The 57,671-nt window shown below is 60.3% G+C and carries 52 protein-coding genes and 1 pseudogene (1 of these 53 running past the window's edge); 29 read left to right on the top strand and 24 right to left on the bottom strand.

What is annotated here, in order from left to right:
• The 7 genes and pseudogenes from KGA98_RS01810 to KGA98_RS28605 form a co-directional block, all read right to left on the bottom strand.
• Window positions 1-288 carry the 5' portion of a disulfide bond formation protein B gene (locus KGA98_RS01810; RefSeq protein WP_223500594.1) on the bottom strand. It extends 264 nt beyond the left edge of the window, so 288 of the gene's 552 nt are visible here — the first part of the coding sequence; it begins with the start codon at window positions 286-288; its stop codon lies beyond the left edge, outside the window.
• 263 nt (window positions 289-551) lie between these two features.
• Window positions 552-1,790, bottom strand: a complete 1,239-nt coding sequence (locus KGA98_RS01805; RefSeq protein WP_090452105.1) for a heme biosynthesis protein HemY — start codon at window positions 1,788-1,790, stop codon at window positions 552-554.
• Window positions 1,787-2,950, bottom strand: a complete 1,164-nt coding sequence (locus tag KGA98_RS01800; RefSeq protein WP_223500592.1) for a uroporphyrinogen-III C-methyltransferase — start codon at window positions 2,948-2,950, stop codon at window positions 1,787-1,789. Before KGA98_RS01800 ends, KGA98_RS01805 begins: the two co-directional genes overlap by 4 nt.
• 16 nt (window positions 2,951-2,966) lie before the next feature.
• Window positions 2,967-3,734 (bottom strand): uroporphyrinogen-III synthase, encoded by a 768-nt coding sequence (locus tag KGA98_RS01795; RefSeq protein ID WP_218494643.1) that lies wholly within the window; start codon window positions 3,732-3,734, stop codon window positions 2,967-2,969.
• Window positions 3,731-4,672, bottom strand: coding sequence for a hydroxymethylbilane synthase (gene hemC, locus KGA98_RS01790; RefSeq protein ID WP_090452109.1), 942 nt, complete (start codon window positions 4,670-4,672; stop codon window positions 3,731-3,733). The genes KGA98_RS01795 and hemC overlap by 4 nt, the downstream gene beginning before the upstream one ends.
• A gap of 138 nt (window positions 4,673-4,810) precedes the next feature.
• Entirely contained in the window at window positions 4,811-5,557 is a 747-nt protein-coding gene (locus KGA98_RS01785; protein WP_057712788.1) for a LytR/AlgR family response regulator transcription factor, read from the bottom strand.
• Window positions 5,554-5,670: pseudogene (locus KGA98_RS28605) on the bottom strand (sensor histidine kinase); the annotation flags it as partial. The pseudogene KGA98_RS28605 and the gene KGA98_RS01785, both read right to left, overlap by 4 nt.
• Window positions 5,671-6,019: 349 nt before the next feature.
• Here KGA98_RS28605 and argH point away from each other — a divergent pair.
• Entirely contained in the window at window positions 6,020-7,414 is a 1,395-nt protein-coding gene (argH, locus tag KGA98_RS01780; protein WP_008001478.1) for an argininosuccinate lyase, read from the top strand.
• Between the two features lie 123 nt (window positions 7,415-7,537).
• On the opposite strand, the gene KGA98_RS01775 is transcribed toward argH, so the two are convergent.
• Window positions 7,538-8,197, bottom strand: a complete 660-nt coding sequence (locus tag KGA98_RS01775) for a glutathione S-transferase family protein (RefSeq protein WP_223500590.1) — start codon at window positions 8,195-8,197, stop codon at window positions 7,538-7,540.
• Between the two features lie 124 nt (window positions 8,198-8,321).
• On the opposite strand from KGA98_RS01775, the gene KGA98_RS01770 reads away from it, so the two are divergent.
• The 3 genes from KGA98_RS01770 to KGA98_RS01760 all read left to right on the top strand — a co-directional run bounded on the left by KGA98_RS01770 (window position 8,322) and on the right by KGA98_RS01760 (window position 12,099).
• Window positions 8,322-8,606, top strand: coding sequence for a hypothetical protein (locus tag KGA98_RS01770; protein WP_057712786.1), 285 nt, complete (start codon window positions 8,322-8,324; stop codon window positions 8,604-8,606).
• Between the two features lie 208 nt (window positions 8,607-8,814).
• Window positions 8,815-9,060 (top strand): TIGR02647 family protein, encoded by a 246-nt coding sequence (locus KGA98_RS01765; protein WP_090452110.1) that lies wholly within the window; start codon window positions 8,815-8,817, stop codon window positions 9,058-9,060.
• Window positions 9,061-9,255: 195 nt separating this feature from the next.
• Window positions 9,256-12,099 (top strand): class I adenylate cyclase, encoded by a 2,844-nt coding sequence (locus KGA98_RS01760; RefSeq protein ID WP_090452111.1) that lies wholly within the window; start codon window positions 9,256-9,258, stop codon window positions 12,097-12,099.
• A 7-nt stretch (window positions 12,100-12,106) separates the two neighbouring features.
• Here KGA98_RS01760 and rnk read toward each other — a convergent pair whose 3' ends face one another.
• From rnk to cyaY, 3 genes are all read right to left on the bottom strand, one after another.
• Window positions 12,107-12,517: a nucleoside diphosphate kinase regulator gene (rnk, locus tag KGA98_RS01755; RefSeq protein ID WP_057712783.1), complete on the bottom strand. Its 411-nt coding sequence runs from the start codon at window positions 12,515-12,517 to the stop codon at window positions 12,107-12,109.
• A 266-nt stretch (window positions 12,518-12,783) separates the two neighbouring features.
• Window positions 12,784-13,002 (bottom strand): DUF1289 domain-containing protein, encoded by a 219-nt coding sequence (locus tag KGA98_RS01750; RefSeq protein WP_090457714.1) that lies wholly within the window; start codon window positions 13,000-13,002, stop codon window positions 12,784-12,786.
• A 4-nt stretch (window positions 13,003-13,006) separates the two neighbouring features.
• Window positions 13,007-13,339, bottom strand: a complete 333-nt coding sequence (gene cyaY, locus KGA98_RS01745; RefSeq protein WP_057712782.1) for an iron donor protein CyaY — start codon at window positions 13,337-13,339, stop codon at window positions 13,007-13,009.
• 296 nt (window positions 13,340-13,635) lie between these two features.
• On the opposite strand from cyaY, the gene lptM reads away from it, so the two are divergent.
• The 6 genes from lptM to KGA98_RS01715 are packed head-to-tail and all read left to right on the top strand — an operon-like array spanning window position 13,636 to window position 18,252.
• Window positions 13,636-13,812 carry an LPS translocon maturation chaperone LptM gene (gene lptM / locus KGA98_RS01740; RefSeq protein ID WP_007980804.1) on the top strand — a complete coding sequence of 59 codons (177 nt, stop codon included), beginning with the start codon at window positions 13,636-13,638 and terminating at the stop codon, window positions 13,810-13,812.
• Between the two features lie 12 nt (window positions 13,813-13,824).
• Complete coding sequence (gene lysA / locus KGA98_RS01735; protein WP_057712781.1) at window positions 13,825-15,072, top strand: diaminopimelate decarboxylase; 1,248 nt, start codon at window positions 13,825-13,827, stop codon at window positions 15,070-15,072.
• A gap of 4 nt (window positions 15,073-15,076) precedes the next feature.
• Window positions 15,077-15,907: a diaminopimelate epimerase gene (gene dapF / locus KGA98_RS01730; RefSeq protein ID WP_223500587.1), complete on the top strand. Its 831-nt coding sequence runs from the start codon at window positions 15,077-15,079 to the stop codon at window positions 15,905-15,907.
• Between the two features lie 13 nt (window positions 15,908-15,920).
• A complete protein-coding gene (locus KGA98_RS01725) occupies window positions 15,921-16,646 on the top strand; it encodes a DUF484 family protein (protein ID WP_015097340.1) in 726 nt (241 codons plus the stop codon).
• Window positions 16,647-16,648: 2 nt separating this feature from the next.
• A complete protein-coding gene (gene xerC / locus KGA98_RS01720; protein ID WP_223500577.1) occupies window positions 16,649-17,548 on the top strand; it encodes a tyrosine recombinase XerC in 900 nt (299 codons plus the stop codon).
• A complete protein-coding gene (locus KGA98_RS01715; protein ID WP_150814545.1) occupies window positions 17,545-18,252 on the top strand; it encodes an HAD family hydrolase in 708 nt (235 codons plus the stop codon). The genes xerC and KGA98_RS01715 overlap by 4 nt, the downstream gene beginning before the upstream one ends.
• Before the next feature lie 99 nt (window positions 18,253-18,351).
• Here the strand turns inward: KGA98_RS01715 and sutA are convergent, their stop codons facing one another.
• The 4 genes from sutA to glnK form a co-directional block, all read right to left on the bottom strand.
• Window positions 18,352-18,675, bottom strand: coding sequence for a transcriptional regulator SutA (gene sutA, locus KGA98_RS01710; RefSeq protein WP_008050867.1), 324 nt, complete (start codon window positions 18,673-18,675; stop codon window positions 18,352-18,354).
• A gap of 101 nt (window positions 18,676-18,776) precedes the next feature.
• Window positions 18,777-19,202: a secondary thiamine-phosphate synthase enzyme YjbQ gene (locus tag KGA98_RS01705; RefSeq protein ID WP_057712777.1), complete on the bottom strand. Its 426-nt coding sequence runs from the start codon at window positions 19,200-19,202 to the stop codon at window positions 18,777-18,779.
• Between the two features lie 213 nt (window positions 19,203-19,415).
• Entirely contained in the window at window positions 19,416-20,753 is a 1,338-nt protein-coding gene (locus tag KGA98_RS01700) for an ammonium transporter (protein WP_057712776.1), read from the bottom strand.
• 35 nt (window positions 20,754-20,788) lie between these two features.
• The gene (glnK, locus tag KGA98_RS01695; protein ID WP_002555808.1) at window positions 20,789-21,127 is read right to left on the bottom strand and encodes a P-II family nitrogen regulator; all 339 of its coding nucleotides are present in this window, start codon (window positions 21,125-21,127) and stop codon (window positions 20,789-20,791) included.
• Window positions 21,128-21,537: 410 nt separating this feature from the next.
• Between glnK and KGA98_RS01690 the strand changes: the two genes are divergently transcribed.
• From KGA98_RS01690 to KGA98_RS01675, 4 genes are all read left to right on the top strand, one after another.
• Complete coding sequence (locus KGA98_RS01690; protein ID WP_046038993.1) at window positions 21,538-21,798, top strand: accessory factor UbiK family protein; 261 nt, start codon at window positions 21,538-21,540, stop codon at window positions 21,796-21,798.
• A gap of 461 nt (window positions 21,799-22,259) precedes the next feature.
• Window positions 22,260-22,706 carry a hypothetical protein gene (locus tag KGA98_RS01685; protein ID WP_223500568.1) on the top strand — a complete coding sequence of 149 codons (447 nt, stop codon included), beginning with the start codon at window positions 22,260-22,262 and terminating at the stop codon, window positions 22,704-22,706.
• A gap of 100 nt (window positions 22,707-22,806) precedes the next feature.
• On the top strand, window positions 22,807-23,607 hold the full coding sequence (locus KGA98_RS01680; RefSeq protein WP_223500566.1) for a hypothetical protein: 801 nt from the start codon (window positions 22,807-22,809) through the stop codon (window positions 23,605-23,607).
• 219 nt (window positions 23,608-23,826) lie between these two features.
• Window positions 23,827-25,320: a YifB family Mg chelatase-like AAA ATPase gene (locus KGA98_RS01675; protein WP_057712774.1), complete on the top strand. Its 1,494-nt coding sequence runs from the start codon at window positions 23,827-23,829 to the stop codon at window positions 25,318-25,320.
• 6 nt (window positions 25,321-25,326) lie between these two features.
• On the opposite strand, the gene KGA98_RS01670 is transcribed toward KGA98_RS01675, so the two are convergent.
• Window positions 25,327-26,538, bottom strand: a complete 1,212-nt coding sequence (locus KGA98_RS01670) for an aldose 1-epimerase family protein (RefSeq protein WP_223500563.1) — start codon at window positions 26,536-26,538, stop codon at window positions 25,327-25,329.
• A gap of 267 nt (window positions 26,539-26,805) precedes the next feature.
• Here KGA98_RS01670 and KGA98_RS01665 point away from each other — a divergent pair, with 267 nt between their 5' ends.
• Genes KGA98_RS01665 through KGA98_RS01615 form a run of 11 tightly spaced genes read left to right on the top strand, consistent with a single transcriptional unit; the run spans window position 26,806 to window position 43,258 of the window.
• Window positions 26,806-28,194, top strand: a complete 1,389-nt coding sequence (locus KGA98_RS01665) for an SrfA family protein (protein ID WP_223500555.1) — start codon at window positions 26,806-26,808, stop codon at window positions 28,192-28,194.
• A 17-nt stretch (window positions 28,195-28,211) separates the two neighbouring features.
• Window positions 28,212-31,277 (top strand): virulence factor SrfB, encoded by a 3,066-nt coding sequence (locus KGA98_RS01660; protein WP_102669372.1) that lies wholly within the window; start codon window positions 28,212-28,214, stop codon window positions 31,275-31,277.
• The gene (locus tag KGA98_RS01655) at window positions 31,274-33,985 is read left to right on the top strand and encodes a putative virulence factor (protein WP_223500548.1); all 2,712 of its coding nucleotides are present in this window, start codon (window positions 31,274-31,276) and stop codon (window positions 33,983-33,985) included. Before KGA98_RS01660 ends, KGA98_RS01655 begins: the two co-directional genes overlap by 4 nt.
• 3 nt (window positions 33,986-33,988) lie before the next feature.
• On the top strand, window positions 33,989-35,011 hold the full coding sequence (locus KGA98_RS01650; RefSeq protein ID WP_223500539.1) for a hypothetical protein: 1,023 nt from the start codon (window positions 33,989-33,991) through the stop codon (window positions 35,009-35,011).
• Window positions 35,012-35,022: 11 nt separating this feature from the next.
• The gene (locus tag KGA98_RS01645) at window positions 35,023-37,002 is read left to right on the top strand and encodes a vWA domain-containing protein (RefSeq protein ID WP_057716539.1); all 1,980 of its coding nucleotides are present in this window, start codon (window positions 35,023-35,025) and stop codon (window positions 37,000-37,002) included.
• A gap of 10 nt (window positions 37,003-37,012) precedes the next feature.
• Window positions 37,013-37,714, top strand: a complete 702-nt coding sequence (locus KGA98_RS01640; protein WP_090452130.1) for an ABC transporter ATP-binding protein — start codon at window positions 37,013-37,015, stop codon at window positions 37,712-37,714.
• Window positions 37,698-38,921, top strand: coding sequence for an ABC transporter permease (locus KGA98_RS01635; RefSeq protein ID WP_090452132.1), 1,224 nt, complete (start codon window positions 37,698-37,700; stop codon window positions 38,919-38,921). Before KGA98_RS01640 ends, KGA98_RS01635 begins: the two co-directional genes overlap by 17 nt.
• A complete protein-coding gene (locus KGA98_RS01630; protein WP_223500537.1) occupies window positions 38,911-40,455 on the top strand; it encodes an SUMF1/EgtB/PvdO family nonheme iron enzyme in 1,545 nt (514 codons plus the stop codon). The genes KGA98_RS01635 and KGA98_RS01630 overlap by 11 nt, the downstream gene beginning before the upstream one ends.
• 34 nt (window positions 40,456-40,489) lie before the next feature.
• On the top strand, window positions 40,490-41,227 hold the full coding sequence (locus KGA98_RS01625) for a hypothetical protein (protein WP_223500535.1): 738 nt from the start codon (window positions 40,490-40,492) through the stop codon (window positions 41,225-41,227).
• Window positions 41,228-41,231: 4 nt separating this feature from the next.
• Window positions 41,232-41,738, top strand: coding sequence for a hypothetical protein (locus tag KGA98_RS01620; protein WP_223500533.1), 507 nt, complete (start codon window positions 41,232-41,234; stop codon window positions 41,736-41,738).
• A gap of 56 nt (window positions 41,739-41,794) precedes the next feature.
• Window positions 41,795-43,258, top strand: coding sequence for a vWA domain-containing protein (locus KGA98_RS01615; RefSeq protein ID WP_223500531.1), 1,464 nt, complete (start codon window positions 41,795-41,797; stop codon window positions 43,256-43,258).
• 32 nt (window positions 43,259-43,290) lie between these two features.
• Here the strand turns inward: KGA98_RS01615 and KGA98_RS01610 are convergent, their stop codons facing one another.
• A complete protein-coding gene (locus KGA98_RS01610) occupies window positions 43,291-44,211 on the bottom strand; it encodes a LysR substrate-binding domain-containing protein (protein WP_154860895.1) in 921 nt (306 codons plus the stop codon).
• 158 nt (window positions 44,212-44,369) lie between these two features.
• Between KGA98_RS01610 and KGA98_RS01605 the strand changes: the two genes are divergently transcribed.
• Window positions 44,370-45,767 (top strand): NorM family multidrug efflux MATE transporter, encoded by a 1,398-nt coding sequence (locus KGA98_RS01605; RefSeq protein WP_057716538.1) that lies wholly within the window; start codon window positions 44,370-44,372, stop codon window positions 45,765-45,767.
• A 122-nt stretch (window positions 45,768-45,889) separates the two neighbouring features.
• Here the strand turns inward: KGA98_RS01605 and KGA98_RS01600 are convergent, their stop codons facing one another.
• Window positions 45,890-47,563: a putative bifunctional diguanylate cyclase/phosphodiesterase gene (locus tag KGA98_RS01600; RefSeq protein ID WP_223500523.1), complete on the bottom strand. Its 1,674-nt coding sequence runs from the start codon at window positions 47,561-47,563 to the stop codon at window positions 45,890-45,892.
• Between the two features lie 264 nt (window positions 47,564-47,827).
• Between KGA98_RS01600 and rep the strand changes: the two genes are divergently transcribed.
• Both rep and KGA98_RS01590 read left to right on the top strand, forming a co-directional pair.
• Complete coding sequence (gene rep, locus KGA98_RS01595) at window positions 47,828-49,837, top strand: DNA helicase Rep (protein ID WP_007989511.1); 2,010 nt, start codon at window positions 47,828-47,830, stop codon at window positions 49,835-49,837.
• A gap of 57 nt (window positions 49,838-49,894) precedes the next feature.
• Entirely contained in the window at window positions 49,895-50,467 is a 573-nt protein-coding gene (locus tag KGA98_RS01590) for a xanthine phosphoribosyltransferase (RefSeq protein WP_046038985.1), read from the top strand.
• 127 nt (window positions 50,468-50,594) lie between these two features.
• Here KGA98_RS01590 and KGA98_RS01585 read toward each other — a convergent pair whose 3' ends face one another.
• The 6 genes from KGA98_RS01585 to dadA all read right to left on the bottom strand — a co-directional run bounded on the left by KGA98_RS01585 (window position 50,595) and on the right by dadA (window position 56,872).
• Window positions 50,595-52,517, bottom strand: coding sequence for an acetyl-CoA hydrolase/transferase C-terminal domain-containing protein (locus KGA98_RS01585; RefSeq protein ID WP_223500512.1), 1,923 nt, complete (start codon window positions 52,515-52,517; stop codon window positions 50,595-50,597).
• 271 nt (window positions 52,518-52,788) lie between these two features.
• Entirely contained in the window at window positions 52,789-53,211 is a 423-nt protein-coding gene (locus KGA98_RS01580; protein ID WP_150815265.1) for a c-type cytochrome, read from the bottom strand.
• 182 nt (window positions 53,212-53,393) lie between these two features.
• A complete protein-coding gene (locus tag KGA98_RS01575; RefSeq protein ID WP_007975150.1) occupies window positions 53,394-53,942 on the bottom strand; it encodes a cupin domain-containing protein in 549 nt (182 codons plus the stop codon).
• 127 nt (window positions 53,943-54,069) lie between these two features.
• Window positions 54,070-55,143, bottom strand: coding sequence for an alanine racemase (gene alr, locus KGA98_RS01570; protein WP_154860893.1), 1,074 nt, complete (start codon window positions 55,141-55,143; stop codon window positions 54,070-54,072).
• A 99-nt stretch (window positions 55,144-55,242) separates the two neighbouring features.
• Window positions 55,243-55,596: a RidA family protein gene (locus KGA98_RS01565; RefSeq protein WP_223500510.1), complete on the bottom strand. Its 354-nt coding sequence runs from the start codon at window positions 55,594-55,596 to the stop codon at window positions 55,243-55,245.
• Entirely contained in the window at window positions 55,568-56,872 is a 1,305-nt protein-coding gene (gene dadA, locus KGA98_RS01560) for a D-amino acid dehydrogenase (RefSeq protein WP_218494623.1), read from the bottom strand. Before dadA ends, KGA98_RS01565 begins: the two co-directional genes overlap by 29 nt.
• Before the next feature lie 157 nt (window positions 56,873-57,029).
• Here dadA and KGA98_RS01555 point away from each other — a divergent pair, with 157 nt between their 5' ends.
• Entirely contained in the window at window positions 57,030-57,518 is a 489-nt protein-coding gene (locus KGA98_RS01555) for an Lrp/AsnC ligand binding domain-containing protein (protein ID WP_007975155.1), read from the top strand.
• The last annotated feature ends 153 nt before the right edge of the window (window positions 57,519-57,671 follow it).

The raw sequence follows: 57,671 nt of genomic DNA, 5'->3' as shown, positions 1-57,671 counted from the left end.
TTCCGCTGGAAGGCTTTGCAGCAGGACCTGTCGCCATGCAGTGACAGTGCCGGCCAGGCTGCAACAAAGACTGAATAGCCAATAGAGAACGTTTCCAATGCGACCGGGGCCATGGACCGAAGCCATCAGGCAGACGCCGGTAAGGAGCGCCAGGCAAAACCGCTGCACAAGACACAAGCCACAAGGCCGCAGGCCGACTGCATATTCCAGGTAGTAGGAAACACCCATCGCCAGGGCACCCGCAATGAAAGCCATGAAAAACAAGGAGCGTGAGCAGGCCAAAGACATGGCTTTTCCGTAAAAGTAGTGACAGACCATTACGGTAGAGGAAAGCGCGACAGCCTTTCAAGGCAAGTGCCCACAGAGACTTCAGCGCAGGTGTAGGGAAATCCCGACGCAGGCGAGAGGATAAAATGTAGTTCTCTGTAGGACTTTGTCTGCGATGAGATTTCGCGACTGAATTTCAACTAATCATCGCACTGCGGCGAGGGTGATTGCTCCCTCGTCGCAGGTCATCGCTCAGGCGCCGGAGCCCGGTGCCTGCGAGTGGGTCAAGCGCCGACTGGCGTTGGCAGAGGGGCCGCGAGCAAGCGCTCATCCAACAACCCCAGGCCTTCCTGAAACAGCTGGTTGCTGCGCTCGGCATCGCCCATTTGTGCCAGCAAGCGTGCCAGCTCGGCACAGGCTTCCGGATTGCGCTGTACACGCAGGCTGCTTTCCAGATAGTCCCGGGCCTTGCCCCACAAACTGTTTTGCAGGCATAGACGACCCAGTGTCAGCAGCAGGCCCGGATCGGCCGGATGGTCCTTGAGCCAGCCTTCGGCGGCCTGCAGCTGGCGGGCCGGATCATTGCCGCGAACCAGTCCGTAGAGACGTGCCAGATGACTGTCGTAGCTGCGCTTGAGCGCGGTGCGCAGCACTTCTTCGGCCTCGACCTGAGCCCCCAGTTGCCGCAACTGCTCGGCATACGCCAGCACCAGTTGCGGCTCCTGACGCTGTGCCGAAGTCAGTTGTTGCCAGGCACGCTCCAGCGATTGCTTCCCCACTGTTCCGTCTTCTTCCCGTTGCGCCGCCAGGGACAGGTTCGCCCCCCAGGCCCGACGCTCCAGCTCGGCGAGCTCCGCCGCCGGCAGGATTTTGTCCTTACGCAGCTCCGGCAGCAGGCGAATCACTGCCGACCAGTCACCACGCTGCTGAAGCAGGCGCTGCAATTGACGCAGGGTCTGTGCGTTATGAGGATGGCGTTCACGCATGGCTTGCAGGGTGGCCAGGGCGCCTGCGGTATCACCGCGATCGGTCTGTAACTGGGCGTGGCTCAAGGCGATCGCCAACTCGGCCTGGGGCTGACGTTCGAGGGCGCGCTCCAGCAAGTTGTCGCTTTCTTCGTGATTGCCGAGTTCGTTCGCGGCACGGGCAGCGCCGAGGTAGTAAAGCAGCGGCTGACGCTCGGCTTCGGCAGCCCGATGCAAGTGACGTTGCGCGCTGGCCCAGCGACCCTCGGCCAGGTCCAGCTGACCGTGCTCGATCGCCACCTGCACTCGACGGCTGCGGTTACGCCGTGACCACGGATTGACCACGCCACTGGAAGCCATCACCAGTTCGACCAGCGACCTGATGCCCCAGATCACCAGCCAGAGCACAGCCACCAGCGCCAAAGTAGCCCACAGGCTCGACTCATAACGGAAGGTCTTGTAGGCAATCAGCACGTAGCCGGAATGCTCGGCAATCGCCAGCCCCAGCGCAGCGGCAGCGGCGATCACGAGGAACACGATCACATAGAGGCGTCTCATGGCGTGGCCTCCGGCGCGGCGCTCGCGGCAGGCCTGGCCAGTGGCTTGACCGAATCCTCGGCGTTGACGTTGCGCCGCTCCAGGTACCCCTGCACCGCGCTCAGGGTGCCGGTCATATCCGGCGTGACGACGGTGACAGGTTGCACGCTCAACTCGGCCACCTGTTCAAGCATGACTTTGCTTTGTGCGTTGTCCGGATTGAAGTTGCCCTTGAGGATGTCCCGCGCCTCGTCCAGCACTTGGGAGTAAACCGCCGGCTGGCCATTGAGTGCGGCCCACTGTGCCTGCTCCAGCGCCAGGCTCAGGGCCAGGCGTACCTGGCTCAGGCTCTGGCCGGCCAGCAATGGGCGAACGTTCTTGTCGGCATTGAAGTCGATGCGGATGTAGCGCGAAATCTGATCCCACCATTGCGCCCAGCGACTGGCACCGTCGCCATCGGCAGTCAGGCCCAGCAGCGAATCGCCACGGTCCTTGTACTCCGGTGCCAGCTCGGTGAGGCTGGCCACTTGATCGCGCAGCGCGCCCAGACGCAGAAACAGCCCGGTGCGATCCGGTTGTTCGGTGCTGCGCAAGGCGATCAGGGTCTTGGCCACCTGCTCGCGAGCGGCAAAGGAGCCCGGATCGTTTTGCTCACGCAGTATCTCGTCGGCACCCTGGACCAGTGCCTGGGCACTGCTGATGTCCTGCAAGGCGGACAGTCGCAGGCTGGCCAGACGCAGCAGGTGCTCGGCCTCGGCCAGACGCCAGTCTTTGCGGCTGGCACCGAGAACGGTTTCCAGCCGTTGGTTCAACCGCTGCTGATCACCTTGCAGCTGAATCACCAGACGACTGCGTGCTTCCAGTTCATCGGCTGGAGGCAATTGCGCCAAGCGTGCGCTCAGGCGCTCCTCATTGAGTTTGAGGTTTTGCGCCTGGTCATTCAGCGCCTGCACCTGGCTCAGTTGCTGCTGATTATTGGCCTGCAGGTGACGCACCTGCCAGACACCCCAACCGCCTACCGCTACACCGGCCGCGCCCAACAGCAGCGCGATGATTGCCAGACCATTGCCTCGACGCTGCTCGGCAGCAGGTGGCGGCGGCGGCATTTCATCAACAGGTGCATCAACAGGTGCATCAAGCACCGGTCGCGAGTCATCTTTAGGCAAGGCTGTTTCGCTCACGTATCCATCCTTTGCATTAGAAAACGGGTACGGGATGCTCCCGTAACGCCGTCAGCAAGGCCGCGGCACTGGCACCACGACAATCCACAACTGTTTTGGCCCCGGCGGCACGCGCCAGCTCGGCAACCCTGGGGCTCGGTACAAACAACGGCAACCGCGCCAACTGCGGCCAGGCATCGCCGGCCAGTTGATGCAGGTGCTCAAAACCTTGTCCACTGCTGACCACCAGCCCGTTCAGGCGTTCCGCCTGGATCCGTTGCGGCAGTAGCGTCGGCGGGTAAATCGGCAATCCCCGGCGGTACAGTTCCAGATACTCGACACTAGCACCAAGCTCACGCAAACGCTCAGCCAGCAACTCGCGCCCGCCCTCCCCGCGCAGGATCAGCACTCGTGCATCGGGTTGTGCGATAGCCTCGCGCAGTCGGGAAAGTTCGAGCAAGGCTTCACTGTCATCGCCTTCTGCCGGGAAGCTCACGTCCAGCCCGTGATCCCCGAGGATCTGCGCGGTCGCCGCGCCGACGCTGAACCACTTCACACCGGGCGGTGTTGGCCAATACCGCTCGAGCAGTTCGACGCCGATCCGGGCGGCCGGCTTGCTGACCACGATGACGGCGCAGAACTGATCCAGCGCCAGAATCACCTGGCGCATTGTGTCAGTGGCTTCAATGGGCATGATGTCCAAAAGCGGCAGACTGTTACTGAATATCCCCTGCTCGGCCAAAAAACTGCTCAGCGCCGCCGCTTCTTCGGCGGGACGCGTCAGCAGCAGGCGCCAGCCGATCACTCGTGACCAGCCTCGCCATAGACCGCTTTGAGGATGGCGTCGGCACCCTGGCTGAGCAGGTCTTCAGCGACTCGTACACCCAATGCCTCGGCATCGCCGCGAGGGGCGCGGGCTTGTGCGCTGAGCAGCAGGCCACCGCCTGGATCGCCCACCAGCCCGCGCAACCAGACCTGCTCACCCTCCAGCACGGCGTAGCAGGCAATCGGCACCTGACAGCCGCCATTGAGGTGCTTGTTGAGGGCTCGTTCGGCGGTCACGCGGGTGGCGGTGTCCTGGTGATGCAGGGGTGTCAGCAACGCATGGATTTCACTGTCGGCGCTGCGGCATTCGATACCCACCGCGCCCTGGCCACCGGCCGGAAGGCTGTCGTCGACGCTGATGGCCGAGGTGATGCGGTCTTCGAATCCCAGACGGATCAGGCCGGCAGCGGCGAGGATGATGGCGTCGTATTCGCCGGCATCGAGCTTGGCCAGGCGGGTGTTGACGTTGCCGCGCAGGAAGCGGATTTCCAAGTCCGGGCGACGGGTCAGCAATTGAGCCTGGCGGCGCAGGCTGGAGGTACCGACGATGCTGCCCTGGGGCAACTCATCCAGGTTGGTGTAAGTGTTGGAAACGAAGGCATCGCGCGGGTCTTCCCGCTCGCAGATACAGAACAGACCGAGGCCTTCGGGGAAGTCCATCGGCACGTCTTTCATGGAGTGCACGGCGATGTCGGCTTCATTTTCCAGCAGCGCGGTTTCGAGTTCCTTGACGAACAGGCCCTTGCCGCCGATTTTCGACAGCGGAGAGTCAAGCAGCTTGTCACCACGGCTGACCATGGGGACGAGGGTCACCAGCAGGCCCGGATGAGCTGCTTCAAGACGGGCCTTGACGTATTCGGCCTGCCACAGGGCGAGAGCGCTTTTGCGGGTGGCGATGCGGATCTGGCGAGAGGACATGGATCAATCCGTACTGAATAGATATGACGGATAATAACAGCTCAGCCAAATCCACTTTGACTTGTATCAGATACTACTCGGCCTCCCTGGCCCCGGATGTCCGGCAATCGGGTGTGAAATTGGTCTGCGAACAGCTTTTTAAAGCTGTTGCATCATTTTGCGCACCCCAGCCACATGACGACGGCTGACGATCAGCGCATCACCGTTGAGGCCTTTGAGGAACAGCTGAAAATGCCCCAGGGGTGTGCGTTGCAATCGCTCGATACGCTCGCGGGCAACCAGTGCATTGCGGTGGATACGCACGAAACGGTCACCGAATTCATCTTCGAGGGCCTTGAGCGGCTCATCGAGCAGCACTTCGCCGCTTTCGTGGCGCAAGGTCACGTATTTGTGGTCGGCAATGAAATACACCACCTGATCCAGCGGAATCAGCTCGATCCCTTTACGGGTTCGGGCGCTGATATGGCTGCGCGGGCCGTTGCCGCTTTCGGCAGCAGGGCGGGTCAGGGCGGAGAGCTGGGCACGATTGGGGCGCTCGGCTCTCTTTAATGCGTCATGTAATTGTTCAGTTCTCACAGGTTTCACCAGATAGCCTACGGCGCTGGCCTGTAAGGCTTCCACGGCAAATTCATCGGGCCCGGCGCAGAACACCACGGCGGGGGGAGTTTCGCGTTCACACAACCGAGCAGCCACTTGCAGGCCATCCAGGCCGGGCATGCGGATATCGAGCAGCACGATATCCGGCTTGTGGCTGTCGATCAGTGCCAACGCCTCTTCGCCATTCGTGGCACTAGGCTCCAGGACACTGTACCCCTCGAGTTCGCCAACCATTCGGCTCAGGCGCTCGCGGGCCAAGGGTTCGTCATCAACGATCAGGACATTCATATTGCGCTGGATTCCTGCGTGAGTCTCGCACAAGGATAGCGTAGACAGGTGAAGTGACGTCCGTCACCGCGATCCACGCTAAGACTAGCGCGAGCGTCAAAAAGTGCCGCTGGTCCGACGGCTAAATTTTCATCTACCGGGCGATTGGCGGCCCAGGCCCGCGTTGGCGATGCATCGCCACAGGGTTTGCTGATACGCAATATGAACACCCCACTCTTCTTATAGTCAGCGGCTGCACCGAGAAATGCGCTGATCCTACTGTCCAACTGTAGACGGTTGCCGGGACGATATTGCTCAATTGGAAAATATCGTTCGGCAAAAATGCGCGGCTCTTGCCCCGGCCCGGACTTTCCCTCCCCCAAAAAAACGTATCGACCAGTGTCAGCGACAGGATTGGCAACCCTGTTATTATCCGCGCCAGCGTTCCACGCCTTCTTACTTCAAGCCGATACGAGCGAATTCATGAGCACTGACAAGACCAATCAGTCCTGGGGCGGCCGCTTCAGTGAACCCGTCGACGCCTTCGTCGCCCGCTTCACCGCCTCCGTCACCTTCGACCAGCGCCTGTATCGCCACGACATCATGGGCTCGATCGCCCACGCCACCATGCTGGCCAAGGTCGGCGTGCTGACCGATGCCGAGCGCGACAGCATCATCGATGGCCTGAACACCATCCAGGGTGAAATCGAGGCCGGTCAGTTCGACTGGCGCATCGACCTCGAAGATGTCCACATGAACATCGAGGCGCGCCTGACCGACCGCATCGGCGTGACCGGTAAAAAACTGCACACCGGCCGCAGCCGTAACGATCAGGTCGCCACCGACATCCGTCTGTGGCTGCGTGACGAGATCGACCTGATCCTGGCTGAAATCACCCGCCTGCAAAAAGGCCTGCTGGAGCAGGCCGAGCGCGAAGCCGCCAGCATCATGCCGGGGTTCACCCACCTGCAGACCGCACAACCGGTGACGTTCGGGCACCACATGCTGGCCTGGTTCGAAATGCTCAGCCGCGACTACGAACGCCTGGTCGACTGCCGCAAGCGCACCAACCGCATGCCACTGGGCAGCGCGGCACTGGCCGGCACCACCTACCCGATCGATCGCGAATACACCGCCCAACTCCTGGGTTTCGACGCGGTTGGCGGCAATTCGCTGGACAACGTCTCCGATCGTGATTTCGCCATCGAATTCTGCTCGGCGGCCAGTATCGCGATGATGCACCTGTCGCGTTTCTCCGAAGAGCTGGTGCTGTGGACCAGCGCGCAGTTCCAGTTCATCGATCTGCCCGACCGTTTCTGCACCGGCAGTTCGATCATGCCGCAAAAGAAAAACCCGGACGTGCCAGAGCTCGTGCGTGGCAAGACCGGTCGCGTGTTCGGCGCGCTGATGGGCCTGCTGACCCTGATGAAAGGCCAGCCCCTGGCCTACAACAAGGACAACCAGGAAGACAAGGAACCGCTGTTCGACGCCGCCGACACCCTGCGCGACTCGCTGCGGGCCTTTGCCGACATGGTCCCGGCGATCAAGCCCAAGCACGCGATGATGCGCGAAGCGGCCCTGCGCGGCTTCTCCACCGCCACCGACCTGGCCGACTACCTGGTGCGTCGCGGTCTGCCATTCCGTGACTGCCACGAAATCGTCGGCCATGCCGTGAAGTACGGCGTGGACAGCGGCAAGGATCTGGCAGAAATGAGCCTGGAAGAACTGCGCAAGTTCAGCGACCAGATCGACCAGGACGTGTTCGCCGTGCTGACCCTGGAAGGCTCGGTCAATGCCCGTAACCACATCGGCGGCACCGCGCCGGCGCAGGTGAAGGCTGCAGTGGCTCGCGGTCAGGCGTTGCTCGCCAGCCGCTAAATCGCCAAAAGCTTCGCGAGCAAGCCCGCTCCCACATTGATCGTCACACACAAAATCCGTGTCTGACGCATACCTCGTGGGAGCGAGCCTGCTCGCGAATGCGATCTTCAGAGCGCAACAGAACTACTTTTTGGCAGCAATCATCGCCATGAACGCCGGCATCGCGGCCTCCCGGTCCGCCGCCACACGCTGCACATTCGGATTCCCCCCCAAAAACTCCAACAGCGCCTTGGCCTTTGGCATCTCGGCCAACAGATCGATGCCAAACAACTTCTTGGCGACCCCACACGCCAGCGGCACGCTGAACAGGAAATACAGATCCGCCACGCTCAAGCTGTCGCCAGCCACGTAAGGGCTGAATTTGGCATGCCGGCCCAGCGCAGCCATCCCCAGCAACAATTCGGCTTTGGTTTTTTCCTTGATCGCATCCGGCAGGGTCATGCCGAAAAAGGCTTCGGGATAGCAGGCCCGGCCTGGCAATTCGATGTACAGCTCGATTTCCTTGGCCAGTGCCAGCACCTGCGCGCGCTCGAACGGATCGCTCGGCAGCAGCGGCGTGCCTTTCTGGCTTTGCTCGATGTATTCGAGGATCACGCTGGTTTCATTGATGAAGCCCTGCTCTACCTGCAGCACCGGGACTTTTCCGCGAGGGCTGATGGCCAGTGCCTCGGGGCTGGAGCCAGCGTAAAACGGTACTTCTTCAAAGGGCAGGCCTTTTTCCAGCAGCGCCAGTTTGACCATGTTGTAGTAGTTACTGACGGAGAATCCATAAAGCTTGATCATCACAAAGCCTCCAGGCCATGCGGGGTGGGCAGTGCCTGTTTATAGAACGCTGCCGGGATTCTTGCCAGCAGCATCACGCCGCTGAATGCGGGTAAACTGGCCGCCTTTCCCTGAGGAGCCTGCCATGAGCGAGCCAACCGATATCGACAACGACGAAGAAGAGTTCGCCGAAACCACCCTGATCCAGGCCATCGAAAACCAGATCGAAAGCGACAACCCGCCGGCTGCCAAGGCGACGTTCAACAAGCTGACGCTGGTGGGTTACGAGCGGGAAGAAATCCTCAACTTGATGGCCCACGTTTTGGCGGTAGAAATCGACGCGATCCTCGAAGAAGACCGCGCGTTCAACACCGAATGGTACGAAGCTGCCCTGCGCGCCTTGCCCGAGTTGCCGCCGGAAAAGCAGTAAGCCCACACATCCCTGTAGGAGCGAGCTTGCTCGCGAAAAACCCGAGAGCGCCACGGGGCATCTGGTTTTACGCGTCATCGTTGACGACCTTCGCGAGCAAGCTCGCTCCTACAGAGAAAAAAACCCTGTCGCGAGCACTGGACATGCCGGACAAGCGGGTTCACCTTAGGGGCGCTGTCGTCCAATTCCTAGAAAGTCTGGAGTCCTTATGTCGCTTACCCCTGAGTTGGTTGCCGAACTGGAAGTCCTCGCACTCTTCAACCTGGACAGTTCCCAGGAAGGTCTGAAAATTCATCAGACCGCTGCCCCGAAACACGTTGCCGCCGCCAAACGCCTTTTTGAAAAAGAACTGACCGACCAGCCTGATGGCGGTTACCTGACCAGCCTGGGTCGTGACGCCGCGCAAAATGTGCAAACCGTGCTGACCATTCTTAACGCCGAAGTAACAGCCTGAATTCTGCCGCATCGCCCACGGAGACCCCGATCCAGGGATTTCCGCGGGCACATTCCCCCTGATTCCTGTCTGCAGCCGATAGAAATCTGACGCCAGAAAAACAAAATCAACTTAAAAGTCCTCGCCTCAAGGCGCTAAACTGCCCCTCATCCGAAGAGCCCCACGTCCGAGCCCTGCGAGCCGGTTTGAGCTGACATGACGCGCACCCACGAAATCCGCCCCGATCTGGACGAGGGAATCGACCGCAAGGTTCTCAGCCAGCTGCGCGCACGTTTTCTGAAACTCAACGAAGGGCGCATGGCTCGCGCCATGGAAGGGTTGTCGACCCGCCAGCAAGGGGTCCTGACCTTGCTGCCGCTTTTTTTCCACGTTAACCATCCGCTGTTGCCCGGTTACGTTTCCGGCAGTACGCCGGCCGGGCTGTCGAATTTCGAGCCGGATGCCAATGTCCTCGCTGAAGCCCAGCGCCTGACCCGCTCGTTTTCCTACAAGCCGCGCCACGGCAGCAACCCGCCGAGGCCGATTCACGGACTGTTCCTGATGGGCAGCCTCGGCACCCTGGCCCAGGCCGACCAGAGCGACATGGATGTGTGGGTCTGCCATGGGCCGGACCTTACCGAGAACGAACTCGCCGAACTGCGCAAGAAATGCCAGTTGCTGGAAGCCTGGGCCGCCAGCCAGGGCGCCGAAGCGCACTTTTTCCTGATCGACCCGACCCGTTTCGTCCGTGGCGAGCGCGATACCCAACTGAGTTCGGAGGATTGCGGCACCACCCAGCACTACCTGTTGCTGGACGAGTTCTACCGCACCGCGATCTGGCTGGCCGGGCGTACGCCGATCTGGTGGCTGGTGCCGGTCTATGAAGAGTCGAGCTACGACCGCTACACCCATACCCTGATCTCCAAACGCTTTATCCGCGGCGATGAAACCCTCGACCTTGGCAACCTGGCCTTCATCCCGCCCGGCGAATTCATCGGTGCCGGGCTCTGGCAGTTGTTCAAGGGCATCGAGTCGCCCTACAAGTCGGTGCTCAAGCTGTTGCTGACCGAGGTTTACGCCAGCGAACACCCCAGGGTCCATTGCCTGAGCCTGCGCTTCAAGCAAGCGGTGTTCGCCAACCGCCTCGACCTCGACGAACTGGATCCGTATGTCGTGGTGTATCGGCGCATCGAGGAATACCTGATCGCCCGCAACGAACCGGAACGTCTGGAACTGGTGCGGCGCGCGCTGTACCTGAAGGTCAATCGAAAACTCACCGGCAACAGCCGCACCCAGAGCTGGCAGCGCTCCTTGCTCGAACGCCTGGCCCATGAATGGCATTGGGACCAGCGTCAACTGACCCTGCTCGACAGCCGCAGCCAGTGGAAAGTCCGCCAGGTCAGCTCCGAGCGGCGGGCACTGGTCAACGAGCTGAACTACAGCTACCGCTTCCTCACGCAGTTTGCCCGTCACGAACAAACGGTCAGCCGCATCAACAAGCGCGACCTGAGTGTCCTCGGCCGCCGCCTGTACGCCGCTTTCGAGCGCAAGGCCGGTAAAGTCGAATTCATCAATCCCGGCATCGCCCCGGACCTGGCTGAAGACACCCTGACGCTTGTGCACGCACCGAACAGGAAAGAGCCGGGGCAAAGCCAGTGGGGCTTGTACAACGGCAGCCTGACGGCACTGGAGTGGGAGCATTTCGCGCCGATCAAACGCAGCCGTCACTTGCTCGAACTGCTGACCTGGTGCCACCGCAATGGCGTGATCGACAGCAGTACCCGCCTGGCCTTGCACCCCGGCACCAGCGACTTGAGCGAATTCGAACTGTTCAACCTGCTCGGCAGCCTGCAACAGACCATCGCCCTGCCCTTGCCCACCGTCGCCGAGGAACCTCTGTTGCGCGCCAGCGTGCCGAGTGAAGTGCTGATCCTGGTGAATGTCGGCATCGATCCGCTCAAGCACCATCGCGACCTGAACATCCTCATGACCACCGAACGCACCGACTCACTGAGCTACGCGGGTGTCCGGGAAAATCTGGTGCTGACTCTGGACCAGGTCACGCTCAATAGCTGGAACGAAGTGCTGGTTGGCCGTTACGACGGCCCCCACGCCCTGCTCGACTGCATCCGCGACTACCTCAACAACCTGCCGGCCGGGCCGCAACAGCCGAAGCTGCGAGTGCGTTGCTTCTGCCATAACCGCGCGCAGTTCATTGCCCAACGGGTCGAGGAAATCCTCGATACCGCACAGAACCTGCTGCTGAGCCGGCTCAATCATCGTTACCTGATCCAGGTCCAGCAGCACTACCACGTGCTGGAGTTGGTGCCGGGCCAGGTCCAGCACATCGCGCTGGCCACTCTGCCGGCACTGATCGATTACCTGGGCGAAGAAATGGCGAGCTACAGCCCGTTGCACCTCGATCCGAAGGCACTGGAAGACCACGACCTCGCGCTGTTCCTGCCAACGGGCCAACCGGACTGCATTCAAGTGTTCTATAGGGTCAACGAAGATCAGGCTGATCTGTACGTGCTCGATGAGTTCAACGCCCTGTGGCAGCAACGCCTGCCCTGGCACGATGAGCAAAGCCTGCTGGTGCCGCTGCAGCGTTTCCTGCAATCGATCCAGTACCGTCGCGATGCCTTGTTGCCGATGGACGCAGCCCACCCGCTGAACCTCGACACCCTGTACTGCCAGTTGCTGCCGTCAGGCCCTGGCCGCGCACGCCGCATCGAAGCCCGGCCGGTGCCGCAGACGCCAGTGAACAAGCCGTTCTACGACGTGCAGGCGATCGTCGGCAAAGCCGCACCGGGTCAGGTGCAGGTGACGCTGTATTGCAATCAACGGGAATTTTCCGAGCTGGAACATGGCGACCAGCTGTTCCGCGTGGTCGCCCGGGAAATCGTCGGGCAGCGCCGGGAAACCGAACGCTACCGCTGCTACATCACCGACCTCGACCTGTCAGGCCTGCTCGGCGAAGGTCAGAGTTCCACCCATTTGTACCTGCGCTACAAAGCCGACCTGGAGCACGCATTGAACGAGGCGCTCGATCAGGTCTGAGGGGGAGTCACTCCGGGAACGCGCCGCCATTGGCCGGCTGCGATTCGACTTCCAGCAGTGTCAGCTTCAGGGTCTTGCCGCCCGGAGCCGGCCAATCGATGTGCTGGCCAACCTTCAGGCCGAGCAGCGCGCTGCCCACCGGCGCCAGGATCGAGACCTTGCCTTCGTCGGCGTTCGCATCCTTGGGGTACACCAGGGTCAGGTGGTAGTCCTTGCCACTGCCTTCTTCGCGGCAATGCACTCGGGAATTCATGGTCACGACATCCGCCGGCACTTCATCGTGACCGACCACGGTATCGGCGCGATCCAGTTCGGTTTGCAGCGCAATAACGCCCGGCAGCGTGTCGTCCAGGCTGTCGATCAGACGCTCCAGACGCTGGACGTCCAGACGGGTAAGGGTGATGGAAGGTGAGGTCATGATCTGGGCAGACTCCTTTCTTCTGCACGAAAAAAGCAAAACCCCGCCAGAAAAAGGCGGGGTTTTCACAAGCCTCGATGGGTTGAGGCGTTTCTGGACACTATCACAGCTCAAAAAATATACAAGTCATGGCCAAACCGACGCTATGGACTTGTAGAGAACTCCTGTGGCGAGGGGCTTGCCCCCGTTCGGCTGCGCAGTAGCCGTAAAAACTTGGGCCCGCTACGCGACCCAACGGGGGCAAGTCCCCTCGCCACAATGACTCACTAGGCTGAAGCTTTGCGGTGGGCAGCCTGCTCGCAAATGACGCGCCGACGCTGATCATCGGCCGAACGCCACTCACGAATATCTTCGACATGACGGAAGCAGCCCAGACACACTTTTTGCTCGTCCAGCCGGCACACACCGCTGCAGGGCGACGGTACCGCCGGGCTGACGTTGCTGTAGAGCGGTTTGGGCGCACGGACAGGCGCAGGCTGGGTCACGATCTCACAGGCCTTCGAAATCGAGTTCGACACCGGCCTGCTGCTGGACGATACGCTCAAGCATTTCACCCAACTGCTCTTCGCTCTTGTCGCACATCCAGCGCTCGCTTTCTTCGTCGTAGTCGAAGTGGAAACCACCGGACACCGCCGCCAGCCACAGCTGGCGCAGCGGCTCCTGGCGACTGAAGATCAACTGGCTGCCGTTCTCGAACTTGACCGTCAGCACACCGGCCGAGCTTTCGAGGTCGATATCCAGGTCGCTTTCGTCAAAGATGTCCTCCAGGGATTGCTGGGTGGCATCGACTAGGTCATGGAAACGCGCTTCGGACAAACTCATTACGGCAACCTCAAAAAGTGTCTGATCAGGCTCAAGCGCCGCAAGATACGACCGAGCTCCGTCGATTGCAAAGGATAACGACCTGTGGGAGCGGGCTTGCTCGCGAATACGGACTGACATTCAACATTGATGTCGACTGACACGACGCCTTCGCGAGCAAGCCCGCTCCCACAAGGATTGCATGATACCGACCGGCATCGGGCCGAGCCCCGCCGGACGGGCGGTCCGTTGCATAGGCAAGCTGCCGGGTGGCCGGTATACTCCGGCGCAATTAATGCATTTTCAAGGATTTCGCCATGAAGCGCCTGATCTCTTCCCTTGCTGCGCTCCTCGCGGTTGCCTGCCTTGTGTCGGCCTGCGGTCAAAAAGGCCCGCTGTACCTGCCCGATGAAGACCAGGACCCTGTGGAGCAAGCCAAGTCGTCGCAGCAGCAGCCTGCCTCCAAAGCACACAAGCACGACGTCTACCAATAATAAGGGAACCTCATGGACGCTTTTAACTACCGTGACGGTGAACTGTTCGCGGAAGGTGTTGCCCTGTCTGCCATCGCCGAGCGCTTTGGTACACCCACCTACGTTTACTCGCGCGCACACATCGAAGCCCAATACCTGGCTTACGCCGATGCGCTGGTCGGCACACCGCACCTGGTGTGCTATGCGGTCAAGGCCAACTCCAACCTGGGCGTCCTGAATGTCCTGGCGCGTCTTGGCGCCGGTTTCGACATCGTCTCCCGTGGCGAGCTGGAACGCGTACTGGCCGCTGGCGGCAGCGCCGACAAGATTGTGTTCTCCGGCGTCGGCAAGACCCGTGACGACATGCGTCGCGCCCTGGAAGTCGGCGTGCACTGCTTCAACGTCGAATCCACCGACGAGCTGGAACGCCTGCAGGTGGTCGCCGCCGAACTGGGCGTTCGCGCGCCGATTTCGCTGCGCGTGAACCCGGACGTCGATGCCGGCACCCACCCGTACATTTCCACCGGTCTCAAAGAGAACAAGTTCGGCATCGCCATCGCCGACGCCGAAGACGTGTACGTGCGTGCCGCGCAGCTGCCGAACCTGGAAGTGGTCGGCGTCGATTGCCACATCGGCTCGCAACTGACCACCCTGCCGCCTTTCATCGATGCTCTCGACCGCCTGCTGGGCCTGGTCGATCGCCTTGGCGATTGCGGCATCTACCTGCGCCACATCGATCTCGGTGGTGGCCTGGGCGTGCGATACAAGGACGAGGAGCCGCCACTGGCTGCCGACTACATCAAGGCCGTGCGCGAACGTCTCGACGGTCGTGACCTGGCGCTGGTGTTCGAGCCGGGCCGCTTCATCGTCGCCAACGCCGGCGTGCTGCTGACTCAGGTCGAGTACCTCAAGCACACCGAACACAAAGACTTCGCCATCGTCGACGCCGCCATGAACGACCTGATCCGCCCGGCGCTGTATCAGGCCTGGATGGACGTCACTGCCGTGAGCCCGCGCACCTCCGCTGCCCGCGCCTACGACATCGTCGGCCCGATCTGCGAGACCGGCGACTTCCTGGCCAAGGATCGTCAGCTGGCGCTGGAGGAAGGCGACCTGCTGGCCGTGCATTCGGCCGGTGCCTACGGGTTTGTCATGAGTTCCAACTACAACACCCGCGGCCGTGCCGCAGAAGTGTTGGTGGACGGTGATCAGGCATTTGAAGTGCGTCGCCGTGAAACGGTAGCCGAGTTGTATGCTGGCGAAAGCCTGCTGCCGGAGTAAAACCATGCTGCTGCGTTTTACCAAGATGCACGGCCTGGGCAATGATTTCATGGTCCTCGACCTGGTCAGCCAGCACGCGCACATTCTGCCCAAGCATGCCAAGCAATGGGGTGACCGGCACACCGGCATCGGTTTCGACCAGTTGCTGATCGTTGAAGCGCCGAGCAACCCGGACGTGGATTTCCGCTATCGGATCTTCAACTCCGACGGCTCCGAAGTGGAACAGTGCGGCAACGGTGCGCGCTGCTTCGCCCGTTTCGTGCTCGACAAGCGCCTGACTGCAAAACGTGTGATTCGCGTCGAGACCAAAAGCGGCGTCATCGAGCTCGACGTGCGTAACGACGGCCAGATCAGCGTCAACATGGGCGCCCCGCGCCTGGTGCCGGCGGATATTCCGTTCCAGGCATCGGAGCAGGCCAAGAGTTATCAGGTCGACGTCGATGGCACCCCGGTCGATCTGGCCGCCGTGTCCATGGGCAACCCCCATGCCGTGCTGCGGGTCAGCGATATCAACAACGCGCCGGTGCATGAGCTGGGCCCGAAAATCGAACATCACCCGCGCTTCCCGGCACGGGTCAATGTCGGTTTTCTCCAGGTCATCGACCGGAGCCGCGCGCAATTGCGCGTCTGGGAGCGTGGAGCCGGGGAAACCCAGGCTTGCGGAACCGGCGCCTGTGCCGCCGCAGTGGCCGCGATCAGCCAGGGGTGGATGGATTCGCCGCTATTGATCGACCTGCCTGGCGGGCGCTTGTCCATCGAATGGGCAGGCCCTGGCCAACCGGTGATGATGACCGGCCCGGCAGTGCGCGTATATGAAGGACAAGTGCGTCTTTGAGTGAGCGAAATCCATGACCGACAAGCCTCAGGTACCCGCACGACAAGCTGACGAATCACCGTCCGAAAGCCTCGAGGCGGCGGCTGTAGCCGCGTACCTGGAGGCTCATCCGGACTTCTTCGTCGAGCACGAAGAACTGCTCCCGTCCCTGCGTATCCCCCATCGGCGCGGCGATACCGTGTCGCTGGTCGAGCGTCAGATGACCATCCTGCGCGACCGCAACATTGAACTGCGTCATCGCCTGTCGCATTTGATGGACGTGGCCCGGGACAACGACCGCCTGTTCGAAAAGACCCGTCGCCTGATCCTGGCATTGATGGATGCTGCCAGCCTGGAAGACGTGGTGATGTGCGTCGAAGACAGCCTGCGCCAGGAATTCCAGGTGCCCTTCGTCAGCCTCATCCTGCTCGGCGACAACGCCATGCCGGTGGGCCGCTGGGTCACCCACGCCGAAGCTCAAGTGGCCATCGGCGGTTTGCTCTCGGAAGACAAAAGCGTCAGCGGCAGCCTGCGCGAGCATGAACTGGACTTCCTTTTCGGCGAAGAACAGCGCAAGCAGATCGGCTCCACCGCGGTTGTCGCCATCAGCCACCAGGGCATCCACGGCATCCTGGCCATCGCCAGCCGTGATCCGCAGCACTACAAAAGCTCGGTGGGCACCTTGTTCCTGAGCTACATCGCTGAAGTCATGGGTCGCGTGCTGCCACGGGTCAACAATTCCCTGCGCTCGGTACGCTGAACATGGAACGACAACTGGACGCTTACTGCGAACACCTGCGCAGTGAGCGGCAGGTGTCGCCGCACACACTGTCGGCCTACCGCCGCGACCTCGATAAAGTGCTGGGCTGGTGCGTCAAACAGAATATCGGCAGCTGGGCGGCGCTGGACATCCAGCGCCTGCGTAGCCTGGTTGCCCGTCTGCATGCCCAAGGCCAATCGTCCCGCAGCCTGGCGCGATTACTGTCAGCCGTTCGCGGGCTCTATCACTACCTGAACCGCGAAGGCCTGTGCGACCACGATCCGGCCAATGGCCTCGCGCCGCCCAAAGGCGAACGCCGCCTGCCGAAAACCCTCGACACCGACCGCGCCCTGCAACTGCTGGAAGGTGGGGTCGAGGATGACTTTCTGGCACGTCGGGACCAAGCGATTCTCGAGCTGTTCTATTCCTCCGGCTTGCGGCTTTCGGAGCTGACGGGGCTCAATCTCGATCAGCTCGATCTGGCTGACGGCATGGTCCAGGTGCTCGGCAAAGGCAGCAAGACCCGCCTGCTGCCGGTAGGAAAAAAGGCCCGCGAAGCGCTGGAGCAGTGGCTGCCATTGCGAGCCATGGCCAACCCGACGGACGATGCGGTGTTCATCAGCCAGCAAGGCCGCCGCCTCGGCCCCCGGGCGATCCAGGTGCGGGTCAAGGCTGCCGGCGAGCGCGAACTGGGGCAGAACCTGCATCCGCACATGTTGCGACACTCCTTCGCCAGCCATTTGCTGGAATCGTCCCAGGACCTGCGCGCGGTGCAGGAACTGCTCGGACACTCGGACATCAAGACCACACAGATCTACACCCACCTGGACTTCCAGCATCTGGCAGCCGTCTACGACAGCGCCCACCCACGGGCCAAACGCATGAAAGGCGACGATTCATGAGTATTCAGTTGATCACCTTCGACCTCGACGACACCCTGTGGGACACCGCCCCGGTGATCGTCAGCGCCGAAGCCGTTTTGCGTGAATGGCTGACCGAGCACGCGCCCAACCTGGGAGCAGTGCCGGTGGAACATTTGTGGGCCATTCGTGAGCGCGTATTGAGCAACGAGCCTGGCCTCAAGCACCGCATCAGCGCCCTGCGTCGGCGGGTGCTGTTCCACGCACTGGAAGAGTCCGGTTATGGGCATGACGAAGCCTCGGACCTGGCGGACAAGAGTTTTGAAGTATTCCTGCATGCCCGGCATCAGATCGAAGTGTTTCCGGAGGTCGAACCGACCCTGGAAATCCTCGCCAATCATTACGCCCTCGGCGTGGTCACCAATGGCAACGCCGATGTGCGTCGGCTGGGCCTGGCGGATTACTTCAAGTTTGCGCTTTGCGCCGAAGACATCGGCATTGCCAAACCCGATGCGCGATTGTTCCAGGAGGCCTTGCAACGCGGTGGCGCGACCGCTGAATCGGCGGTGCACATTGGCGATCATCCAGGTGATGACATTGCCGGTGCGCAGCAGGCGGGAATGCGGGCGATCTGGTTCAACCCGGCGGGCAAGGTCTGGGAAGCCGAACGGTTGCCGGATGCGGAGATTCGCAGCCTGAGCGATTTGCCGGCATTGCTGGCGCGGTGGAATTCGGTATCGACCTGACAAAAAACCTGTGGGATCACCACAGGTTTCATGTTCTTTGTTTCAGGCATGAAAAAGCCCGCAGCGACGGCGGGCTTTTTCAGTAAGCGGGTAGCAGGCTCAAATAGGCCGGCTGCCGTACTTGTTGTCCGGCTTCTTGGGCGGATCGGCGACCACATTGGCCTCCACTTCCTGCACCTTGCCACCCTTGGCCAAAAACTCCTCCATGGCCCGCGCGAGAGCATCGCGTTCCTTGTTCTTGGCTTCGACACTCGGCAGCTCATCGACCGATACCGCTGCCTTGGCCTTGCCTTTGGCGGTCGGAACCGGCGCATCACCACCGTCGTCTTCAGCGACGTCTTCCGCCGCTGCTTCCAGACCTTCTTCGGTTTCGTCGTCGTCGCCTACTTCGAGGTCGTCGTTTTCCAGATCATCGTCGCTCATGTTCTACCTCATGACTTGCGAAAAGCAGATTAGTTATAGCCCAGCTTTGCCCTCTGTCGAAGGCTGCCGGAAAAAAATCAACAGCCGCTGCTGACCAGCGGTTATGCCCCTTCACCGTGCACGGTGGCGAGGACTTTACGGGCACCGCCATGATCACGGTGCTCGCCCAGATAAACGCCTTGCCAGGTCCCCAACGCCAACCGGCCTGCCGCAATCGGCAAACTGAGCTGACAGCCAAGCACGCTGGCCTTGAAGTGCGCCGGGAGGTCGTCCAGGCCTTCGTCGTTATGCTCATAGCCGTCTGTTCCTTGTGGGATCAGACGATTGAAAAATCGTTCGAAGTCGCGACGTACCGCCGGATCGGCGTTCTCGTTGATAGTCAACGACGCCGAGGTATGCTGCAGCCACAAGTGCAACAGACCGACCCGACACGCCTTGAGTTCAGGCAGGCCGGCGAGTAACTCGTCCGTTACCAGATGAAAGCCCCGGGGCCTCGCCCGCAAGGTAATCAGAGTCTGTTGCCACATACAGTTCTCCGCACGTTCGGGGCGCATTCTAGCGCGCTCTGTGAAAAAACAAAGGCCCTAATATTCCTTCAATCCTGTAAGCCTTTGGCTGCACAAAAACACCCGACGTAAACATCATAAAACCTGTAGGAAAAAACCTTTCAGCTCGGCCTTCAACGACAAATTCCAGACAAAAAAATGCCCGGCAAGCCGGGCAGTTTTTTACGCGCCTGCTTACAAGTTGTAGCCGCGTTCGTTGTGAAGCGCCAGATCGATGCCGACCGCTTCTTCTTCTTCGTTGATACGCAGGCCCATGACCGCATCCAGCACCTTGAGGATGATGTATGTAGCGATCGCGGTGTAGATCACCGTGAAGCCCACGCCTTTGCACTGAATCCACACTTGTGCGGCGATGTCGGTCACGGTGCCGAAGCCACCCAGGGACGGAGCAGCGAACACACCGGTCAGGATTGCGCCGAGGATACCGCCAATACCGTGCACGCCGAAGGCATCCAGGGAATCGTCATAGCCGAGCTTGCGCTTGAGGGTGGTAGCGCAGAAGAAGCACACCACGCCAGCCGCCAGACCGATTACCAACGCGCCCATCGGGCCAACGGTGCCGGCAGCCGGGGTGATTGCCACCAGACCGGCAACCACGCCCGAAGCGATGCCCAGTGCGCTAGGCTTGCCGTGGGTGAGCCACTCGGCAAACATCCAGCCCAGTGCAGCAGCAGCGGTAGCGATTTGCGTCACCAGCATCGCCATGCCGGCGGTGCCGTTGGCCGCAGCGGCGGAACCGGCGTTGAAACCGAACCAGCCAACCCACAGCATGGCCGCGCCCATCAGGGTGTAACCGAGGTTGTGCGGCGCCATCGGCGTGGTCGGGAAACCCTTGCGCTTGCCCAGCACCAGGCAAGCAACCAGGCCTGCTACACCGGCGTTGATGTGCACCACGGTGCCGCCAGCGAAATCGAGCACGCCCCAGTCCCACATCAGGCCACCGTTGCCGGACCAGACCATGTGCGCAATCGGCGCATACACCAGGGTGAACCAGATACCCATGAAAATCAGCATCGCGGAGAACTTCATCCGCTCGGCGAACGCACCGACGATCAGCGCCGGGGTGATGATCGCGAAGGTCATCTGGAAGGTGATGAACACCGCCTCGGGGAACAGCGCTGCCGGGCCGGTCAGGCTCGCTGGCGTGACACCCGCAAGGAACGCCTTGCCCATGCCGCCGAAGAACGAGTTGAAGTTGACGACGCCCTGCTCCATGCCCGTGGTGTCGAACGCGATGCTGTAGCCATAAATGACCCACAGGACGCTGATCAGACCGGTAATGGCGAAGCACTGCATCATCACGGAAAGAATGTTTTTCGACCGAACCATGCCGCCGTAGAACAGCGCGAGGCCGGGAATGGTCATGAACAGCACGAGAGCTGTCGATGTCAACATCCAGGCGGTGTCGCCGGAGTTGAGGACTGGGGCCGCCACTTCGTCTGCCGCCAGAGCAAGGCTGGGCATTACGATGGACAACAGGGCTCCTAGCCCTGCGAATTTACGCAGAGTCATATTGTTTTCTCCTGGGGCGTTGGGTTTGTGGCGGCTTAGATAGCGTCGGTATCGGTTTCGCCGGTACGGATGCGAATCGCCTGTTCCAGATTGACCACGAAGATCTTGCCGTCACCGATCTTGCCGGTGTTGGCAGCCTTGGTGATGGCCTCGATTACCCGGTCCAGATCCTTGTCGTCGATGGCGACGTCGATCTTCACCTTGGGCAGGAAATCGACCACGTATTCCGCGCCGCGATACAGCTCGGTGTGACCCTTCTGCCGACCAAAGCCTTTGACTTCGGTGACGGTAATGCCCTGCACGCCGATCTCGGACAGCGACTCGCGTACGTCGTCCAGCTTGAACGGCTTGATGATGGCAGTGACTAGCTTCATGAAAACTCTCTCCCGAATTTGGTGGACTTGCCCCAGGAAAACAAACCCGTCTCAAGTCTAAGCGCAGTGCCTGGCTTTGTAACGCATCGTCGGCCCTGACCTGCCCGTCCGACGCCCCTCACGAAACACTCCCCCCGCTTCGCTTGGCGCACTGCGTTCGTCACAGTGACTGCATCAGTGCATGGGTCATCAGGGTCTAAGCAGAAAGCTTGCCATCTCCATAAAAACTACTGTTTTCAAGCCTTTACCCGCAGATGACTGCTACTTCGCAACAATACCCGACGCGATACGCACTACAACGGTGCGACAGCGTCCGTCCCCATGCGCGAAAATCGTGCATCCCTTGCCCGCGCAAATGACTATAGACACTGCGTGATACACTGCCCGTCATTGTTTCCAGGACATTGCCCATGCTCGCGCCAAAAGACTTCCTCGACGCCCTCACCGGCACCGCCTCCCGCCTTTTCAGCGGCGACACGCCTCTGCCGAAAGCCGAAATCGAAAGCCAGTTCAAAATGTTGCTGCAGAGCGGCTTCAGTAAACTGGATCTGGTGAGTCGGGAAGAGTTCGATAGCCAGATGGTCGTACTGGCACGCACCCGCGCCCGCCTCGAAAGCCTCGAAGCGAAAGTCGCCGAGCTGGAAGCGAAACTGAATCCACCAACCGAATAACACCGCAAATGCTCACTGTGGAACCCAATCCACTGTGGGAGCGAGCCTGCTCGCGAAATGGTCGCCACGACCTTCAGACTCACCTGTAGGAATTGCCGCAACCTGCGCTCTTCAAGCCCGCAAGAATCCCGGCAACTTCCTACGAAGATCTCACTCCCCTTCCGATTGCGCAGCAAAGCTCCGGTTCCTAAGCTCACTCCCAACTGGTTAGCCAGCAATGGGTTTAGCGACTCGAACAGCACCCGACGCACCGTGACCACGTTCGAACCAGAGATTTATTCCTTTCTCGAATTACGGCCGTGCATGGAAGACCTTCGGGCCTGCCAGTATTTCCGCAGGCTTCGGTTCGCCAATTCGCTCGAAAAAGTTTAAGCCCATGTTACATGGCTTAGATAATAGTTTGTGATGAGCACAACTTTTTAAATGGAATACTGTTAGCAACACCACAAGGAGCAACACCCATGAAAATATCCAAGTCTTTAATTGCCGCTTTCGCATTGACTGCATTTCACATAAGTTCAGCGGTCGCTGGGCCGTCTGTTACAGTCACATTCAAGAACCTTGGAACACAGACTGCTACGTATACCCCCATAACAAACAACGAAGCTATAACGAAAGCAAACGCATCACCTACTCCACAAGCGTCCGTGATTGCAAATGGCTCAGATACGTACGTCATACAAAGCCAGATATCACCTGATTACAATCATGCTAATTTGCGATATCAAATTGGCAACAAGAAATGTATTTATTTAGCTACATTTGTGACTACTCCTGGCTTTGGTGCGAGTAAAATTCCAAAATGGAATAATACGGCCACGCCTAGTGGTGGGGCCACCTGCACCATCAAGGTAACCAAAGCAAATCCGTCCACCTATGCCTGGTCAATAGTAATCACCATGAAATAAAGCATGTAGCGCCTTAATCGGCTTATAAGATCTTGCCAAAACATCAACATCTATTAGGCAACATATTATATTTTAGTCATCGAACAGGGAGTGGCAAAAAATGGTTAACTCACTAAACAATTTTGCAGCTAACAGCGGCCAAACGCTGGCTGAAACAAAAAAATTGACAGCGACTCCCGGCAAAAACCCAGGCGTCAACCAAAGCACACCCCAAGTCCCATTTGGCAACGCACGAGATAGCAGTACCGTTTCCACGCTAGCGAGCCAATTGAGCGAAGCCTCAGTACGCGCACAGGCCCGGGATGCACGCCTAACTAGAACGGAACTGAGTTCGATGGCTAATAACACATTCAACGAATTGGAGGGCACTAATTATACTGCCAACAAATCAAAATACGACTCTGAAGTTCCCGACACAGATAGTGCCACATTACTAGCGCGCGCCAAAAGTGCGACACAGTATACAAACGGACTCGGCAAAAATCCGTTTTCGGGGATGCCCATGGATCAGCTGGCTTTAATTACTTACGATGATAGCGGCACCTTTACAGTGAATGAAAGGCGGGCAGCACTGGAAGAGTCAGCCAAACAAGAATTTGCATGGCGACAGAAAGTGGTGGCCGAAGCAGAGTTTGAATATAACAGCACTGGAAAACTCACAAACTTCTCCCAAAGTGTCCTTGACCATTACAAGGGCTTGCCCCCGGTGCTGCAAGCACAGTATCCAAACAACTACGAAGCCAAACTTAAGCACTGGATAGATTTAGACTTCAACTATTTTACGAATGTCGCAGAAGGTAAAAAGAAGATGGATGCCGAGAGCTTCGCCAGCAAAATCCTGGACGGCGATAATAGCTTGTTTGACGACACAACCTCTTCCAAGCAAGCTGCCTCAACATAAGTTGCTTGATTTACACGCGAAATAAATGCGCAGGGGTGTGTCAGGCTGACTTTGCCAGCAGGTTTACGACAGCTGCGCAGCCGAACTCAGCGTTTGGCTGATGTTACAGTGCGTGGCTTCAGCAACATTCTGCGAAAGTTTCCCTCCTATCCGACCGGACTCCACGACTACCCTTCAAAAACCCGCAGGAAGCGGCTCCCGTCATCTCAAGGAACGACCATGTCCCTCTCCATCGTCCACAGCCGCGCCCAGATTGGCGTGGATGCGCCCGCTGTCACCGTTGAAGTCCACCTGGCCAATGGTTTGCCATCGCTGACCATGGTCGGCCTGCCCGAGGCGGCGGTGAAGGAAAGCAAGGATCGGGTGCGCAGCGCGATCATCAATTCGGGGCTGCAATTTCCGGCGCGGCGTATCACGTTGAATCTGGCGCCGGCGGATTTACCCAAGGATGGCGGGCGGTTCGATCTGGCGATTGCCCTGGGGATTCTCTCGGCCAGTGTGCAGGTGCCTACGTTGACGCTCGATGATGCTGAATGCCTTGGGGAGTTGGCGTTATCAGGTGCCGTGCGGGCGGTTCGTGGGGTCTTGCCAGCGGCGCTGGCAGCGCGCAAGGCCGGGCGCTGGTTGATGGTGCCGCGAGCTAACGCTGAAGAGGCGTGCCTGGCCTCGGGACTGAAAGTAATTGCGGTGGATCATCTGCTTGAGGCCGTTGCGCATTTCAATGGGCATACACCGATTGAGCCTTATGTCTCCAATGGCCTGCTCTACGCCAGCAAACCCTACCCCGACTTGAATGAAGTGCAGGGGCAACTCGCGGCGAAGCGTGCGCTACTGATCGCTGCCGCTGGTGCTCACAACCTGTTGTTCAGCGGGCCGCCGGGAACGGGGAAAACCCTGTTGGCGAGCCGCTTGCCGGGATTGCTGCCGCCGCTGGCCGAAAATGAAGCGCTGGAAGTGGCGGCGATTCAGTCGGTCGTCAGTTGCTCGCCGTTGAGCCATTGGCCGCAGCGACCGTTTCGCCAACCGCATCACTCGGCGTCCGGCCCCGCGCTGGTGGGGGGCGGCTCGAAACCGCAGCCCGGCGAAATCACTCTCGCCCATCACGGCGTCCTGTTTCTGGACGAACTACCGGAGTTTGATCGCAAGGTTTTGGAGGTGCTCCGGGAGCCACTGGAATCCGGCCACATCGTGATCTCCCGTGCCAAGGACCGCGTACGCTTCCCGGCGCGCTTTCAACTGGTCGCCGCGATGAATCCCTGCCCCTGTGGATATCTTGGCGAGCCGAGCGGCCGTTGCTCCTGTACGCCGGACATGGTTCAGCGCTATCGCAACAAATTGTCGGGGCCGCTGCTGGATCGTATCGATCTGCACCTTACGGTTGCTCGCGAAGCCACGGCGCTGAATCCTGCGTTGAAACCCGGCGACGATACTGCCACCGCCGCCGAGTTGGTTGCCGATGCACGAGAACGGCAACAAAAGCGCCAAGGCTGCGCCAATGCATTCCTCGATTTGCCGGGCCTGCGCAGACACTGCAAGTTATCCACAGTTGACGAAACCTGGCTGGAAACGGCGTGCGAACGGCTGACCTTGTCGCTGCGAGCGGCCCATCGACTGCTCAAGGTAGCTCGCACCTTGGCGGACCTTGAGCAAGTCGATGGCATCACCCGTGAACACTTGGCCGAGGCGCTGCAATATCGGCCGACAACACTCTAGTCAGTATTACCCCTTGTTGAGATCAACCAACGGCGTCTGCCGCACCTCAGTCTCCCGCCCACCCTGAATCTCGCTCACCTGCTTCAAGGCCTTATCCACATCTGCCTTATCCGCCAACAAGCTGTAGCTGATGCGGAACTGCTTGTGTTCCTTCGGCCCAATCGTCGGCACCAGATTCAATGGCCGCTGATACCGGCGGTTGTAGGAAAAACTCGTTCCTGGTTCCAGCCCCGTGACATAGCCCTGCCCCTGGGTATCGGTGTTTTTCCACAGGGAGAACACGGGCAGTGTCTGAGTATTGAAGCCGACCGAAACCCCTAGGCTGCCGGCCTTGTTATGTAACACGGTCAACGTATCGCCCTTGGCATCGGCATACGGCACCACGTTGTAAACCGTCTCGTCGTAGTCCTTGGTCGGTGCGCGGTAGGTTTGCCAGTCCGGCAGATCGCCTTTGGCTTTGTCGTTGAACGGTGAGACCTGTTTCACCGGCGCGGCGAAGCGGGCGCCCTGTTCCAGGAACGGCGTGCTGAAGTTGCTGTGATACAGCGCCTGGTATTCCTTCGGATAGTCACCGTTGTTGGTCAGGGTGTCGTTGAGGGCGAACGTTACGCTGCCGGGTTCGGTGACCAGTTCGGTTGCCACGGAGAAGTCGACTTTCTTGAACGCCTGCTCTTTCAGCTCGCCGCGCAGGCTGATGGCGTATGGCGGTTTTTCATCGATGTGCAGGGTGACTTTGTTGGCCGGAATGTTGGCGGCGCGGCCGTGCAGGGTCAGCAGTTCACCGTTGTCCATGCCGGGATGGCCGACCCATTCGTAACCGCAGCGGGTGACCAGCTCATTGAAACCTTCCAGCCAGCCCAAGCCACCGCGGCCATTGAGTTCGATGAAGGACGGGTTGACCACTTCCTTGACCGGCGAATCCCAGCCCATGCGCACATTACCGACCGACGCCTGCAGCACGTTCATCCCGCGAGTCGGCACCACCGAGAGTTTCATCGTGCCGTTATCGATGTCGACGATGCTGACGCCCTCCTGCCGACCGCCGTGCAAGGTGCGCAGGGTCACGGAGAAGGGTTTGTCGGTTTTCACCCCGAGTTGCTGGCTGGTGATCTGCCAGTTTTGCGCGGCCTTGTCGCTGTCGAGCAGGACGTAATCCCAGGCCATGGCGTGGGAGGCGGACAGCGCGCCAAGGACAACGAGGAGTTTGAGCGGGGACATGGGGAAAGCCTTTCTTGGAGTTGTGCATTTTTTATAGCGCCGATGAAACGATTCAGCAAGCTTAAAAAAACTTACGCCCGAGCCTTCCCAAGCTAATTAAATTTGACCTTATGCAACCTCCGCACGCTTACGTTAGTCTCATAAGGTTTGAACCTCCGGCAGATTGACGGCGATATCATTATGACACTAAGGTCGCCCGCTAAATGCAGGAGCAAGTACAGACACATTTGTCTGTCATTTTTGCGCAACGGATCGTATGGAGTTTGAATGCGCGGGGCACTATTACGCAGCGGTAAGAGCGGGTCATTCACTGCCCTCGGCGAAACAGGTCAACCGGTCTACCGAGCAGCCCTGCAATTGCGCGAAGCCATTCGCCGCAAGAACCCCGAGTTGGTCGATCATCTGGCCATCCCTCAAAGCGATGAACTCGGGAACCAGATCGATTGGTACAGCGCTCTCGACGGCGATGTGATTCCGTGGAGCAGCGCGACCGAAGAAGAACGTGCCCCTGCCCGCCGCCAGCTTGAAGCGCTGAAGACCGCGCTCGAAGAATTGAGCCAGCGTTTCCTGGGTACGGACTCCGCCGAACAGCCGCAAGGCGACAAAGCCGTGTTCGGTAAGCTGCTCAAGCGCGTGATTCATTTCCCGGACGAAAACTTCGTCTACCTGGTGCAAGGCAAACCGGTGCTGACTTTCTGGGGTTTCGAGCATGCCGGCACCGGCAATGGCAATCCCCTGCACTGCCTCTATCAGGCACCACCCGCGTTCACGCTGCCACCCGAGGTCGAAGCGCCTGTTGTTCCGCCCGTTGTGCCGGTGGTTGCTCGTCCGTGGTGGCGTCGTTGGTGGTGGCTGTTGCTGCTGCCGCTCCTGCTGCTGCTTTTGTGGCTGTTGCTCGGCCTGCGAGGGTGCGTACCGATTCCGTTGGTGGCGGTAGATTTGCTGCCTGACGGCGTTGTGCCAGTAGAAAAACGACTGGAAGAGCCGCCACTGACCGGAAATGTCACGACACTCAACAACGTTCCGGTGACAGGCACCGTTATAGGCTCGACCACTGGAACCGGCACCGCCGTGACTGGAACGCATGGTGTGGAAACGCCGGCCGTCGAGGGTAACGAGGCTGACATGGCACCCGCCGACTTGACCAAAGACCCGGCCATAAATCCGGCAGCTGAAAACAAAACTGCGCCCCCCGAAAACAAAACTGAGCCACCAGAAAACAAAACCGCGCCGCCGGATGTCACATCGCCCGAGGCAGAAAAACCCGCTGCTGCCAAACCCGGCCCGCCCCTGAGCATCCCGCCAGACGCCGCCGACGGTGCCGCCAGGTTTCTCGATGGACAGTACAGCGCAGGCGCCGGGATTCAGGATCGCCGAACCGGCAAACCGCTACGTCTGGAGTACCAACTCAAGGACGGTAAGGGCCAAGTCACCGTACATCAGGCCGACGGCTCGAAATGCAGCGGGCCGGTGAGCGCTACTATGAAGGGTGGCAGCCTGGCCATCGACAGCCAGGGCCAGGCCATTTGCGGCGATGGCAGCACTTACGACATGCCCAAGGTCAGCTGCCGCCCAGGGGCAACCACGATCGCAGACTGCACCGGTGGTTACGGAAAAGAACAATTCCCCATGTCCATGCGGCAAGTGGCCGAATAAAAACGGAATAACCTGACATGTTGCCTGAAGTCACTCAATTCGAAGACACCGTCACACTGGTCAGCGACACCGGCATCCAGTTCATGGATTTCGCCCTGCGCCTGGATCCCCGCAAGGAACCGGCGGGCGAGTTCGCACCGATGATCAGCGGGCTGATCTGCCGCCTGGCGTACAACGAAGAGAAAGACTTCTTTTTCTACGAACCCGAACCGGAAAAGGTCGAAAAAGCCAAACCTGCGTTCAGCGTAGACATGAAAAGCAGCCTCGATTTGCTCGACGGTATCTGGCTACCGATCCCGTTTTTCCGCTTCATGCCGCCGCATCGCTTCGACGAAGGTCCGACCAACTGGTCGCGCATGCGTTTGGTGAAATTGGCAACTCCTGACATCGACGGTAATACCCACCGCCTGACGATGGCGTTCGACAGCCGTGTGATGCCCAAACGTGACGGCACTGCCTATCTGGCGCCGAACGATGAAGACATCAGCTCCGGCGTGTCTTTCAAACTGGCGACCAAGGCTAGCGAAACCCGCTGGTTCCTGGCGCAGCCGTGGGTCAACGAGTGGTTGCTGGAAGTGTTCAATGAGGGCAATGCCCACCGTTCGCGCGCAGAGCTGGACATCGATATTCGCGCTAACCATCACCTGGCGCACTACCTCAACTTGCTCAGCCTGTTGAGCAAACCGTCAGCCGCCCAGGAGTCGAAGGCCCGGGCGAAAGTTGAAATCCCCGAGCTGAAAGTGGTCGCCAACGACAGCAATGGCCTGGTCAAACCCATACCGGTGGACCTGGTGCTGGACGTCGGCAACTCGCGCACCTGCGGCATCCTGATCGAAAACCACGGTCAGGCCGGCTCCGGCCTGAAGCAGAATTATGTGCTGGAACTGCGTGACCTGATCACCCCGGAACACACCTATAACCTGCCGTTTGAAAGCCGCGTGGAGTTCTCCCAGGCGTACTTCGGCAAGGACCACTGCTCGGTCAAGAGCGGTCGCCACGATGCGTTCCAATGGGCGACGATTGCCCGTGTCGGCAATGAGGCCAGTCGTCTGGCCAGTCGTCGTCGCGGCACCGAAGGCTCCACTGGCCTGTCCAGCCCGAAACGCTATCTGTGGGACGAAAACGCCTATGGCCACGGCTGGCGTTTCAACTGCTCGTATATAAAGACCGACAATGAGCCGTACGCCACCGCCGCGCCCTTCTCGCACCTGATCAACGAAACCGGCGAGGCGCTTTACAGCCTCGAAGAAGACGATCGTCTGCCGGTGTTCATGCCGCGTTACTCACGCAGCTCGCTAATGACCTTCATGCTCGCCGAAGTACTGGCCCAGGCGCTGTCGCAAATCAACAGCCCGGCCCAGCGTTCGCGCCAGGGTCACACCCGCGTGCCGCGCCAGCTCAACAGCATTACCCTGACTGTGCCACCGGGCATGCCACAGGCCGAGCGCAGCATCCTCAACGAACGCATGCTGCAAGCCATCGGCCTGGTGTGGAAAAGCCTCGGCTGGCATGCCGGCGAGGAAGATCCACATCAGGATCAGGCCGTCAGCCCGCGCACGCCGATCCCGAGTATCCGCGTGGAATGGGACGAAGCGTCCTGCGGCCAGTTGGTGTACCTGTACACTGAGGTCAACGAGAACTTCGCCGGTCACCCGGAAGAGTTTTTTGACACCATCGCCCGGCCGGACAAGGTCGACCGCCAACGCATCACCCTCGCGACCATCGACATCGGCGGTGGCACCACCGACCTGGTGATCACCGACTATCGCCTCGACCGCGCGGGCAATACCGGCAGCGGCAGCAACGTGCACATCGTGCCGGAACAGCGTTTTCGCGATGGCTTCAAAGTGGCCGGCGACGACATCCTGCTGGACGTGATCCAGGACTTCATCCTGCCGAGTTTCGAAAAAGCCTTGCAGAACGCCGGCGTAAAGGCACCGAACTCACTGATGTCACGGCTGTGTGGCGATGAATCGGTCAGCGCCCAGGACATGATCTTGCGTCAACAATTGAACCTCCAGGTGTTCGCCCCGCTGGGCCTGGCGCTGCTCAAGGCGTATGAGCATTACGATCCGCAGGTCCCGCAAGAAGTCATCCCGCAAAGCTACCGCCAATTGCTCGGTGACAATGCCATCAGCCAGACCGTGCTCGACTACGTCAATGTCGCCGTGCGTCGCGATGTCGGCGCTCAGAGCGGTTTCGACCTGTATGACGCGCCGATCAGCTTCGACCTGCAAAAGCTCCATGCCGCGTTTCTCAACGACCAGATCAACATCACCAAGATCCTTGGTGCGCTGTGTGAAGTGGTCGCGCATTACCCCTGTGATGTCTTGCTGCTGACCGGCCGCCCTTCGCGCCTGCCCGGCATCCAGGCGTTCATTCGCAAGCTGTTGCCGCTGCCACCGGGACGTATTCTGGCGCTGCAAAACTACCGCACCGGCGGCTGGTATCCGTTTCACAAGAACGGCCGGATCGACGACCCGAAAAGCACCGCCTCGGTCGGCGCCATGCTCTGCCTGTTGTGCGCCAACCACAGCGTGCCGAACTTCTACTTCCGGGCATCGGCGCTCAAGCCGTATTCAACGGTCAAGCACATCGGCGTCATCGATCTGAACAACGTGATCAAGGATGCCGACGTGCTGTACCGCGACATCCAGTCCGAAGACTACAAAATCAAGCTACCGGAAATTGGCGTTGGCGACGCCGCCGACACACCGCAGCTGGAAATGCGCGGCGACCTGCGCCTCGGTTTTCGCCAGTTGGCCGCTGACCGCTGGGCCGCTTCGCCGTTGTATACCTTGCGGTTCACCAAGGCGGGTCGGGAGAAGTTTTCCCGGGCAACCGGTGAAAACGGCAGCGCCCCGCTGCTCAAGGTGCGGTTCGAGGTCAAACCGGCGGACAAATACACGCGCAAGCAGGATCTGGTCAGCGACCGCCTCTCGGTTCGCGACATCGAATCCAACAGTAACAACGTCAACTTCAACCCGCGCAGCGACCTCGAGCTGGAACTCAACACCATGCTCGACGCCGGCCTGAGCGAGACCAAGTACTGGCTCGACAGTGGAAGTGTGAAACGCAAATGAAAAACCTGACCCCCGATCAAACTCAGCTCTCTGCCAGTTGGACCGCTGTTTATGAAGGCGCCGGTCAGGCGCTGGACTGGATTGACCAGACGCGCGGCAATGCGCCGCGCCTGGACAGCGAAGCCGACAACCTGAACATCCGCCTGCACCGCGCCCGCAACCTGGCTCAAAGCCTCGGTCGCGTGGCCTGCACGCCGATGACCATTGGCTTTTTCGGCTTGTCCCAGGCCGGCAAGTCCTACCTGATTTCGGCCCTCGCCGCCGGTCAGAACGGTAAGCTGGAAACCGAGTTCGGCGATCATCGCCTGGACTTCATCAAGCACATCAACCCGGTGGGTGGTGGCAAGGAAGCCACCGGCCTGGTAACGCGCTTCAGCCGTCGGGCGACGGAAAGTCAGGACAAGGACTTCCCGGTAGAACTTACGTTGTTCAAGGAAATCGAGCTGGCGAAGATTCTCGCCAACGCCTGGTTCAAGGATTTCGACCTTGAGCGGATTTCCTACGAGATCGACGAGGAGCGCATCCAGCGCGTGCTCAAACCGTTCGAAGGTCGCGAAACCGGGCCGCTGCAAACGGGCGTCAACGCCGACGATCTAGTGTCGCTGTGGGATTACCTGCGCGACAATTTTCGCAACTCGGTGAAGAAGCTTGAGCACCTGTTCTGGCCCAAAGCGTTGCAGCTGGCGCCACGCCTGAATTTCCAGGAACGGGCCGAGCTGTTTTCGATCCTCTGGGGTGAACAAAGCGAGTTGACACGCGTGTACCAGAAACTGGCCGGCGCGCTGCACAAGCTGGGGCTGCCCGAGACCGTGTTCGCACCGTTGAAGGCCTTGGTGAGTTTCGACAACGACACCTACAGCCAGCGCGACAGCATCATGAACGTCGACATCCTCGAACGCTTCGGCAGCCCGCTGGACTTACCGATCGATGTTCGACCGCTGGTTGGCGATCGCCTGCAAAACAGTCAGGCGATTGCGGTCGCGCAACTGGCGGCACTGACCGCCGAAATGACCTTCCGCCTGATCGAAGCGCCGGTGGATGACATCGTCAATCAGGTCGACCTGCTGGATTTCCCCGGTTATCGCGGGCGCCAGAAACTGCACGAGATCGCCGATTCCAACGACCCGCAATCCAGTACCAAGGACAACTCCGTTTCCCAGCTGATCCTGCGCGGCAAGGTCGCCTACCTGTTCGAACGCTACACCGACAACCAGGAAATGAACGCACTGGTGGTCTGCACCAGTTCGACCAAGCAGAGCGACGTCAACGACGTGGGTCCGGTGCTGACCCGCTGGATCGAAAAAACCCAGGGCGCCGACTCGGCTGCTCGCAGCAAGCGCGATACCGGCCTGATCTGGGCGCTGACCATGCTCGACCTGCGCATTACCAACTCCCTGAGCCTGACACCCGATCAGTACGACGAGAGCTGGAACGGCATGGTCAAGCTGACCATGCTGGAGCGTTTCGGTAGCCTGAGCTGGATGAACGACTGGGCCGGTACACCGTTCCAGAACACCTACCTGGTGCGCAAGCCGCGTATGGATGCGGCGTTCATCGGGCAAGACGCAACCGGTGCGGAAACCGGCCTCAATGCCATTTATCAGGAACGTGTCAGCGCGCTGGGCACCAGCTTCGCCAGCAACGCTCTGGTGTGCAAACACATCAGGAATCCGGTCAACGCCTGGACAGAAATGCTGCGCAACGATGACGGTGGCATCAGCCACTTCAGCGGCAGTTTCAAAGGCGTGGCCAATATCGAATTTAAATTGCAGCGTATCCGCGAGCAATTGAGCGAATGCCTCGAAGGCCTGACCACTCACGGTCTGAGCACCTGGTACCACGCTGACGACGACGGCGCCGCAGCCGCCAAGAAAGCCAAAGCGCAAATGATTCTGACGAGCTTGGGCCGGCGCCCGGCGGTACTTGGCGAATTGATCGATCAACTCGACATACCGAGCGAAGAGGTGCGCGACCTGTACCTCAGCGGCGTGTACGAAACCGATGACGAGCCGGCCGTGAACGACGAGCCGGTCACCCCGACACCGAGCCAGAGCCTCTACGGCAATGACACCGGTTTCAATTTCGATTTCAGTGACGACCCGGGCCACGACGCGCCAGTCAGCAGCAAAACCGGCACCCCGGCGCCCGAACCGCAAAGCAACGAGCACCGTTTCGCCAAAGCAGCGTTCAAGGCCTGGATCGCGCACTTGCGTGAACTGACCACCCGGCAAAGCCTGCTCAACCTGCTGGGGCTGGAAAAGGCCTTGCTGGAAGCGGTGGTCGATGAACTGATCACCGCCGGCTATCGCCAGGACTTGCCGGGGCAACTGAGCCGCGCCGTTCTCAAGCGCGCACAAAGTGGCGCGCGGCGCGATCAACTGGTTGAGCGCCAGGTGCTGGAAGTGCAGCGTGTGCTGCGCGATTTCGTGTCCTGGTTCGGCTACCTCCAGAAACCGGTAAGCGAGCGTCCGAACAGCCGCGCCGGTGCCAAGGAGCCCTTGTTTTCGTTCTACACCGACATTGGCCCTGGACAAGTGCCTGTACTGCCGGCGCAACCGGCGAATCAGGCGCAACGGTATCTAGGCGACTGGCTTTCGGGCCTGGCCTACATCACGCAGGACAATGCTGGCCATGGTGCCGGACGTGAAATCACCCCTGAACAGAACGAACGGCTGGGCCAAGTGCTCACAGCCTTCGCAGCGAGATAAGCAATGCCAATTCGTGTCGACCTGCTCGCGTTAGAGCCCAATGTGCCTGGCCAGGCTCGCCTCACTGTGAAGAAATGGCAGGGTGACGAGGAACAGCTGGAGTTTTCCATTCAGCGCAACCAGGACGGTTTTTACCTTCAGGACCACAAGGCCTGGAGCAACAATCCATTCTGGTTCAAGGTCTCGCGTTTCAACCTCGCGGCCAACGGCGAAGCTTTGGAAACCCAGGTCGGACCGGACGTGGTTGACCCACTGCTGGAAGGCGGCGCCAACTCGCAATTCCAGATCGAACTGCGTGAACAGAGCCAAGGCCACGCCGACAAAGGCGTGGTTCGGCCAGGCGTCGGCTTGCTGCCGTCCACGGCCGGCGGCCAGACACGCTCGACTTACGGCGGTGCCGAACTGACGGCGCCGAGCGCACCGGCACCGGAGATCCCGGAGATCCCGGATTTGCCTGAACTGACCCTGTCCACCGCCGAGCCAGAAGTGGAGTTGGAATCGGTACTCACCGAGCGCGCCTATACGCCGCCTCCCGCACCGGTGAAGAAAAGCAACAAAGGTCTGATCGGCCTGTTGATTGTGGTGTTGTTGCTGGCGGCGGGCGCCGGATTCTGGTTCTACAAACGCACCCCAGCGCCTGCGGTTGCAGCCACTGCCAGCGCACCTGCCGGCGCCAATGCTCAAGCCTGCACCCTCGACAGTATGAACAGCCTGACCGAGTTGACCTTCGTCCAGACCTGCATCAAGGCGGCACCCGACAGTGCCAGGTTGTTGGAGATCATCGACCAGGCCAAGGCCAGTAAACATTGCGGCGTCGCCCAGCGCCTGTACGCCAACCGTGCCCAGGCTGGTGACGTGCTGATCGCCAACGCCTATGCCCGTGAATACGACCCTAAATACCTGAAGGCCAGCGAGTGCTTCCCGGCTGCGGACAACGCCACCGCCGCCTACTGGTATGAAACCATCCTCACCCAGGACCCGAACAATGCCGAAGCCAAGCAGCGTTTCGAGGAGTTGCAGAAGTGATGCGTTCACCCATGAGTCGACTCCTGCTGAGCGGTGCCGCCTTACTCGCGCTGTGCATCAGCCCGCTGTCCCAGGCCGATGACAAACCGCTGATCCAGGCCGGTAAAAAGACCCTGTTCCAACGCGTGCTGACCACACCGGGCTGCAAAATCAGCTCGACGGCGGGCGGTGCCGAAGGTGAAGCACAACCGGTCTTCAGCCGCTTCTATGTGTACGAACGTGCGCAAGCGAACAATGCCGAATGGCTGAAAGTTGGTCCCGACAGTTATGGCAAAACCATTGGCTGGTTGCCTGCCAGCTGCACCACCGACTGGAAGATGCAGCTGACGCTGGCCTTCACTAACCCGGCCAACCGCGACCGGCTGCTGTTCTTCAAGGACCGCGCCACCGTCGAAGGCATCCTCGATGCACCGGACCCGGTCAGCAAAGTCGCGCCGCTGCGGGCCACGCTGAAAAAGGGCCTGCAAGCACCGGGCGTACTGGCTGAAGAACCTGAATACTTCGTCGACCTGCAAAAGCAGTTCTACCTGCTGCCGGTGCTCAGTGGCGAAGAAGTCATGACCGAAAGCGGTTTCCGCACGCGCCTGCTCAATGTGGCCTCCGTCAGCAAGCCGGATGACAAGAACGCCAAGGGCGGGGCTGCAAACAGCCCTGCCGGCAGCAAGGAAGCCGAAGAGAAAAAGGCCAACCAGCTGAAGGAATTCAGCGCGGCCGTGGTATTTGTCATCGACTCGACGATCTCGATGGACCCCTATATCGACCGCACCCGCGAGGCGATCCGCAAGGTTTACCAGAAGATCGAAGCGCAGAACCTCGGCAAGCAGGTCAAGTTCGGCCTGGTGGCTTTCCGCTCCAACACCCAGGCAGTACCGGGGCTGGAATACACCACCAAGATGTACGCCGACCCTACCAAGGTGAAAGACAGCGCCGACTTTTTCGCCAGGATCAAAGACCTCAAACAGGCTAACGTGTCGAGCAGCAGCTTCGATGAAGACTCGTTTGCCGGGGTCATGGAGAGCATCGACAAGGTCGACTGGAGCCAGTTCGGCGCACGCTACGTGGTGCTGATCACCGATGCGGGCGCCATCGAAGGCGACGACAAGCTGTCGAAGACCGGCTTGAGCGCTGCACAGGTGCGTATCGAAGCCGCCAACCCGGGTGTGGCGATTTACACGCTGCACCTGAAAACCCCGGCCGGTGCCAAGGACCATGCCAAGGCCGAGGCGCAATACCGGAATCTGTCGACCTACCCGGGTACCAACACTTCGCTGTACTACCCGGTAAACGCAGGCGATGTGCAAGAATTCGGGCGCAAGGTCGACACACTGGCCGCAGCGATCACTACACAAGTCAAAGCCGCCTACATGGGCGAAGACGCCATCGGCAGCGCGGCGAACGCCAAGCAGGACCCGGCCGAGAAAAAAATGCTCGAAGACGCGGCGCTGATCGGCCACGCCATGCAACTCGCCTATCTCGGCGAGAGGACCAACAGCAAGGCCCCGCCAGTGTTCAAGGCATGGATCACCGACCGCGACCTGATCAAGCAGAACATTCCGACCACCGACGTGCGGGTGCTGCTGACCAAGTCACAGCTCAGCGACTTGAGCGACGTGATGAAGCAGATTCTCGATGCCGCCAACGAGGGCCTGATTTCGCCAACGGACATGTTCAATCGCCTGCGCTCGGTGGCGGCGACCATGGGCGCCGATCCCAATCAGCTCAAACAGAACAGCAACGCCAAACTGGCGGACATGGGCGTGCTCGGTGAATACCTTGAAGACCTGCCTTATCAGAGTGAAGTGCTGAACCTGGATGAAGAGACCTGGAAGAGCTGGGATGGTCTGGCACAAGAAAAATTCATCCGCACGCTGAACACCAAACTGCGGCATTACCAGCGTTACAACGCCGATGTCGACCGTTGGGTAGCCTTAGCCAAAGACAGCGATGCGCGGGACAACGTCTACCCCGTCCCGCTGGAAATGATGCCCTGACGAGACGCCGATGCTCGAAATCAAGAACATGCTGGTGCGCCGTGGAGAAGGCGCACAGGCTCATCACGTGCGACTGCCGCACCTGCGGATCGGCGCCGGAGAAATCCTCGCCGTCACAGGTGAGAGCGGCAGCGGCAAAAGCACGTTGCTCGAAGCCATCGGTCTGTTGCTCGCACCGGTAGAACTCGAGCGCTTCCGGCTGGGCCCGACGCACGCTCAGGATATCGCCCAACTGCTGGCCACTGACGATCAGCCTGCGCTTGCAGCGGTGCGTTCACGGCACTTGGGATTCATTTTGCAGAGCGGCGGCTTGCTGCCGTTCCTGAGCGTGAGAGACAACATCAGCCTGCCGCGCCGTTTGCTCGGGATGCAGGCGAAGAGCGATCACATCGACCACGCCGTTGACGTATTGCGCCTGCAAGGCTTGTTGGACAAACAACCCCAGGCCTTGTCGATTGGCGAGCGCCAACGCGTCGCCTGCGTTCGGGCAATTGCCCATGAACCGCTGCTGCTGTTGGCCGACGAGCCGACCGCCGCGCTCGACCCTCACAGTGCCCGGCGATTGTTTGAGTTACTCCTGAGCCTGGTGTCGAGCATGGGCCTGAGTGCGCTCGTTGTATCCCATGACTGGGCCCTGCTGAAGGATTTCGGGTTGCCGCGACTCGGTGCTATCAACCATCTGGGAGAGACTCTGTTTGAACCGATGGACTGATCGCTTGCGCCTGCTGGGCTCACTGGCACTGCAAGACCTCTGGCACGACCGCAAGGTCTCGCTGTGTATCGCCGCTTCCCTGGTGGCGGTGATCGCGCCGTTGTTGTTGCTGTTCGGGCTCAAACACGGGGTGGTCAGCCAGCTGCAGGACGAACTGCTGCGCGACCCGCGCAACCTTGAAGTGAAGATGCTCAGCAACGGTAACTACGACGCAGCCTGGATCGAGCGTTTGCGCCTGCGCCCCGAGACCGGCTTTGCCCTCGGCCAGACCCGCTCGCTCAATACCCAGGCGGACCTGCTGATCGGCATGCAACGCTTTGTCGAAGGCGCGGAAATCATCGCCACCGAGCCCGGCGACCCACAGCTGAATCTGGCGTCCCTCAACCCCGTCGGCAATCAGGTGATCCTCAGCGCCAGCGCAGCGCAACGCTTGCAGGCCAAGGCCGGCGACAGCGTGCAGCTACGGGCCTTGCGCCGCCTGGAAGGTGTCAATGAACGCGGCGAGATGACGCTGACGGTACTGGCCGTGCTCGACGGTGCCCGCTTCGGTCGCGCGGCCGGGTTCGTCGCCCCGCCGCTGTTACTGGATCTGGAGCGCTTTCGCGACGGTTATCAGGTCAGTGAGTTCGGCGTTACCACCGGCAAGCCTCAGGGGAATCTACAACCGCTGTATGCCCGCGCCCGCGTGTATGCGCGCGACATCGACCAGGTCGCGCCGCTGGAACACTGGCTCAACGAACAACACATCGAAACGTCGAGCCGACTGGCCGACATCGACAACGTCAAAGCCATCAATCATGTGCTGGGGTTGATCTTCGGTGTGATCGCCATGGCGGCACTGATCGGCTGCGTGGCGTCCATGGTTGGCGCGTTCCTGGCCAACATCGATCGTAAACGCAAAAGCCTGGCGGTCCTGCGTCTGCTGGGCTTCAAGCGCAGGTCCGTCGGCGGTTTCGTGGTCCTGCAAGCGCTGGTGCTGAGTTTGGCCGGCTACGTGGGCGGGCTGGGGTTTTATACCGTGGGCAGTCATTTGTTCGACTCCCTGCTCGGCAGCAGCCAGGCCACCGGTACCTTCGTTTGCCACATCACGGTCTGGCACGGCGTTGCCGCCCTGCTCCTGACCTTTCTGGTCGCTGCCCTGGTGGCCATGATCGGCGCGCTGAGAGCCATCAACATCCAACCTGCGGAGAGTCTGCGTGAGCTATAAACGTTTTGGCTTGCTGTTACCCCTGAGCCTCGGCTACTTGCTCGACGCCTCGGCGGCGGGCTGGGAAGAGAAGTATTACAACCCGATGCCCGATGCTGGCGACGTCGTGCTGCCGATGCCCTGCGAAGGTTCGATGGTGTTTCGCAAAGTGTTCATTCCGGTCGCAGGTCCCTTGGATGACTACCCGATCAACATCGGTCAGGACGGCGCGGAATACGGCTATGTCGAGCAGACCCGCCCGACCTTTATCGCCGGCAGTTTTACCGGGGCCAGGAACGACAAGTCCCGCTACTACCTGATGGCCAAGTACGAGATGAGTCAGTTGCAATACGCCGCGCTGACCGAAGCGACCTGCCCCACCGCTGCCACCAAAATGCGCTTGCCGCAAACGGCGGTGAGCTGGGTGCAAGCCATCGACGCCGCCGACAAGTACAACCTGTGGCTGCGCAAAAACGCCGCCGGCAAGCTGCCAAAGGAAGACGGCGCCCTGGGATTCCTGCGCCTGCCGACCGAGGTCGAGTGGGAGTTCGCCGCGCGCGGCGGGCTGGAAGTCGGTGCTGCTGAATTCCGCGACACGCACTACCCGATGCCAGAAGGCATCAACGCCTACGAGTGGTTCGCCGGGGCGCAATCGTCCAATGGCAAAGTGCAATTGACCGGTCTGCAAAAGCCCAACCCACTGGGCCTGCATGACATGCTCGGTAACGTCGACGAAATGATGTTCGAGCCGTTTCGCCTGAACAAACTCGACCGCCAGCACGGTCAGGCCGGCGGCTATGTCGTCCGCGGCGGCAACTACCTGACCGCCCAGGCCGACCTGCGTACGGCATTGCGTAAGGAAGAGCCGTATTACAACGCCGAAGGCCAGGTGAAAAACAAGACCACCGGCCTGCGACTGGTGCTGGTCTCCCCGACCCTAACCTCTCGCGAACGGGTCGCCAGCATCGAAAGCAGCTGGAAGAAACTCGGCACCGGCAGCAAGGAAACCGAATCCGCCGACAAAGGCACCGTACAATCGCTGAACAGCCTCGCCTCGGGTGTCGAAGACAAAGCGCTCAAGGAAAAGCTCCAGGCCCTGGAGAACCAGCTGCGCGCCAGCAACCAGCAGCAGGAAGAAACCCGCGACCAGGCGATCCGCGCCAGCCTCAACCTGGGTGCGTTCCTGTGCACCAAGATGCTCGACGACGGCCAGTACGTCGACTTCCTGCAAAAGAACTACAAGCTCAACTGCGAAAGCGCAGACAAAGATGCCAGTTGCGACATGCGTAAAGGCAAGCTCAACGAGCAAAAGGATCGCCTGCACAAACTCAGCCGTTACTACGCCAGCAGCCTGGTGGAGTCGGCTACTTTGTACGGCCAGCCACTGCTTGAAACACAAGTCCCGGTGATGGAAGAAATCATCACCCGCAACAAGCAACTGCAAGACCTGAAACCTTATTTGCGCACGCACTGGGCCAATCAGAAAGCGTTCCTGCAAAAGCAGAAAATCGACACTGAAGCCTGGCTGACCAGCTGCAAAACCGTCACTCAATAACAACGCGTCAACACCGTTACGTAGGAGTTTCACCATGTCGCGCAGCCTTTGGACTCGCTTCAAACTACAGATCGCTTTCGTAGTCGCCAGCAGCCTGCTAATGACCGGTTGCGCCAACACTGGCAGTTCCATGCTCGGCGATGGCGAAAGTGAAGGTCCCGACCCGCGCCTGACCCAGGGCAATGACGCAGAGTTCTTCAGCAAGTCCGGATACCAGGCCTGTGCCGTCGGCGCCGGTGTCGGCATCCTTGCTTGCGCGCTGTCCAACAGCAACAACAAAACCGTGTGCGTCATCGCCGCCGGTATTACCGCGTGTGGCGTGGCCATGGGCGCGAACTATTACCTGGATCAACGTCGCGCCGAATACGCCGACACCACCACCCGCCTGGCGAAGATGAACAGCGACGTCGAACAAGACACGCAGAAAGTGATCGCCCGGACTGAGACCGCTCAGCAAGTGATCAATGATGACCGTGCGCAAATTGCCCAGATCAAAAAGGACATCGCCAACAAGAAAGTCGACAGGAGCAGGGCCCAGGCGCAAATCGCCGGGATCGATTCGGACATCGCGCGCCTGCGCAAAGACCTTGCCAACATGCGTACCAAAGTCACCGAGTACCGCAAGGTGGCAGACGCCGAGCGCTCACAAGGCTCCAGCGCCGAGATCCGGCAAGTGGAGATGAACATCCAGAGAATGAACCAGAAAGTCGTCAGCCTGCAGAAGGAAGTCGACGCCCTGTACAGCCAACGCTCCGCAATCACCCTGGGTTAAGCACATGACGTTACGACAACTGATGATCATCACTGCCGTCCTGGCCCTGAGCGGTTGCGCGACCCAGCCCGGCGAATGCGATGCAACCAATCGCGACAGCAGCATGCTGACCAAGATGAACTGCGACTATTCCGGTGGTTACAGCGATCAGGTCAAGCAGAAGGAACTGGCCCTGAGCGAATCCCGAAAGCAAAACGCAATGTTCCGTCAGGTGTACGAGAACATTCAGGCCCAGCAGCTCAGCACCAAGACCGATCTGGCCAGCCAGCAGAAATCCCAGGCGGCGCTGAATCAGTCGCTGGCGCAACTGCTGACCTCGCTCAAGGCTCGGCGTGGCAATGAGGCCCAGGTGCAGAAGCAGATTGCCGACCTCGAGAAGCAGCTCAAGGCTACGCAAGTAGCGCCAACGGCCAAACCAACGCCAGCGGCACTGGCGGCCAAGCAGCAAGAGCTGAAAACGTTGCAGAAGAAGGTCAATCAGCTGCAATTCAGCCTCGGCTACGAAGAGTAACTTTTCACCCCGCAGGGCATCCCGACGGATGCCTGCTTTTTTCAGGAATCATCGTCATGCAGCGGGTCATCAGGGATGCGCAAGCCACATCGGAGGGGATGAGTGCACTGCAAGCCAAAGTCGCCCTCATCCAGAAACACTTTCCGCCGACCGTCGCCAGCCTGTTTGCCATCCCGCGGATGGGCAGCGGCGACGTGCTGGAATGGTGGACCGAACTGGGTGGCCAACCCACGCCTTATGCCGATCTCAACGAGGACGCGCAACGACGTTTGCTGGAAACCTATGAAGTGCGTCAGACGTCCCTCGGACAGCTGGCGGATGAACTGCAAAAACGCGGTCAAACGACGGAAGCGAATGACCTGCGCAGCCTGCTCGGTACGCCTGAGCTGGACAAACTCTACAGCCTCAACGGTGAGCCTTTGGTGGTGCGGTGGAACCAGCGTCCGCCCAAACCGATCGTGCCGCCAGTGGTGCCCGTCCTACCGCCGTCGCGTCGTGGCTGGTGGATCGCGGCAGCCTTGCTCGCGCTGCTGTTGCTGCTTCTGGCGCTCTGGCTCTGGTGGTTCCTGCACCGTGAGCCGGTTGTCGTGGTTCCGCCTGTAGCGCCTGTGGCACCGGTAGTGACGCCTGTTGAGAAACCGGTTGAACCTGTCCCCGAGCCTGTCGTGGAACCGGAACCGAAACCTGTTCCGGCACCAGAACCCACGCCAGAGCCGGTACCGGAACCCAAGCCGGTCCCGCCACCAAAGCCGGCACCGGCACCGGAACCCAAGCCGACCCCGCCACCCAAACCGGTTCCACCACCAAAACCGGTAGTGGCTGCCCCGCCACCCGCCCCGACGCTGGACAACTTCGCATGCCGCAAAACAGCGCCGAAGTCAGAGGTCCCGCAGTTCGTGGTGGTGCTCGACACCTCGGGTTCGATGGATTTGAACATCAAGTCAGTGAAATCCGACGAGGACTGGTTCTTCGGTCCTGACATCAACAAGCTCCTGGACCCGAACCGCACCATGCGGCTTACCGCCAAACCCAGCCGCATGGACGTCGCCAAGGACTCGCTGGCCGGCATGATCAACGGGCTGGACCCGAAGATCGACACACGCCTGATCACCTTCGCCGGCTGCGAAAGAACACCGGACCAGGGTTTGTTCAAGTTCGGCGACCGCCCGCGGCTGATCAACGGGATTCGAGGCCTGGTTCCCGACGACGGCACACCGCTGGCCGACAGCCTGGCCCACGCGGCGAGTACCGTCGACGGGCGCAATAACGATGCGGTGATCGTGATGTTCGTCGACGGTGAAGACGGTTGCGGGCAGGACGTTTGCGCGGTATCCCGTCGAATCGCCAGGGAACAACCGCGCCTGCGGGTCAACGTGGTGAAAATCGGTGCTGGCGGCCCGTCACGCTGTATCGCTGAAAACACCGGAGGTCGGGTTTACAACAGCACCAATGCGGCTGAGTTGAGTAACCTGTTGAAACAGGCGAGCAAGGAAGTATCCAGCAATGCCAAGTGCGATTAGCTTGGGGACTGTTCCGACTTGCCCGCGATGATTCATCTCAAGTGCTCGACCGCCGGTAACTCCATGGCCCGAACCTCACCCAAAAGAAAATCGCTGAGGCGGCGCAAACGCTCGCCTCCGGGGCGGGTTTTCGGCCAGACCAGGAAATAATTCTCACCGCTGGCGACGGCTGTCGGCCACGGCAAACTCAGACGTCCCTGCGCGACATCCTCCGCGACCATCAGCAAATCGCCCATGGACACGCCGTAGCCACGGGCGGCTGCAATCATGCCCAGTTCCAGCGTGTCGAACACCTGACCGCCCTTGAGCGAGACCTGATCGGTCAGGCCCATGCGCTCCAGCCAGTTGCGCCAGTCACGGCGGTCCGGTGTCGGGTGCAGCAGCTCGGTACTGGCCAGGCGCGCGACGTCCCATGGTTGATCCTTCAGAAGATTCGGCGCGCCCACCGGAATCAGCTCTTCGGGGAACAGGAAAGTCGCCTCCCAGTCCGGTGGAAAATGCCCATTGCTGAGGATGACGGCGCAGTCGAAGGGTTCGTGGTTGAAGTCCACTGAATCGACGTCCATCCAGGCACTGGTCAATTGCACTTCGTTGCCTGGCTGCAGATGACGGAAGCGGCTGAGGCGCGCCAGCAACCAACGCATGGTCAGGGTCGACGGGGCTTTCATGCGCAGGATGTCGTCTTCGGCGCGCAAGGTATTGCAGGCACGTTCAAGCGCGGTGAAGCCTTCGCGAATGCCCGGCAACAGCAACCGGGCCGACTCGGTCAGTTGCAGGTTGCGGCCACTGCGATGAAACAAGCGGCAGGCAAAATGCTCTTCGAGCGTACGAATATGCCGGCTGACCGCACTTTGGGTAATCGACAGCTCTTCGGCCGCGCGGGTAAACGAACTGTGCCGCGCCGCCGCTTCGAATGCGCGCAGGGCATACAAGGGAGGAAGACGACGGGACATTGGGAAAGCTCCTACTGCGGGGTTCGCCTACCCTAGCAGAAACTCTCCAGCATGAGTTTGAATCATGCCATCCATCCTTTTTATCCCTTTGTGCAAACCGTGCAGAGCGCCGAAAATCGGTGCTTTCCTGTTCCCTTTGATAATCGAGCGTGATGACCATGCAGCATCCAGCACGTACTGAACTCTGGGCCATCCTGCGGCTGGCGGGGCCGTTGATTGCCTCGCAGTTGGCGCACATGCTGATGGTCCTCACCGACACCCTGATGATGGCGCGCCTGAGTCCCGAGGCCCTGGCCGGTGGCGGGCTCGGTGCGGCGACCTATTCGTTCGTGTCGATTTTCTGCATCGGCGTGATTGCGGCGGTCGGCACCCTGGTGGCGATCCGTCAGGGTGCCGGCGATATTGTCGGGGCCACTCGACTGACCCAGGCCGGGTTGTGGCTGGCGTGGCTGATGGCGCTGGTCGCCGGTTTGCTGTTGTGGAACCTCAAACCGGTGCTGCTGCTGTTCGGCCAGACTGAAAGCAACGTCAACGCAGCCGGGCAGTTTTTGATCTTCCTGCCGTTCGCCCTGCCCGGCTACCTGAGCTTCATGGCCCTGCGCGGGTTCACCAGCGCCATTGGCCGTGCAACGCCAGTGATGGTCATCAGTGTTGGCGGTACGGTCGCCAACTTCCTGCTCAACTATGCGCTGATTACCGGCATGTTCGGCCTGCCGAAACTGGGGCTGACGGGCATCGGGCTGGTCACGGCGATTGTCGCCAACCTGATGGCACTTGCGCTGGCGTGGCACATTCGTCGGCATCCGGCTTATGAGGCCTATCCGCTGCGCCAGGGCCTTTCGCGGCTGAACCGCCAGTACCTGAAAGAACTGTGGCGCCTGGGCCTGCCGATTGGCGGCACCTACGCGGTGGAAGTCGGGCTGTTTGCCTTCGCCGCGCTGTGCATGGGCACCATGGGCAGCACACAGCTGGGGGCTCATCAGATTGCCCTGCAAATCGTTTCGGTGGCGTTCATGGTCCCGGCGGGGATTTCTTATGCGATCACCATGCGCATCGGCCAGCACTACGGCGCCGGGCAATTGCTGGATGCGCGGCTGGCCGGGCGGGTCGGCATTGCCTTCGGGGCTGCGGCGATGCTGTGTTTCGCCATGGTCTTCTGGCTATTGCCAAACCAGTTGGTCGGCCTGTTCCTCGACCACAACGACCCGGCGTTTCGCGATGTCATCAACCTTGCCGTGAGCCTGTTGGCGGTGGCGGCATGGTTCGAACTGTTCGACGGCACGCAAACCATTGCCATGGGCTGCATCCGCGGACTCAAGGATGCCAAGACCACTTTCCTGGTCGGCCTGGGTTGCTATTGGCTGATTGGCGCACCGGCGGCGTGGTGGATGGCGTTCCACCTGGACTGGGGGCCAACGGGCGTCTGGTGGGGCCTGGCGCTGGGGCTGGCGTGTGCGGCGGTGAGCCTGACGCTGGGATTTGAGTGGAAGATGAAGCGGATGATCAAGCGCGACACGACGTCAGTGCAGCGTTTCGAGGTTGCTCAGCCTGACTGAGCCCCCTGTAGGAGCGAGCTCGCTCGCGATGGTCGTCAACGATAACACTGGTTGGCAGGTGCCCCGCGGCGTTCTCAGGTTTATCGCGAGCAAGCTCGCTCCTACAAGGCTCTGTGGCAACCTCAGCCCACGATTTCCAGCATCGGCTGCTGATTGCTGCCAAACGTCAGATACTCCACCAGTTCGGCCAGCGGCAATGGCCTGCTGATCAAATACCCCTGCACCTGATCGCATTCAAACCCACGCAGCAGCTCCAGTTGCTCCGGCGTTTCCACGCCTTCTGCGACCACCTCGAGGTTGAGGTTGTGCGCCAGGTTGATCATCGCATGCACCAGTTTGCGGTTTTCCTCACGCTGCTCCATGCCGCCGACAAAGCTCTTGTCGATCTTCAGCAAGGTGATCGGCAGGCTGTTGAGGTGCACGAACGACGAGAACCCGGTGCCGAAGTCGTCGAGGGAGAAGCGCACACCGAGGCGCCCGAGGGCGTCCATGGTCTGCTTCACCAGATCGCTGCGACGCATCACGGCGGTTTCGGTCAGTTCGAACTCCAGCCACTGCGCCTCGACACCGCGCTCGGCAATCAGGCGACTGAGAGTCGAAAGCAACTGGCTGTCCTGGAACTGCCGGAATGACAGGTTGATCGCCATGTGCAACGGTGGCAATCCCAGCTCGAGCAGCGCCTGCATGTCGCGCAAGGCCCGGGAAATTACCCAGTAGCCCAGCGGCACGATCAGACCACTTTGCTCGGCCAGCGGCACGAATTCACTCGGTGGAAGCAAGCCGCGCTCGGCATGCCGCCAACGCACCAAAGCTTCGAGGCCGACGATCTGCCCGTCTTCGAGGTTCAGCCGTGGCTGGTAATGCAACTCCAGCTCATCGCGGCGCAGTGCCCGACGCAGCTCGGTTTCGAGGTCGGCGATGCTGCGGGCATTGCGGTTGATGCGTTCGTTGAAAATGTGAAAGGTGCAGCCCTGGGTGCTTTTGGCCTGCTGCATCGCGATGTGCGCATGCCACATCAGCGGATCCGCACCGGCCTGGGCCCGGGCGTAGGCAATGCCCAGGCTGGAACCGATCAACAGGCTTTCGCCATCGACCCAATAAGGCTCGGCCAGTATTTCGCTGATGCGCTCGGCCATCCACTCGGCACGCTGGGGAGCACGACGGGTGTCGATCAGCAGAGCGAATTCATCACTGCCCAGGCGCGCCAGTTGATCGCCGGCCTCAAGCTGACTCTTGAGCCGCGCCACCACTTGCAGGATCAGGCGATCACCGGCCTGATGGCCGAGGGCGTCGTTGGCATAACGAAAGTTGTCGAGGTCGAGATGACCGAGGGCCAGGCCGCGACCGTCGTTTTCCGCCAGGCGCGCCGTCAGCAGAGTCTGGAAGCCCTGGCGGTTAGCGATGCCGGTCAGCGGATCTTGCTCGGCCAGACGTTGAAGGGTGTTTTCCAGAACGCCACGTTCGCGCACATGGCGTAGGCAACGGCGCAACATGCCGGGATCGAGATGATCGCGCACCAGCCAGTCACTCACGCCGTCGGGCGGGATCAGCGGCTCATGGTCGAGCAACAACACCGTCGGCAGGCTGCAACGACCCGGCGCCGGCTGAAGTTGCGGGATGGTCAATAACACCGCGCTGCGGTTGTCATCGAACAGGCTGCTGACCGACTCCCAACTCGGCGCGCTGATGAGCACGGCCGAGCTCCCCATAGGAGCCAGACACTCGCGCAACAACGCTGCCCACGCTGGCTCTTCGGCCAGTAGCAGCAAACGCAAGGGTTCGACAGGCGTAGACAAGCTAGCTCCCTAGACTCTGCAAAGATGTAGGCGACGGGCATTATGCCGTTCCGATGACCAATGACAATGACATCGGTGAGCAAAACGAGACCTTTGTATCCGGAATTACGAACATTAGCCGCAAATTCGTTGCGCATCCTGCGTGAAAGTAACAAAACCGGCAATTACAGATAGCGTGGTACGTCACAAGTCGGACAGAGCAGCACAATTCGCTGAGCCTGTTAAAATGCCGGCCCATTTCGTGACTGACTCCTGAATTTACCTATGTCCCGACTCAATCCCCGGCAGCAAGAAGCCGTGAGCTACGTCGGCGGCCCTCTTTTGGTGCTCGCCGGTGCTGGCTCCGGCAAGACCAGCGTGATCACGCGCAAAATCGCGCACCTGATCCAGAACTGCGGCATCCGCGCCCAGTACATCGTCGCCATGACCTTTACCAACAAGGCCGCCCGCGAGATGAAGGAACGGGTTGGCACCCTGCTGCGCGCTGGCGAAGGTCGTGGCCTGACGGTCTGCACCTTCCACAACCTGGGCCTGAACATCATCCGCAAGGAACACGTGCGGCTGGGCTACAAACCGGGCTTCTCAATCTTCGACGAGACCGACGTCAAGGCCCTGATGACCGACATCATGCAGAAGGAATACTCGGGCGACGACGGCGTCGACGAGATCAAGAACATGATCGGCGCCTGGAAAAACGACCTGATCCTGCCGGCCCAGGCCCTGGAAAACGCGCGCAACCCCAAGGAACAGACCGCTGCCATCGTCTACACCCACTACCAGCGCACGCTCAAGGCGTTCAACGCGGTGGATTTCGACGACCTGATCCTGCTCCCGGTGAAGCTGTTCGAAGAACACGCCGACATCCTGGAAAAATGGCAGAACAAGGTGCGCTACCTGCTGGTCGATGAATACCAGGACACCAACGCCAGCCAGTACCTGCTGGTGAAAATGCTCATCGGCAAACGCAACCAGTTCACCGTGGTGGGCGACGACGACCAGTCGATCTACGCCTGGCGCGGCGCGCGCCCGGAAAACCTGATGCTGCTCAAGGACGACTACCCCTCCTTGAAAGTGGTGATGCTGGAGCAGAACTATCGCTCCACCAGCCGCATCCTGCGCTGCGCCAACGTGCTGATCTCGAACAACCCCCACGAATTCGAAAAACAGTTGTGGAGTGAAATGGGCCACGGCGACGAGATCCGCGTGATCCGGTGCCGCAACGAGGACGCCGAGGCCGAGCGCGTGGCCATGGAAATCCTCAGCCTGCACTTGCGCACCGACCGCCCGTACAGCGATTTCGCGATCCTGTATCGCGGCAACTACCAGGCCAAGCTGATCGAGCTGAAACTGCAGCACCACCAGGTGCCGTATCGCCTGTCCGGCGGCAACAGCTTTTTCGGTCGCCAGGAAGTAAAGGACCTGATGGCCTACTTCCGCCTGATCGTGAACCCGGACGACGACAACGCCTTCCTGCGGGTGATCAACGTGCCGCGCCGCGAGATCGGCTCGACCACGCTGGAGAAGCTGGGCAACTACGCCACCGAGCGCAAGATCTCGATGTACGCCGCCACCGACGAAATCGGCCTGGGCGAGCATCTCGACAGCCGCTTCACCGATCGCCTGTCGCGTTTCAAGCGCTTCATGGACAGGGTGCGCGAGCAGTGCGCCGGCGAAGACCCGATCTCGGCCCTGCGCAGCATGGTCATGGACATCGACTACGAGAACTGGCTGCGCACCAACAGCTCCAGCGACAAGGCCGCCGATTACCGCATGGGTAACGTCTGGTTCCTGATCGAGGCGCTGAAGAACACCCTGGAAAAAGACGAAGAAGGCGAGATGACCGTCGAGGACGCCATCGGCAAACTCGTCCTGCGCGACATGCTCGAGCGCCAGCAGGAAGAGGAAGACGGCGCCGAAGGCGTGCAGATGATGACCTTGCATGCGTCCAAGGGCCTGGAATTCCCCTACGTGTTCATCATGGGCATGGAAGAGGAAATCCTTCCGCACCGCTCCAGCATCGAAGCCGACACCATCGAAGAAGAACGTCGCCTGGCCTACGTGGGCATTACCCGTGCGCGCCAGACCCTGGCCTTCACCTTCGCCGCCAAGCGCAAGCAGTACGGCGAGATCATCGATTGCGCGCCGAGCCGCTTCCTCGATGAGTTGCCGCCGGACGACCTGGCCTGGGAAGGTAACGACGACACACCGACCGAAGTCAAAGCCGTGCGAGGCAACAACGCATTGGCGGATATACGCGCGATGTTAAAGCGCTAGAATTGACCACTTTTTTAAAACCTTAGGGCGCACAAGGCGCCAACAGAGGACAGCTTCATGGAAGCCCTGCACAAGAAAATTCGCGAAGAAGGCATCGTGCTTTCCGACCAGGTCCTGAAAGTCGACGCCTTTCTGAACCACCAGATCGACCCGGCCCTGATGAAGTTGATCGGCGACGAATTCGCCACGCTGTTCAAGGATTCGGGCATCACCAAGATCGTCACCATCGAAGCCTCGGGCATCGCCCCGGCGATCATGACCGGTCTGAACCTTGGCGTGCCGGTGATCTTCGCCCGCAAGCACCAGTCCCTGACCCTGACCGAAAACCTGCTGTCGGCGACCGTGTACTCGTTCACCAAGCAGACCGAAAGCACCGTGGCCATCTCTCCGCGCCATCTGACCAGCAGCGACCGCGTGCTGATCATCGATGACTTCCTGGCCAACGGTAAGGCGTCCCAGGCACTGATTTCGATCATCAAGCAGGCCGGCGCCACCGTGGCAGGCCTGGGGATCGTGATCGAGAAGTCGTTCCAGGGTGGCCGTGCAGAGCTGGATTCGCAGGGTTATCGCGTAGAGTCCCTGGCGCGTGTGAAGTCGCTGGCCGATGGTGTCGTGACCTTCATCGAATAACCCGACACCGCAAATCCCCTGTGGGAGCGGGCTTGCTCGCGAAAGCGGTGTGTCAGTCGACATCAACTTTGACTGACACACCGCTTTCGCCAGCAAGCCCGCTCCCACATTTGTTTTGTGTTGGCTGTTATTGCGCAGTGGCTTTCAGGCCCGTGAGCAACAGCCGCTGAAACAAATCCTCCTTGAGGCCTTCCGGATCGGTCAATTGCATCCGCTCCAGATGCTCTGGAAACAACGCAGGCTCCGGCGCATCCAATGCTGCCTTGCCCAACTCCAGCACCTCGCTCAGCTTGAACTTGCTCTTGAGCCAGTTCAGCGCCCGCAACACATCCCGCTCGACCTCGGTGAAATCACAACCCAGCGGATACTCTGGAAACAACTGCGGGTGCCGCGCCTGAATCTCCTGCAAACGCTGCGGGCTGTTATCGGTAAAGCGCGGATCGAGACGGAAGTCCTTGGGCAGTTTGCCGACTTTCTGTGCCTGCGCGATCAGCCCCGACTGGAAACGTGAGTCGCTGATATTCAACAGTGCTTCAATCACCGCCGCATCGGTCTTGCCCCGCAGATCGGCGATGCCGTACTCGGTGACCACGATGTCCCGCAGATGCCGCGGAATCGTGCAGTGACCATACTCCCAGACGATGTTCGAGCTGACGTCGCCTCCAGACTCACGCCAGCTGCGCAGCAGCAACACCGAACGCGCGCCTTGCAACGCATGCCCCTGCACCACGAAGTTGTATTGCCCGCCTACGCCGCTGAGCACACGTCCGTCTTCTAGCTGATCCGCCACCGCGGCACCGAGCAAGGTCACGGTGAACGCGGTGTTGATGAATCTCGCATCGAGACGTTGCAAGCGCTTGAGTTCTTCCTGGCCGTAGAGCTCGTTGATGTAGCTGATGCGGGTCATGTTGAATTCAAGTCGCTTGCTCTGCGGCAACTCACGCAAGCGTTCATAGAAGCTGCGCGGCCCGAGGAAGAATCCGCCGTGCACCGAGATGCCATCGGTTTGCGCAGCCTCGTCGAGGGTGCCGGCATTCGCCTGCTGTTGGGTCGCCGCGTCCGGATAAACCTTACGCCGCACGATCCCGGCATCGGCCAGCACCAACAAGCCGTTGACGAACATTTCGCTGCAACCGTACAGGCCCTTGGCGAAGGGCTCGATGCCGCCTTCGCGCTCGACCAGTTGCGCCCAGTGGCTGAGGTTTACGTCTGCCAGCAAAGCCCTGTATCCGTCGTTGTCGGCTTGCCGCGCCAGCAGCGCCGCCGTCAGCGCATCACCCATGGAACCGATGCCGATCTGCAAGGTGCCGCCGTCACGCACCAGAGTGCTGGCGTGCAGGCCGATCAAATGGTCCTGAAAGCCCACCGGCATGTTTGGCGTGGAAAACAGCGTGGTGTTGTCCTTCTCATCGATCAGCAGGTCAAAGGTGTCGATGCCCAGTTCCGCATCGCCGGGCATGTAAGGCAGATCGTTGTGTACTTGGCCGACCATCAGGATGGTTTCTCCGGCGGCGCGGCGCTTGGCGATCATCGGCAATAGGTCGAGGGTGATGTCCGGGTTGCAGCTGAGGCTCAAGCGGTCGGGATTCTCGGCATGGCTGGCCACCAGTTGCGCCACCAGATTCAACCCGGCGGAGTTGATGTCCCGGGCCGCATGGCTGTAGTTGCTGCTGACGTAATCCTGTTGCGCCGTAGCACTGTTGAGCAGGCTGCCAGGCTGCATGAAGAACTGCTGGATGTGGATGTTGCCCGGTAAACCCTCGCGACGCAGGTCGGCGAGAAACTCCAGCTCCGGATAATCGCCGAACACACGTTCGACAAAGGGTTCTAGAAATCGCTTTTGCAAACCATCGCCCAAGGGTGGACGCCCCAGACACAACGCGGTGTAGATCGTCAGTCGTCGCTCGGGCAACTGTGCGATTCGTTGATACAGCGCGTTGACGAAGTGATTGGGTTTGCCCAACCCCAGAGGCAGGCCCATGTGGATATGCGTCGGCAACCGTGCCAAGACGTCATCGACTGCCTGTTCGATAGAGCACAGCTGAACCATCGGATCACCCCTCGCTTTCCATGACTTGAGCCTGGACCGAGCTTGCCGGGTCTTTGCTGCAATGAACAGTCCGTTAATGCCAATCGGCCGCCACAAAGACCTTGTAGGAGCGAGCTCGCTCGCGAAGAACCTGAGAGCACCGCGGGGTGCCAGGTTTCCAGCGTTATCGTTGACGACCATCGCGAGCGAGCTCGCTCCTACAAGGGTCAGCGCGGACTTGCAGGCACAAAAAAACCGTCCTGGGACGGTTTTTTGCGAATGATGCGGCGCCTTATTTCAGGCCGGACATCTTCTGGATGGCGCCTTTGAGCTCGGCGTCTGCACAATCGGCGCAGGTGCCTTTTGGCGGCATCGCGTTGATGCCGGAGATCGCCTTGGCGAGCAAGCCGTCAACACCACCTTCTTTCTTGGCACGCTCGCCCCAAGCGGCGGCATCACCGATTTTCGGCGCGCCCAACAGGCCTGAACCGTGGCAAGCGTTGCAATGTTTTGCAATCACTTCATCCGGGGTTTTCGCACCACCACCGCCGCCAGCGGAAGCGGCCACTTCCATGCCCTTGCACTCTTTACCCTGAACACAAACCTGGCCGACTGGCTCAAGGCGTTTGGCAATATCGTCGTTGGTCGCAGCCTGAGCGCTGACACTGACAGCCCATAGGGCCAATACGGTTGCTGGTGCAGCCAGCATTTTCATAATTAGGTTCACGCGTTCACCCTCAATGGTGGCTAGTCACGCCTACGGCCACGGTTCGCAGGCGGGCGCAAGTATAGCGGTAAGCCCGCCGCACTGAAACAACCCCAAAGTCGGAGGGGTCTTAGGCCGCGACGGAAAAACAGCCCGGGCACCTCTGCGATGCTGGCAGGACGCCTCTTTTCTTAGAAATTCGCTGGTGTGGCTGCGCTGATTAGTCGCGCAGGCGCATCGAACGGATTACGGAAACGGTGTGGCTTGGTACTTTCAAAGTAGTAGCTATCGCCGGCTTCGAGGACAAAAGTTTCGAGACCGACCACCAGTTCCAGTTTTCCTTCGACCAGGATGCCGGTTTCCTCGCCCTCATGGGTGAGCATCTCGTCACCGGTATCGGCGCCTGGCGGATAGATTTCATTGAGGAATGCGATGGCCCGGCTCGGGTGCGCCCGACCGACCAGCTTCATGGTCACGGCACCATCGGAAATATCGATCAGCTCGTTGGCCTTGTAGACGATCTGGGTCGGTTTTTCCTGCAGGATTTCTTCGGAAAAGAACTCGACCATGGACATGGGAATCCCGCCCAACACCTTGCGCAGCGAACTGATCGAAGGGCTCACGCTGTTCTTCTCGATCATCGAAATCGTGCTGTTGGTGACCCCCGCCCGTTTGGCGAGCTCACGCTGGGAAAGGCCTTTGAGCCTACGGATGGATTGCAGTCGTTCACCGACGTCCAAAGCTTGCGCCTCCAGGATTCAGATTGTTGGAATATTGAGCGTTATCATGGCGACAGCGTTCAGTATTTACAACACCTTGACCTGAATCCTGCTCAGCGAGGCGACTTCCGGTCTGGAGCCCTGCTCACTAAGCCCCGGAATAGAGCAGTGGCACTCGGCGCAGGTTGCAGAAGATCTGGTAAGGAATCGTGCCGGCAGCCATGGCCACATCACTGGCGAGGATGTTTTTGCCCCACAACTCGACGGTCGAACCGAGACCGGCCTGCGGCACATCGGTCAGGTCGATACAGAGCATGTCCATCGATACCCGGCCGATCAACTGGCTGCGCTGCCCGGCAACCAGCACTGGCGTGCCGGTCGGTGCCAGACGTGGGTAGCCGTCGGCGTAACCCATGGCCACCACGCCAATGCGCATCGGTTTGGGGGTGATGAATTTGGCGCCGTAACCGACGGGCTCGCCAGCCGGCAACTCGCGCACACTGATCACCTTCGATTCCAGGGTCATGACCGGTTGCAGCCGCGATGCCACTTCGTTGGCTTCTTCGAAGGGCGTGGCGCCATAGAGCATGATGCCTGGGCGCACCCAGTCACTCGGTATCTGCGGCCAACCGAGCACCGCCGGCGAGTTGCGCAGGCTGACCTCGGCGGACAAGCCCTTGCGTGCCGCTTCAAATACCGCCACCTGCTCCGCGCTGGCCTGTTCGTGCAGTTCGTCGGCACGCGCAAAGTGGCTCATCAGCACCACTTTCGCGACCTTGCCGCTGGCCAGCAGCCGTTGATAGGCCGCTTGATAATCCGCCGGGTGCAGGCCCACCCGGTGCATGCCCGAGTCGAGCTTCAGCCACACGGTGATCGGCTTGCTCAACGCGGCTTTTTCGATGGCTTCGAGCTGCCACAGCGAATGCACCACGCACCAGAAATCATGCTCGACGATCAGCGCCAGCTCGTCGGCTTCGAAAAAGCCTTCCAACAGCAGGACCGGCGCACGAATGCCCGCCGCCCGCAGCTCCAAGGCCTCTTCGATGCAGGCCACGGCAAACCCGTCCGCCTCGGCTTCCAGCGCCTGGGCGCAACGCACCGCGCCATGGCCATAGGCATCGGCCTTGATCACCGCGAGGGCACGAGCCCCCGTGAGTTCACGGGCGATCCGGTAGTTGTGACGCAGGGCTTGAAGGTCGATCAGGGCACGGGCAGGACGCATGGCGGCAGACTTCTGGTCGGGTTATCGGGAAGAAAAACCGGTGCTGGCTGACAGCGTTAACCACCAACAGCACCGGGAGAGGGATCTTTTCTGACAGGCTTATGGCAGAGCGGCGACAACCGACAACTCGACCAGGATTTCCGGTTCGCACAATTTCGCTTCAACGGTGGCTCGGGCGGGAGCGACGCCTTTTGGCAGCCACTTGTCCCACACCGCGTTCATGCCTTCGAAATGCGCGTCGATGTCCTTCAGGTAAATCGTCACCGACAGCAGATTGTGCTTGTCGGTGCCGGCCAGATCGAGCAACCGCTCGATGTTGGCGAGAGTTTCACGGGTCTGCTGTTCAATCCCGGCGTTCATTTCGTCGCCCACCTGTCCGGCCAGGTAAACCGTGCCGTTATGGGTGACGATCTGACTCATGCGCTCATTGGTGAGCTGGCGCTGGACTGACATGCTTAGCAGACTCCTGGGTTTTGTTGCCATAACGGGAAATATCGAGGCCTTCGGCGCTGATCTGCGGCTTTCTCTTGGCCATCAGGTCCGCCAGCAAGCGACCGGAGCCACAGGCCATGGTCCAGCCCAGCGTGCCGTGACCGGTGTTCAGGAACAGGTTCTTGAACGGTGTGGCGCCTACGATTGGCGTGCCATCTGGAGTGGTCGGGCGCAGGCCGGTCCAGAAGCTCGCTTCGGCCAGATTGCCGCCCTGAGGATAAAGGTCGTTGACGATCATCTCCAGGGTTTCGCGCCGGCGCGGGTTCAGCGACAGGTCAAAACCGGCGATCTCCGCCATGCCGCCAACGCGGATGCGGTTGTCGAAACGGGTGATCGCGACCTTGTAGGTCTCGTCGAGAATGGTCGAAGTCGGGGCCATTGCCGGGTTGGTGATCGGCACGGTCAGGGAGTAGCCCTTGAGCGGGTACACCGGCGCCTTGATCCCCAGTGGTTTGAGCAGTTGCGGCGAGTAGCTGCCAAGCGCCAGGACGTAGCGGTCGGCGGTTTCCAGCTTGCCGTCGATCCATACGCCGTTGATGCGGTCACCGGCGAAGTCGAGGCGCTGAATGTCCTGGTCGAAACGGAATTGCACACCGAGGTTCGCGGCCATCTCGGCGAGCTTGGTGGTGAACATCTGGCAGTCGCCGGTCTGGTCGTTCGGCAGGCGCAAGGCACCGGCGAGAATGTCAGTGACGCTGGCCAGCGCCGGCTCAACGCGGGCAATACCTTCGCGGTCGAGCAATTCGAACGGCACACCGGACTCTTTCAGCACGGCGATGTCTTTCGCGGCGCCGTCCAGTTGAGCCTGGGTGCGGAACAGTTGGGTGGTACCGAGGCTACGGCCTTCGTAGGCAATGCCGGTTTCGGCACGCAGTTCATCGAGGCAGTCACGGCTGTACTCGGACAGACGGACCATGCGCTCCTTGTTCACCGCGTAACGGCTGGCGGTGCAGTTGCGCAGCATCTGTGCCATCCACAGGTACTGGTCGATATCGGCCGTGGCCTTGATCGCCAGCGGCGCGTGGCGCTGCAACAGCCACTTGATGGCCTTGAGAGGCACGCCCGGCGCGGCCCACGGCGAGGCATAACCCGGCGAGACCTGCCCGGCATTGGCGAAACTGGTCTCCATGGCAGCGGCCGGCTGCCGGTCCACAACCACCACTTCAAACCCGGCACGGGCCAGATAATAAGCACTGGTGGTACCGATGACGCCGCTACCCAAGACCATGACGCGCATTTTCATATCCCTCATCGCGGCTAACCGCTGACGTTTGTTATTCAGAGCTTCAGATGTGCGCAGTGTAAAAAAGATTTGCCAGTGCATTTCACTATATAAGCGCCTATATTTGGCGACAATTCTCGGCAAAAACCCTTTTCACGGAGGCGCATCCCCTATGCGTACCAACACTCAGACCAAACGTGAGCTGGACAAGATCGACCGCAACATCCTGCGGATCCTGCAAGCGGACGGGCGGATTTCCTTTACCGAGCTTGGGGAAAAGGTCGGGCTCTCGACCACGCCCTGTACCGAGCGGGTCCGGCGTCTGGAGCGCGAAGGGATCATCATGGGCTACAACGCCAGGCTCAATCCGCAGCATCTGAAGGGTAGTCTGCTGGTGTTCGTCGAGATCAGCCTGGATTACAAATCCGGCGATACTTTCGAAGAGTTCCGGCGTGCGGTGCTGAAGTTGCCCCATGTGCTGGAGTGTCATCTGGTGTCAGGGGATTTCGACTACCTGGTGAAGGCGCGGATTTCCGAGATGGCCTCGTACCGCAAATTGCTGGGCGACATCCTGCTCAAGCTGCCCCACGTGCGCGAGTCCAAGAGTTACATCGTGATGGAAGAGGTGAAAGAGAGCCTGACTCTGCCGATTCCGGATTGAAGATTTTCCGGTGTCTGTTCCGACCCCATCGCGAGCAAGCTCGCTTGTATGTTTAGACTTGAAGGGGTGGGCGGGACTAACAGCTCGATTCCGACTCTAGCCAGTACGGACCGTGGGAGACTTCTCGTTCCGCCCTTTCTACCTAAAGCGCCG

It is taken from the genome of Pseudomonas sp. BF-R-24 (assembly GCF_019947335.1).
Lineage (GTDB): Bacteria > Pseudomonadota > Gammaproteobacteria > Pseudomonadales > Pseudomonadaceae > Aquipseudomonas > Aquipseudomonas jessenii.
This window is presented reverse-complemented; position numbering and strand designations above follow the sequence as displayed.

Excerpts from the sequence above, each read along its gene's own strand:
- KGA98_RS01805 (WP_090452105.1), bottom strand. The coding sequence starts at position 1,790 with ATGAGACGCCTCTATGTGATCGTGTTCCTCGTGATCGCCGCTGCCGCT.
- hemC (WP_090452109.1), bottom strand. The coding sequence starts at position 4,672 with ATGTCCTCTCGCCAGATCCGCATCGCCACCCGCAAAAGCGCTCTCGCC.
- KGA98_RS01785 (WP_057712788.1), bottom strand. The coding sequence starts at position 5,557 with ATGAATGTCCTGATCGTTGATGACGAACCCTTGGCCCGCGAGCGCCTG.
- argH (WP_008001478.1), top strand. The coding sequence starts at position 6,020 with ATGAGCACTGACAAGACCAATCAGTCCTGGGGCGGCCGCTTCAGTGAA.
- KGA98_RS01775 (WP_223500590.1), bottom strand. The coding sequence starts at position 8,197 with ATGATCAAGCTTTATGGATTCTCCGTCAGTAACTACTACAACATGGTC.
- KGA98_RS01770 (WP_057712786.1), top strand. The coding sequence starts at position 8,322 with ATGAGCGAGCCAACCGATATCGACAACGACGAAGAAGAGTTCGCCGAA.
- KGA98_RS01765 (WP_090452110.1), top strand. The coding sequence starts at position 8,815 with ATGTCGCTTACCCCTGAGTTGGTTGCCGAACTGGAAGTCCTCGCACTC.
- KGA98_RS01760 (WP_090452111.1), top strand. The coding sequence starts at position 9,256 with ATGACGCGCACCCACGAAATCCGCCCCGATCTGGACGAGGGAATCGAC.
- rnk (WP_057712783.1), bottom strand. The coding sequence starts at position 12,517 with ATGACCTCACCTTCCATCACCCTTACCCGTCTGGACGTCCAGCGTCTG.
- cyaY (WP_057712782.1), bottom strand. The coding sequence starts at position 13,339 with ATGAGTTTGTCCGAAGCGCGTTTCCATGACCTAGTCGATGCCACCCAG.
- lptM (WP_007980804.1), top strand. The coding sequence starts at position 13,636 with ATGAAGCGCCTGATCTCTTCCCTTGCTGCGCTCCTCGCGGTTGCCTGC.
- lysA (WP_057712781.1), top strand. The coding sequence starts at position 13,825 with ATGGACGCTTTTAACTACCGTGACGGTGAACTGTTCGCGGAAGGTGTT.
- dapF (WP_223500587.1), top strand. The coding sequence starts at position 15,077 with ATGCTGCTGCGTTTTACCAAGATGCACGGCCTGGGCAATGATTTCATG.
- KGA98_RS01725 (WP_015097340.1), top strand. The coding sequence starts at position 15,921 with ATGACCGACAAGCCTCAGGTACCCGCACGACAAGCTGACGAATCACCG.
- xerC (WP_223500577.1), top strand. The coding sequence starts at position 16,649 with ATGGAACGACAACTGGACGCTTACTGCGAACACCTGCGCAGTGAGCGG.
- KGA98_RS01715 (WP_150814545.1), top strand. The coding sequence starts at position 17,545 with ATGAGTATTCAGTTGATCACCTTCGACCTCGACGACACCCTGTGGGAC.
- sutA (WP_008050867.1), bottom strand. The coding sequence starts at position 18,675 with ATGAGCGACGATGATCTGGAAAACGACGACCTCGAAGTAGGCGACGAC.
- KGA98_RS01705 (WP_057712777.1), bottom strand. The coding sequence starts at position 19,202 with ATGTGGCAACAGACTCTGATTACCTTGCGGGCGAGGCCCCGGGGCTTT.
- KGA98_RS01700 (WP_057712776.1), bottom strand. The coding sequence starts at position 20,753 with ATGACTCTGCGTAAATTCGCAGGGCTAGGAGCCCTGTTGTCCATCGTA.
- glnK (WP_002555808.1), bottom strand. The coding sequence starts at position 21,127 with ATGAAGCTAGTCACTGCCATCATCAAGCCGTTCAAGCTGGACGACGTA.
- KGA98_RS01690 (WP_046038993.1), top strand. The coding sequence starts at position 21,538 with ATGCTCGCGCCAAAAGACTTCCTCGACGCCCTCACCGGCACCGCCTCC.
- KGA98_RS01685 (WP_223500568.1), top strand. The coding sequence starts at position 22,260 with ATGAAAATATCCAAGTCTTTAATTGCCGCTTTCGCATTGACTGCATTT.
- KGA98_RS01680 (WP_223500566.1), top strand. The coding sequence starts at position 22,807 with ATGGTTAACTCACTAAACAATTTTGCAGCTAACAGCGGCCAAACGCTG.
- KGA98_RS01675 (WP_057712774.1), top strand. The coding sequence starts at position 23,827 with ATGTCCCTCTCCATCGTCCACAGCCGCGCCCAGATTGGCGTGGATGCG.
- KGA98_RS01670 (WP_223500563.1), bottom strand. The coding sequence starts at position 26,538 with ATGTCCCCGCTCAAACTCCTCGTTGTCCTTGGCGCGCTGTCCGCCTCC.
- KGA98_RS01665 (WP_223500555.1), top strand. The coding sequence starts at position 26,806 with ATGCGCGGGGCACTATTACGCAGCGGTAAGAGCGGGTCATTCACTGCC.
- KGA98_RS01660 (WP_102669372.1), top strand. The coding sequence starts at position 28,212 with ATGTTGCCTGAAGTCACTCAATTCGAAGACACCGTCACACTGGTCAGC.
- KGA98_RS01655 (WP_223500548.1), top strand. The coding sequence starts at position 31,274 with ATGAAAAACCTGACCCCCGATCAAACTCAGCTCTCTGCCAGTTGGACC.
- KGA98_RS01650 (WP_223500539.1), top strand. The coding sequence starts at position 33,989 with ATGCCAATTCGTGTCGACCTGCTCGCGTTAGAGCCCAATGTGCCTGGC.
- KGA98_RS01645 (WP_057716539.1), top strand. The coding sequence starts at position 35,023 with ATGAGTCGACTCCTGCTGAGCGGTGCCGCCTTACTCGCGCTGTGCATC.
- KGA98_RS01640 (WP_090452130.1), top strand. The coding sequence starts at position 37,013 with ATGCTCGAAATCAAGAACATGCTGGTGCGCCGTGGAGAAGGCGCACAG.
- KGA98_RS01625 (WP_223500535.1), top strand. The coding sequence starts at position 40,490 with ATGTCGCGCAGCCTTTGGACTCGCTTCAAACTACAGATCGCTTTCGTA.
- KGA98_RS01620 (WP_223500533.1), top strand. The coding sequence starts at position 41,232 with ATGACGTTACGACAACTGATGATCATCACTGCCGTCCTGGCCCTGAGC.
- KGA98_RS01615 (WP_223500531.1), top strand. The coding sequence starts at position 41,795 with ATGCAGCGGGTCATCAGGGATGCGCAAGCCACATCGGAGGGGATGAGT.
- KGA98_RS01610 (WP_154860895.1), bottom strand. The coding sequence starts at position 44,211 with ATGTCCCGTCGTCTTCCTCCCTTGTATGCCCTGCGCGCATTCGAAGCG.
- KGA98_RS01605 (WP_057716538.1), top strand. The coding sequence starts at position 44,370 with ATGCAGCATCCAGCACGTACTGAACTCTGGGCCATCCTGCGGCTGGCG.
- rep (WP_007989511.1), top strand. The coding sequence starts at position 47,828 with ATGTCCCGACTCAATCCCCGGCAGCAAGAAGCCGTGAGCTACGTCGGC.
- KGA98_RS01590 (WP_046038985.1), top strand. The coding sequence starts at position 49,895 with ATGGAAGCCCTGCACAAGAAAATTCGCGAAGAAGGCATCGTGCTTTCC.
- KGA98_RS01585 (WP_223500512.1), bottom strand. The coding sequence starts at position 52,517 with ATGGTTCAGCTGTGCTCTATCGAACAGGCAGTCGATGACGTCTTGGCA.
- KGA98_RS01580 (WP_150815265.1), bottom strand. The coding sequence starts at position 53,211 with ATGAAAATGCTGGCTGCACCAGCAACCGTATTGGCCCTATGGGCTGTC.
- alr (WP_154860893.1), bottom strand. The coding sequence starts at position 55,143 with ATGCGTCCTGCCCGTGCCCTGATCGACCTTCAAGCCCTGCGTCACAAC.
- KGA98_RS01565 (WP_223500510.1), bottom strand. The coding sequence starts at position 55,596 with ATGTCAGTCCAGCGCCAGCTCACCAATGAGCGCATGAGTCAGATCGTC.
- dadA (WP_218494623.1), bottom strand. The coding sequence starts at position 56,872 with ATGCGCGTCATGGTCTTGGGTAGCGGCGTCATCGGTACCACCAGTGCT.
- KGA98_RS01555 (WP_007975155.1), top strand. The coding sequence starts at position 57,030 with ATGCGTACCAACACTCAGACCAAACGTGAGCTGGACAAGATCGACCGC.